We start from the raw sequence: 42,935 nt of genomic DNA, 5'->3' as shown, positions 1-42,935 counted from the left end.
TAATCCACAACACAAGCAAGCCAGCACACATTGACCGCAATCATTCAATAGCTGCCAATCGGGGGTGAACTGCAGAACTGGAACGCATAGGAGAACTGACAACCAGGATAGTTAGATCATGCATTCCTTGGGGAAGAATGGCAATCCTCCTTGAAAGACACCGCAGATTTTGCATGTATAGTTGGTGCTATGCTTTCACATGCTTTTGCTGTCGGTTCGGTTCTGGGAACGGTCATGTCCCCGCTTGTTTGCGTCTCTGCGGCGGAAGTATCTCCCGTAGCGGCCGCTGAAAGCGTGGTGGCGCGCGTGACCCCATCAGCGAAGGGCGCCGTGTCATTCAGCTTGAATCCGGCTCTGGGCAACAAGATTACGATTTCGGGCGCTCCCGGAGGCATCCGCGTGGAGGCATCTGACGTCCGCCGCCTCGTAGCGGGGTATGGATGGTATTTGAAGAATATCGCCAAGGTGCATTTTTCCTGGAACGGAGACCGTCTGACTCTTCCCTCTCCGCTGCCCGCTCCTTCCAGTCCCGTCACGATTGAATCTCCGTGGAATACCGTTTTTGCGTATAACTACTGTACCCTGTCTTATACGGCGGCTTTTTGGGACTGGAACCGCTGGCAGCGCGAGATTGATTTCCTGGCCCTGAGCGGGTTTACGCACGCGCTGGTAACGGCAGGCCTGGAGAAAACCTGGGAGGATTTTCTCATCGGCCTGGGGTATCCCCGGGAAAGGGCTCTCCGCTTCATCCCCAATCCAGCCTTTGCCGCCTGGTGGAACATGGGCAACCTGGAAGGGCACGGAGGACCGTTGACCCAGCAGCAGATTGACAGGATGGCGCAGTTGGGGCGGCGCATCGTATCCCGCATGGAGCAGCTGGGTATGACGCCCGTGCTTCAGGGGTATGTGGGGTTTGTTCCTGCGGATTTTGCGGAGAACGTGTACATGAAAGGCCTGAAACTTATTCCGCAGGGGGAATGGGTCAATTTCAAGAGGCCATGGGTGGTGGACCCCACTTGCGAGGCTTTTCCAAAGCTGGCAGCAGACTGGTACAAGGCTCTCCGCAAGGTATACGGTATTTCCGGAAAGATGTTCGGGGGGGATTTGTTCCATGAGGGCGGCAGCAAGGGAGACATTGATGTAACGTGCGCGGCGCAGGCGGTGCAGGGCGCCATGCAAAAGGCTTCTCCGGGTTCTTCCTGGGTGATTCAGGCGTGGGGAGGCAATCCTTCCCGCGAGCTGCTGGCCGGAACGGACCCAAAGCATGCCCTCGTATTGCAGCTTACCAAGGATATGGCTGACGGCGGAAAGAATTTAAGAACCTTTGACGGCATTCCCTGGGTCTGGTGTGAGCTGGCCAACTTCGGCGGCAATACGGGGCTGTACGGTGGAGTTCCCCTTCTGTCCCGGCTTGGGAGTGATTTGGCCGGATACAGGGACAAAGGGCTGACGGGAATGGGCACCTTGTCCGAAGGGCTGGAAACGAATCCCCTTCATTACGCCCTGTTCTGTGACCGTTTATGGACGCAAGAGGATATTCCTGTCCGGGATTGGCTCAGGAAGTATGCCCGCCAGCGTTACGGCGCTGCTCCGGAAGCGGTTGTGCAGGCTTTGGAAGTCCTGTCTTCCTCCATTTACAATCCCGCCCGGTCCCAGGAGGGGTGTACGGAGTCCATTATCTGCGCCCGCCCGTCCTGGGATGTCCGCAAGGCCTCCACGTGGTCCAGCGGGGAAAGGTACTATCATCTGGGCGACATCGTTAAAGCGGCTCGCGGCTATTTGAAGGCGGCCAATGCCCAGCCGTCCCTGGTAAAGGAGGAGACCTTCCGCTATGATTTGGTGGATGTCGTCCGCCAAGCGCTTGCAGACGCCGCTTTTTACCAGCTTCAGCGGGTCAGGAGCGCTTTTGATTCCAGGGATGCCGCGGCATACAGGAAGCAGGTGAAATTGTTCCTGTCCCTGGTTTCGGATATGGACGCCCTTCTGGCGACGGACAGGCAGTTCCTGCTGGGTACCTGGCAGAAGAAGGCGCTGGATTGGGGAGGCACCCGGCAGGAGAAGGCCTTGATGGACAAGTCCGCCAAAATGCTTATTACCACATGGATTGACCAGGCTCCCCGGGCGCTGAATGATTATTCCAACCGCCAATGGGCCGGGCTTGTTTCCGATTTTTATCTGCCCCGCTGGAAGAATTTTTTTGAATCCCAGCTGGATGTGCTGACCGGAAAGAAGGACCGTGCCGCCGCCCATGCCGCTTTCATGGATAAAACGGTTCGTGAGGAGCTGGCTTTTGCGGGAAATGGAAAGGTGTATCCTACCAGGCCGGCCGGGGATACGTTGACCGTCGCCAATCGCGTGATGGGCGCCCACCGGGAAATGCTGGATGCCCTGAGCGCGGAAGAAAGGTATTCCGCGGGAACGCCGTGGGATCTCCAGCAGGGGTCTCCGCTGCAATTTAACGTGACGGACCAGGTGACCGGGCCGGGCACGTATACCGCCACCTTCCAGTGGAAGAACGGCCCCAGCGCCCTGAAAATTCATTCCGTCAAGTTGTATGAGGGGAACAGGGAGGTGGCCGCGGATACCCATGAAGGCTGGACCGGCGTGGAGAATAAGGATAATGCCTACAGGCTCGATTTAAAGAAGTACCGCACCAACCTTGACTCCTATACCTTGAAGGCGGAGGTAAGCGGCGTTTCCGAAGGAGCTTCCAAAGGGGAAATGACGTTGAAGAAGGAAGCCCGTTGACATGCCGCCGGGCCAGGTCCGGACCTTCGGAATATCCTTTTCCGCAGGCCCGGCGCCCGGTCACGGATTTAGCGTGCCGCCTGGTAAATGCTGAACATCAGGATGGCCATGCCCGTCAGGGCCGCGCCGGCAATGATGCCGGAAGCGGTGGGGATTTTGTATTCCCTGGATTTGGCGCGGAAGAAGCGGTCCGCAGCCCAGCCGAGCACGGCCCCGGCAAAGAAGAGGAAGGAGTCATTCCACTGGATGGCCCACGCCAGCCCGAAGCCGATGGGAGTGGGGAGCCATTTTCCTGCGGCGGGAAGGTAGCGGGGGACAAGCACTAGAATGAGGCCGAGGATGCCGCCCGCGATGATGGAGAGAACCTTGATGCTGTGCAGGTGGCTGAAGCCCATGCCCAGCGCTTCCGCCGTGGCCGCCCATGTTCTGGCCCCCGGCGCGTTGAAGGCCTGGAGGGAGTCCACGTCCGGGACCATGGAGCGGAAGGCGAGCACGGAGACGAGGGTTCCCAGGAAGATTCCGGAGAACTGGGCGATGAATTGCTTGCGGGGATTGGCTCCCAGCAGGTAGCCCACCTTGAGGTCCACGAGCAGGTCTGCCGAGGAACTGGACGCTCCGGAGGTGATGTTGGCCGCCATCAGGTTGGCCGTCACGTGTCCCGGCGCAATCCCGCCGAAGATGAGCTGCGTGACTTTCCCCATGGCTCCGGTGGGCGTGATGTTGGCCTCCCCGGTGATCCGGCAGACGACCAGCGCCAGGAAGAAGGAGATGATTACTGCAATGCAGCTCATCCAGTACGGAACGTCAAAGGTGGCATGCGCCAGATAGCCGAGGGCTGCCAGGGAGACGAGCTGCCCGGCCAGGAACCAGCTCATGGGCGTTTCTATTTTTTCCACATCCGTCAGCTCCCGCCTTTTAGTCAGGGAGAACATGGCGCCCAGGGAGGAGAAGGAGCGGACGATACTTTTCCACTGGAACAGGAAGGCCACAATGCTGGCGACAACCATGCAGGCGGTTCCCCCCCACAGGGTCCAGCCCACGGCATCCCGGTAGCCGGCGCCCGCGGGAAGCAGCCCCTGGTTTTCCAGCCACGGTACGTAGAGAGCCCAGCAGACCGTTCCCCCGATGAAGAGGCTGAGGGAGGTTTTCATGCCCACCAGCGCGCCTGCGCCCACAAACATGAGGTCCCATTTTAAGGTTGGCATAAAGGTTGGTGAGGGAGAGGATGGAGCCCAGGAGCATGCCTACGATGACGGCTCTCCAGGTGAGCTGCTTCATTCTGTCGCCGGAGCCCAGGTAGACCCGGTCATACCATTGTTGTTCGATTTCATCCGGCGTCCCCTGGAAGCCGTCCAGGGGAAGCGGCTTTTCCAGGCAGGAGAGAGGAGCGGGGGAGGACTGGGATTCCGTAGGTGCCATACGGGCCGGAACATAGCATGTGCGGGAGCGGTGGAAAAGCCGTATCTGTCTTTCCTTTCCTCCGGAACGCCTCCTGCTTGGGGCTTGCCTGCCCGTGGCGGCCGTGGTTTAATGAACGGCATGAGCCCATCTTTTACGGATAAACTTGCCGCCCGCATCAGAAAGACCGGTTCCGCCCTGTGCGTGGGGCTGGACCCGCGCCCCGTCATGGATGATTTGCAGTCGGTTCCCGCCCTGTTGCGGAAGGTCGTGGAAGAAACCGCTCCGTATGCGGCGGCGTTCAAGCCGAATATCGCGTATTTTGAGGCCATGGGCCTGCGCGGCCTGGAGATGCTTGAAGAATTGCTTCCGGATATGCCGGGGGATGTGCCCGTGGTGCTGGACGCCAAGCGCGGGGACATCGGAGAAACCCAGAAGTATTATGCCCAGGCGTATTTTGAACGTCTGGGAGTGGATGCCGTCACATTAAGCCCTTTCATGGGTTATGATACGCTGGAACCTTTTTTGGATTATGAAGGCAAGGGCATCTATCTGCTGGCGGTCACTTCCAATCCGGGTTCCGCGGATGTGGAGCGCCAGGAGCTGGCCGACGGCCGCAAGGTGTATGAACTGGTGGGGGATATGGTGCGCCGCTCCGTGCAGGAAGGGCGCAAGACGTCCGTGGGCATGGTGGTGGGGCTGACCAATGCGGATTCCAGCATTCTGGCGCGTATTCCGGACGCTCCCCTGCTGGTTCCCGGCTTGGGAGCCCAGGGAGGCGACCTTTCCAGCCTGAGCGGGTCCGGCCACGTGGCTCCCCCGTTGATCAACGTTTCCCGCGGCATCATGTACCAGAATCCGGAATTAAGCTTTGCGGAGAAGGCGGAGAGGTTTTCCCTGCGGATACGGGAGGCGCTGGGTTATTGATCCTCATACGGTTTCCGGCAGGATAACAAAACGGTAACGGGCCGCACATGGCAGTGCGGGCGCTTGTCAAGGGGAAGGGCGCTGATATAGTGAACGGGCACTTCTCCCCTCTTCCCGCCCGTTTTTATGGATGAAAAGCCCGGAATTGTAAGATTCACGCCCCGTTCAACCTCCAAGTCCGCCATGTTTATTGCGGTGGGGGTGGCTTTGTGCGTCCAGGTGGCTTTATGCGCCGTGCTCGTAGCCATCCATTTTCAGGAGTTGTGGCTCCCTTCCGTCCAGAGCGGGGAGGTAGAAATGGAGTTTGTGGCCCCTTCCGAGGAGATTCTCCAGGAGCTGGAGGAGGTTCGGCCCGTGCCGGCGGACCCCGCGGCGGCTCCTCCTACGGTCAGCTCCATTCCGGAAATTACCGCGGATGAGGACCTGCTTGCGATGAAGCTGCCGGAAAACGAGGATTGTTCCGAGATGAAGGATTTTCTTCAGGAGGAGCCTCAGACGGAGTTTTTGCCGGAAGAGCTTGCCAGCATGCGGATTTCCATGAAAGAGGTGAAACCCAGGCGCCCCGCAAAAACTCCTGCGGTATCTCGGCCGGGACCTCCGGCGCCGGATGAAAATGTGACTCCGGATAAAAAGGTGCGTTATAAACATGCTCCATCCTTGCCCAATTCCGTCAATTCTTCTAAAGTCGGGAAGGTGAATGCCGTGGTGAAAGTTGCGGTGGGGGTAAATCCCCGTGGCGAACCTTCATCCGTCAATCTTATTCAGTCAACGGGGAATGCGGAACTGGACCGTCTTTTCATGCGCTGGGTGAAAGAGAATTGGACTTTCTACCCGGCAGAAAAGGACGGCGTGCCCATTGCTTCCAAGGTAGTGGTGCCCGTCAGGTTGAATATAGATTAACCTGTGCAGGAAATAAGAAAGATGCTTCCGGAGAAGACAGAAAAAAGGCCCATATACGTGATCGGCCACCAGAATCCGGATACGGATGCCATTTGTTCCGCCATAGGTAATGCGGAGTTTTTAAGAGCCCATGGCGAACCTGACGCCATTGCCGCCAGATGCGGGGAGATGACGCTGAGAACGTCCTGGGTGCTGGAAAAGGCCGGACTGCCGGAGCCGCTTCTCGTTTATGACGTAACACCCACTGCGGGAACAATCTGCCGCCGTGATGTGATCAGCGTAAGTCCGGACGATACGTTCCTGACGGCGTACCGCAGGATGACGGAGAACTCCCTTCAGACCATTCCAGTGGTTGACGCGGACCACAATCTTCATGGGCTGCTGCGTTATTTTGATTTGCTGAGCCTGCTGATGCCCCTGAACATGACGGAGATGAATGTGCGCTCCGTTTTTTCCAGCCTGAGCAACATTGCCACCACCATTGACGGCAAGTGCCTGACGGGGGAGACCCTGAGCGAGGAAGAAACGCAGAATATCATTCTGGTGGGGGCTTCCAGCGAGCCAAGCGTCCGGACGAGGCTTGCCAATTACAAAAGAAAGGGCATTGTGCAGGACCTGATCGTTATTTGCGGGGACCGTCCGAACGTGCAGCTTTATGCCGTGGAGCACGGAGTGCGCGCCCTGGTAACCACCTCCGGGGCGTTCCCGTCCCTGGATATTGTTGAGACGGCCCAGACGACAGGCACATGCATTTTAAGCACCCCGTGGGATACGGCCAGTGTGGGCCAGTTGATCCGTTGCTCCCGGAAGGTGATGGAACAGGTGCACAAGGATTATACGGTTTTTCCGGAGAATATGCCGCTGCCTGAATTGAGGCAGGCCGCTGTGAAGAGCAAGCAGGCGCTGTTTCCCGTGATGAGCATCAGGACCAACAAGATGATTGGCGTGTTGAGCAAGACGGACCTGGTGGACCCGCCCCGCATGCGCGTAGCCCTGGTGGACCATAATGAGTTTTCACAGGCCGTCAAGGGGGTGGAGGAAGCGGAGATCGTGGAGGTCATGGACCACCACCGCCTGGGCACCCAGATTTCCACCCGGGACCCGATCCGATTTTTGAATGAGCCTGTGGGCTCCACTTCCACCCTGGTGGCACGCAGGTTTTACCACCGTGATGCGGAGCCTTCCCAGGCCGTGGCGATTTGCCTGTGCGCGGGTATTCTTTCCGATACGCTGAACCTGACGTCCCCCACCACGGCGCGGGCGGACAGGGAGATGCTGGAATGGCTGACCGGCATTGCCAAGATAGACGCCAAGAAGTTTACGGAGGAGTTTTTCGCTACCGGTTCCCTGCTGCGCTCCAAAACGGCGCCTTCCGCGATCATCCAGGCGGACAGGAAAACCTTTACGGAGTACGGGCACAAGATCAGCATCTCCCAGATTGAGGAGATCGGCATCTTCGGCCTTCAGGAAGTTCAGGACGACCTGGTGAAGGAGCTTCAGAAATTGGTGGAGGAAGAAGGGTTGAAACTGGCGTGCCTTCTGGTTACGGACATTGTCACGCATGATTCCATGCTTCTGGCCGTGGGGGATGAAGAGGTGCTGGAGCACATTGAGTACGAACGGCTGGGACCCAATCTGTTTTCCGCCGCTGATGTGGTCAGCCGCAAGAAGCAGCTTTTCCCGGCTATTTCCCGTGCATTGAAAACCCTGTAGATGTGACGGGGAAAATTCTTTTCCGCGTTTTACGTAAGGTTGTTCCGTTCCCGGGATGTCCGGAGGAATTGTTATACGGAAATAGCCTGGAGCAGTGGCGCAGGAGGGGATCAGGGCATGGAAATGTCCGCCAGGATGGAGCGGCGGATGGTATCCGGTACCAGCACGGTGCTGGCGCGTTCAGGTTTGAGCGGCGGTGTGCAGAAGACCCGGTCCAGGCGTAGCAGCGGGAAGTTGACGGGACAGGTGGCCCCGTATCCGGCGCCTTTAAGCTTGAAGCAATCCTGAAAGTCGCTGCTGAGTTTGGAGAAGATGGGGGATTGAGGAGCGGCGCTGAAGTTCCCGGCCAGGATGATAGGCAGTTCACCGTGCTGGCTTCCTACCTCCTTCAGGGTATCAAACAGATACTGGAGCTGTTTGCGGTGAATGAACCGGAGTGTGTGGAAGTATTTCCAGCAGGCGGGGGAATAAAGGTCAAAGCGGTGCTCAAAGGGCTCCAGGCTGATGTTGATGAGCCGTATTGCCAAAGAAGAGTTTTCCGGTATCCAGTCCACGATCAGGCCTGAGGTATCCGTGATGCTTTGCGCCGGACCTATCTGGCCGTGGCGCACAATGATGGCGCAGCTTCCAATTTGCTTGATGTAGGAGGTGCGTCCGAAGATGCTGTAGGCAAATTTGAGCGTTCGGTTGTGGTTGCTGCATCCCTGGATGAAGATGACGTCCGCCCGGAGTTTGGATATCTGTTCAATGGGCGGGTTTTCCACGCAGCCCCCGTACAGGGTAAGGACTCTGATTTGGCGGGAGTCCGGCGCCGGGGGCATTTTGTAATATTCCATTCCCGTTCTGGCGATGGGAGGGATGAAATCCGTGACGACGATGCCGTATGCAAACCAGACAATGACGCCAAGCAGCCCGATCCGGGAACCGAAAATCAGCCATGCCAGAAGCGCCGGGAAGGAGAAGATAAGACAGCACGCCCAGATGGGCAGTGAAGTCATGAAGGCCATCGTGTCCGATCCGGTCCAGAAAATGGTGACGACGATAACCCACAGGCACAGAGAGACGCAACCCAGCGCTATCCCCAGGTGGTTGACACCGGATAACGCAGGCAGTGGTTCTGCCAGATGTTTGCGCCTTCTGAGCCTGTGCACGGTAATGGTAGGTTAAAAGCCCATGCCGGGGGGCAGGTCCAGCCCGCCCGTCAGCTTTTTCATTTCCGCGGCTGCGGTTTCCTTGCCTTTGGCGATGGTGGCGTTAATGGTTTGCAAGAGGAGGTCTTGGAGAAATTCGGAGTCGGACGGGTCAATGATGGAGGGATCAATAACCAGCTCCGTGAGATTTCCGTCACAGGTGGCGGTGACTTTCAGCTTGCCGCCCGCGCCTTCCAGAGTAACGGTCTGGGAGGCCAGTTTTTCCTGGGCGGCGGCAAGTCCGGCCTGCATCTGCTGGACCTGCTTCATCATTTTCATCATATTCATGGCTGTTGTATTTGGAGATGTGGGTTGATGTATTATTGGGAAATGATACGGGCGCGGAATATTTCCATGGCGGCGTCAATCAGGGGGTCCGTATAGTAGGAGTTATCTTCATTTTCCTCTTTGGCGGGTTCCCGGACGGGCGCAGCGGTTTTTTCCCGGGGAGCCTGGGGTTTGGGGGCTGGAGCGGCCGCCGCGGGGGGCGGGGGTGCCGGCAGCGGGGCCAGTTCTTCCTGGACTGGCTCCGGTATGGAAGCATCCTGAAGGATGGAGATGGTAACGGGAACTCCGCCGCGTTTGGAGAGATCCGCTTCCAGGGCGGCGCGGAGGGGACCGGAGCCCAGGCTGTCCATTCCCTGATGGTCGGAGGGATGGAAAGAAACGGCTACGAATGCTCCGTCATGGCCGGAAAAGACGCTGTTTGCCAGAAAGTCCGCCTGCAGGGGGAATTTGGCGGCGGCCTGTTCCAGCGCCGCTTTCCAGTCTTCCTCCGTGATGGTTCTTCCGGATTGAGGAACGGGGGCCTGCGGCCCCTCTTTTACCGTGGGAGCAGAGGTGCGTGAAGAGGCGCTTGCCGTGTCAAACAGATTGTCAAAGAAACTGCTGGTTCTCCTTTCCGGAGGCAGGCTTTCCTCAGGGTCCATGAAGGTGGGTTCCGGAGAATCCGGAGGAGACACCGGAGCATCCGAGATGACGGAGGCGGGGCGCTGGGTTTCAGCCGGGATTTCAGGAACGGGTTCTTGCTGAGGTTCAGGCGCGGAGTGAAGAGGCTCTTCCTCCGGAAGGGAGGGGGGAGGCTCTTCCTCCACGGCGGCAGGCGGAACCTGCGGTTGCGGTTCGGGGGCCTCCGTTGGAACGGGCGCCGCCGGAACACTGGCGGGTTCACTCTTCTGCATGGCGGCAGCGGGGGACGGCTTGGCCGGAGAAAAATCCGGAACCGGGTCCATCAGGTGCGCTTCCGGAGCGGGTTCCGGCTTTTCCGCAGGAATGGGCGCCTGGACAGTTGCCGGAGGTTCCGGGGCAGGGGCTGTAGCGGCGGCCGCAGGCGCCTTCTGTTCCTGGCGGTCAGCGGGAGCCTGTGTGGAGGCGGCCAGCGGCGCGCCTTCCAGAGCCATGATAATATCGCTGATGCTGGCTTCCGCCAGGGCGTGGACGGCCTTGATCAGGCCCATTTCCAGATGCAGCCTTTTATTAGTGGACCAGCGCATCTTGTCTTCCGTTTCCGCCAGGACTTCCACCAGGCGCAGAATCTTGTCCGTCTGGGTGCGTTTGACTAGTCCGGCGAGTTCCTCCTTGGAGGCTTCCGGGAGGGAATCAAAGCTGGCTTCCGGATCCACCTTGGAAACCAGGATTTCACGCACGGCGGAAATGATTTCAGAAAGGAACTGGCCCATGTCTCTTCCCGCCTCCGCCTGCTCATGCAGAAGGTGAAGCAGGGAGGGGAGCTCCTTGTTCAGAATGAGTGCCAGGGCATGCGCCACGGTTTCCCGGGAAGTCATGCCAAAGATGTGGAGCACCTGTTCCTCTTCAATCTGGTTCCCGCAGAAGGAAACCAGCTGGTCCAGCATGGACTGGGCATCCCGCATGCCGCCGTCCGCCACCTTGGCTACGGCAAAGGCCGCTTCACGGCTCAGATTCACTCCTTCCGCAGAAGCGATGTGGAGCAGGTGTTCCGCAATGATTTCGGAAGGAATGGGGCGCAGGTCAAAACGCTGGCAGCGTGACAGGATGGTCGGCAGAATCTTGTGGGGTTCCGTCGTCGCGAAAATGAATTTGACGTGGGGGGGCGGTTCCTCCAGCGTTTTCAGCAGGGCGTTGAAGGACTCCTTGGTGAGCATGTGCACTTCATCTATATAGACAATGCGGAAATTCCCCCGGCTGGGAGCAAAGCGCACATTGTCCCGGAGGTCGCGGATGTGGTCGATGCCGCGGTTGGATGCGCCGTCTATTTCCAGAACATCCAGGCTCCGTCCCTCCGCGATCTCTTCACAGATGTCTTCATGCGGGTCAAAATCCACTTTCGGGCCGCCGCTGCAATTCAGGGCTTTTGCGAAAATTCTGGCAGTGGATGTTTTTCCCGTCCCGCGCGGTCCTACAAAAAGGTAGGCATGCGCGAGGCGATTGTGCTCAATGGCGTTTTTCAACGTCTGGACGACATGATCCTGTCCGAGGACGTCATTGAATGTCAGAGGACGATATTTTCTGGCAAAGACCTGGTAACTCACGGTTCAGAAAGACTAGAAGATGAGTCCCTGTTTGAAAAGAAAATAGAGCGTAATTGTTTTAAAATGTTGATAAGAGAAACTTTGCGGCATCCCGTTACGGAACCTTCCTGAAAAAAATATCAAGAAAACAATGAGGATGTCATTTTGATGTTGAAATGTGAAAATGTTCATGCCAATCTCACAAAAGTAACAGGAACCTTCTCATCTCTATTATTTCCTATGTGGGTCAAAGTATCAATTGCAGCCTTGGTCATAGCTCTTCTCGGCGGAGCCATGTATTATCTTGATAACGAGGAAGCTCTAACCAAGGAGCGTAAGGAATGCGTCTCTCGCTATAAAAACCTGAACGGTCTTCGCGGTGAGTTTACGGAAGAAAAGACAAAATATGTCGACTTCCTGGTGAAGAATGAAGGTTTGACGAACGATATCAATGCCTTAACCAAGCAGAAGGACGAGCTGGAAGCCAAGAACCAGGAGCTGGCCGCCGCCAATGAGGCCAAGAAGACGGACCTCCAGGCGCAGCAAACCGCCCTGGCGGAACTCCAGTCCAAGAGCAAGGATATGGAAAGCATCCAGGCCATTGCCGACAAAATCAAGGGACTGGAAGAAGAATCCAAGCAGCTGGAAGTGGTCAAGCAGGCCGAACAGGGCAAGCATGACGCTATTGTGGCGGAAACGGAACAGCTTGTCGTGAACAATGCGGCCCTCCGCCAGCTCAAGGCTGACCAGGATGCGCACCTTTCCCCGCCCAACCTGAAAACGCGGGTTTCCCAGGTGATTGATGACTTTAATGTAGTGGTAATTGACGGCGGTGCTGCCGACCTGGGCGTGGTGCCCGGTTCCAAGCTGGCCGTGATGAGGGACGGCAACAAAATTGCCGAGCTTGACGTGAACGCTGTTGAATCCCGTGTTTCCACGGCTACCATCCTCCCCACCACGGTAACCGCCGGCGAACGTGTTGAAGCCGGAGACATCGTAGTATCCGTCCGCCCGTAGTCCTTTCCCGGTTCAATACACTCCATACACTCTCACATACACACACAATGAAAACTGTCTTAGTAGTTTTATTGATTCTTGCAGCAGGTGCGGGCGCCTGGTTCTCCGGTCTCAGCGGCCTCTTCGGCATCAATGGCCAGTACCAGGACTTCAAGGAAATGATCACGTACCGCAAGGTTCTGGACAAGGAAATCCGGAATTGGACGGGATTGCGCAATGACATGATCAAGAACCGCGGTCTGGCTGCGGAAGAAAACCTGAGCCTGACCTCCACCAAGGCTTCCGTGACGCAGCAGCGTGACGAACAGCTCTCCAAGGAAACGGAACTGAAGGAAGAGGAAGTCCAGCTGAATGCGGACCTGTCCAAGATCAACAAGCAGATGGATGAACTTAAGGCCAAGCTGAACGACTTTGGCGTTTCCAGCGTGCAGGAAATCCAGGCGAAGATGGAATCCATGGAAGCCTCCAACAAAAAGCTTCAGGAAGACATTGACCAGATCAAGAGCGCCACGGAAGTGGCCGCCAAGAAGCGCGCCGAACAGGCTACCGAACTGGCCGGACGCCAGAAGGAACAGGCTGAATACCGCGCCGCCCTCGCCAAGAATGGGGATGAATATCCCGTTCTGTCCGTGGACCCGCAGTGGGGCTTTGTAGTGATTGGCGCCGGACAGGGCAGCAACATTGACCCGAACACGATCCTGCTTGTCACCCGTGACGGCCGCAGCATCGGCAAATTGAAGGTGACTTCCCTGGAAAAGAACCAGACGGTGGCTGACATCGTCAAGGATACCGTGCCTGCCGGCATGAGCATCCAGCCCGGCGACATGGTGCAGCTCCTGCGCCCCGTACAGTCCGCCAAATAAGGTTCTGCCGCGTATTTTCCTTGAACCCCGCTGTGCCTTCCGGCATAGTGGGGTTCAACTTTTTAAAAGGAAATGATGAAACGATTCACAGGTTCTCTTTTGCTTGCGTCCTTCTCCCTTCTTCTTGTCTCTTCCTGCTCCTGGCTGATGGAGCCGAAGGAACACGAACGCATTCCGCAGCCGCCCCCCGGAGAGACAAAGAGCGCTCTCCCCCACAACAAGACTCAGAAATTCGAGGCGGAAGCCACCCTCGGACCGCTGGCTTCTCCACGACGCTAAAAGCGTTCAAATGACGGTTGGCTGGGATTCTGTTCTTTACAGCGTCCGGCAAACCGGATACAACGCTCCCCGGTTTCCAAGCGGAGAGATGGCTGAGCTGGTCTAAGGCACTCGACTCGAAATCGAACGTAGGGCAACCTACCGTGGGTTCGAATCCCACTCTCTCCGCCACTTTTTTAACGGAAGCCCGTCCTTGAGACGGGCTTTTTTGTTCCTCGGTGCGGGAGCATCCACCCGGGAAATACGGAGGAAGGTTATTCAATGATAGAGGGGGCGTCCTTTGACGGCTTCCTTGAGCCGTTCCCCGTTGGGATGATTGTAGCTGTAGTAGTTCCTGGATGCCATCTCAGTGGGTTTCCCGATGATGATATGGTCCAGGAAACGGACGCCGAGAAGCTTGGAGCATTCCCGGACGCGTTCTGTCAGGAGGTCGTCCGTGCGGCTGGGAGCGGGATTCCCGCTGGGGTGGTTGTGCGCCAGGATGAAGCCGTAGGCGTTATGGATGACGGAGGGGCGCAGGATGTCGCGCGGGTGGGCAATGGATTCGTTCAGGGTGCCGCTGGAGATTTCCACAGGCTTGATGAGGCTGCATTTAGTATCCAGCAGCAGAACGAGCACGGTTTCCCTGTCCCTCCAGCGCATCGCGGTGGTCAGATAGTCATAAACATCTTCAGGCGTTTGGATGGGGCGCCGCATCATCGTTTCCCGAAGGGCCCGCGCGCCCAGTTCAAAGGCGGCGCTCAGCGTGGCCGCTTTCGCCATGCCTATTCCCTTGCAGATGTCCGCTATTTCCGCGGCGTCCATGTGGGCCAGGGCATCCAGGGAACCTGCGGACTGGATCAGGTCCGAGGACATGTCCAGCACGTTTTTCCCCTTGATGCCCATCCGCAGGAAGATCGCCAGCAGTTCCGCATTGCTGAGGCTGTGCCTTCCCTGGCGCAGCAGTTTCTCCCTCGGCAGGGATTGGGAAGGGAGGTCCTGGAGTTTGCGGTAGGCCATGTCAGTAGCAGAGGCGTGCGGTGGATAGGATGGCGGCGGCCAGATGGTGCAGCGTATCTCCTGCCGTCAGGGTTTGCTGGGTGGAGTTCCCGGAGGAGATGGCTATCTCGGAAGCACGGCCGCACAGGTACGTTCCCAGGACGGCAGAGACCAGCAGGGATTCTCCCTGGGCCAGAAAGCCGCCGCAGACGCCCGCCAGCACGTCTCCCTGGCCGGCGGTAGCCATGCCGGGGCCTCCGGTGATGTTGTAAAAGTGGGGTTTTCCCCGCTGGGTGACGATGGTGCGCGCTCCCTTGTAGATCAGGGCCGCTTCATGCTCCTCCAGGAAGCAGTCCGCAATGTCCGCCCGGATGGCGCAGCTGTCCGCGTCCGGCAGAAGGCGGCGTATCTCTCCATGGTGCGGCGTAGCCAGAATGTGTTCTCCCAGTTTCCATTGCATGGCCGCCGCCAGGTTCAGGCCGTCCGCATCCAGAACGGCGGGAGTGCCGGTTTCCAGAATGAGGCGGATGGCTTCCGCGTCTTCCTCCGATACGGAGCCGATGCCGGGACCGATGAGAAAGGCGCTGAATGTCCGGAGGGAGACGTCCGCATAGCTGTCCACGGGCCTGACCATGATTTCCGGCGGCATGGACGGCGCAATGAGGGGATAGGCATTACGGTGGACGTGCAGCGTCACCAGCCCGGCTCCGGCACGGAGGGCGGCTTCACAGCACAGCCTGGCGGCTCCCAGCATCCCTTCCGAGCCGGCAATGACGCCAATGTGCCCGCGTTTGTTCTTATAGTCCGTATAAGGCCTTGCAGAGAGGAATTTGGTAAGCCGGGAAGAGGTGATGAGCTCCGTGGCGGGCAGAGCCTGCACATGGAGTCCGGGAAGGTCAATGCAGGCCAGGCGCCCCGCGTGCAGGGTGGCGTCATCATCCAGCAACCCTTGCTTGACGGCTCCTATGCACATGGTGAAATCCGCCTCCACGGCATTTTCCTGGGGCATTCCCGTATCCGGGTCAATTCCCGTGGGGATGTCGATTGCCACGGTGCGCACGGCTCCGCAGCGGTTCCGCAGGTAATTCATTTCCGCACAGAGGGCGGAGATTTCCTGGCGGAGTAGTCCCCTGGCGCCAATACCCAGCAGCCCGTCCAGCAGGATCATGGGCTTTCCCGTGCGGGGAAGGGGGGCTTCCTGGTACTCCGGGGGCGGAGGGGAGATTTCCGCCAGTTGGCGGACGGGCAGTTCCCCCCATTCGGAACGCGGATAGGCTGCCCGGAGTCCAATTTCCCAGCCGTGCTGTTTCAGGATATTGAGGACGGTGAGGGCGTCCCCGGCATTGTTGCCTTTTCCTACATAGGCTACGCAAAGACCGGGAATGGGAAAGAACTGCATCACGGCTTCCGCAATGCCGGCGGAGGCCTGTTTCATGAGGGTTCTGGCCGGCGTTCCGCTGACAATCAGCTCGCGTTCCGCAATCTGCATATTTTCCGTGGAGCAAACTTTCATGGCGCGTTGGTGGAGTCAGTCCGCACTTTACGCTAAAAAACCTTCTCCGGCAAGCCGGAGAAGGTTTTTCGCAAAAGGAGTGAATCCGGAACGGTTAACCGATGCGGAAGGTGATGCGCGCCTTGGTCATGTCATAGGGAGACATTTCCATGCGGACCTTGTCGCCTACCACGATTTTGATGAAACGCTTGCGCATCTTGCCGGAGATATGGGCCAGCACTTCGTGCCCGTTGGGCAGGCGCACCTTGAACATGGTGCCTGCCAGCACGGCGCAGATGGTGCCTTCCACTTCAATTTCACTTTCGGAGTTTTCCTCCTTGGGCGCTGATTTGCTGAAGTGCCTTCTGCCCTTGTGGCGTCCGCCTCCCTGCGGGCGCGGGCGGTTCGGTCCGCCTCCGGGGCGCGGTCCCCCGCCTGTTCTGGCTCCTCCCGGACCTGCGGACTGTCCGGCCGGGCGTGCCGGGCCGGTGCCGCTCCCTGCGGGCCGGGGCTGTCCGGGACGGCTGCCGTTGCCGGCCGGTCTTGTGCTGCTGCCTGCCGGCCTGGGGCCGGGGCGGGAATTCTGGCCGCCGCTGGGGCGGTTGCTGGGTCTTGGATTCGGGCTGATAGGATTCTCCTTGTAAGGTTAAAATGAACGCGCGTGTACGAATTTTCGCGCAGGCGAATAATAGGCCATATTTTCACGAGGGCAAGCCCCGAATGTGAAAACGCCGCAATTAAGCCGCGATTCCCCGGGGAGAGGGGAAAAAAGCCTTTAAAAGGGGAGTAATAGAGAAAAAGTATTTGACATTTACGTGAATAATCATTAGGAATGCGCCCCCGAATTGGAAGATTACGGCAGGATGCCGAAAACCGAGAACGAAGAATTGAACCATGAAGACCTTCTCAGCCAAACCGCAAGAAGTAGAGCGCAAATGGTATGTTATTGACGCTGCCGACAAGGTGCTCGGCCGTGTTGCCGTTGAAGCGGCTAACATTTTGCGTGGCAAGAACAAGACAATTTTCACCCCCCACGTTGATTGTGGCGACTTTGTCATTATCGTAAACGCGGACAAGGTGGTGCTGACCGGCAACAAGGAAAACGCCAAGATTTACACCCGTTTCTCCGGCTACGTCGGCGGCAAGCAGGTGGATACCCCCCGGAAAATCCGCGCCCGCCGCCCCGAACTTCTTCTGGAACTGGCCGTCAAGGGCATGGTGCCCCACACCCGCCTGGGCCGTCAGCAAATGTCCAAGCTGAAGGTTTACGCCGGCGCCGGCCATCCGCATGAAGCCCAGCAGCCCACCGCCATCACTCTCTAACCGATTTTTCCAGACATGAGTCAGACAACCCCATTCAACGCCACCGGCCGCCGCAAGACCGCCATTGCACACGCTTGGCTTACTGAAGGTACCGGCCGCATCACGATCAACCGTCGCGGTTTTGAAGAATACCTTCCCACCGTCCAGTTGCAGAACGCCGTTCTCCAACCCTTCCAGGTGACCAACACCATGAACAAATTTGACGTGAACGTCGTCACCAAGGGCGGCGGCATTCACGGCCAGGTGGGCGCCATCCGCATGGCGATCGCCCGCGCCTTGGTCCAGGTTGATGAAGCCTCCCGCGCCCAGCTGCGTGAATTCGGTCTCCTGACCCGTGATTCCCGCATGAAGGAACGTAAAAAGCCCGGCCGCCCCGGCGCCCGCAAGCGTTACCAGTTCTCCAAGCGCTAAGCTTGGCTGGCTGCGAAGGAACTGGCTTTACCATTTCTTTCTCGGAAAAGGAGTGCTCCCTGCGGAGTACTCCTTTTTCGTTGCAGGGGAGGCTGCTTGCTGTTATGAAGGAGCATCATGACGCCAGAGCCTCAGGAAGACGCTGTTACGGAACCTTCCCCGGAAGAAGGAAAAACAACAAGGTTTCTTTTCCCGCTTGTCCCCTTGCTGGGGGCGCCGCTCCTGCTGTTGCTGGGCTCCCTTTTGAGGCATTCCCATTACGCCGGTTTTAACGCTCCCAAGGTGGTCAAATACGGACCGGGTTTTGCTTTTTTTCAGTTTGCAGGTGTGGCCCTGTATTTCTACCTTGCTTACGCAGCTTTTAAAAAAGGCCTTTCCGGCTGGGGCTGGGTGTTTGGCTCCCTGGCAGTGGCGTTCAATCCTTTCCCCGCGTTTTCCACGGGAATCGTGGGTGACTCTACGGCATGGGGGCTGGCTGTAGTCGTGGCCATCATCGTCATGGTGAAGGCCTTGATTGACCGGGAGTGACGGAATATTGAATCTTACCGGTGGTAAGGCGTCCCCGCTAGGATGGTGTGGCAGCGGTAGAGCTGCTCCAGCAGCACGACAAGCGCCAGCTCATGCTGGAGGGTGAATTTGCTCAACGCCAGGATATGGTCACACCGTGAGCGCAGTTCCTCCGTGTGGCCGTCCGACGCGCCGATGAGGAACGCGATGCGGCGCACGGAACGCATCTGCCAGTCCCTCGCCAGCTTGACCAGCTTTTCCGTGGTCCAGAGCTCTCCGCGTTCGTCCATGGCAATGCGCAGGCACCCCTCGCTGGCGGCCAGCAGGCGTTCGGAAACGTCCCTGGAGCTTCCGTCCCTGACGAGTTTGAGTTCCGCCTTGCCGAACGGCTTGAGGCGGTTGAGATAAAGTTCCACGCCTTCCCGGGCGTAGTTCAGGGCCGGCTTGCCTGCGGCCAGAATCAGGAATTGCATATGAGGTCAGGCGTTGGGTGATGAGTTGAGATAGTCCAGCAAATTGCGGGCCCAGGTTTCCGAGATGCCGCGGATGGCGGCAATGGAGGCGGGGTCCGCCTTTCTGATGGCGGCCACGGATTTGAATTTTTCCAGCAGCAGGCTTTTTTTGGACGCGCTCATGCCCGGGGCGTCGTCCAGGGCGCTTTCCCTCATGCGTTTCCGGTAAAGCAGCTCGTTGTACCCGTTGGCAAACCGGTGGGCTTCGTCGCGGATGCGCTGCATGAGCTTGAGGGCTCCGGTACTGTGCGGCAGGCACAGGGGCTGTGACTGGTGGGGGAAGAAGATTTCCTCCCGCTGCTTGGCCAGGCCCACGATGGGCATGTCCCCCAGGCCGATGGCCTCCAGGTCCGCCAGGGCGGAGGAAAGCTGGCCCTTGCCGCCGTCCACCACCACCAGGTCCGGAACCTTGATGGGGGCTTTCCCTTCCGCGCTGAGTTTCTTGAGCCACCGGTACAGGCTCATGCCTGCGGGCCGTGACGCTACGGCGTCGCTTTCCGCCAGAATGCGGGAATAGCGCCGCCGGATGACTTCCGACATGGAGGCAAAGTCGTTCTGGCCGTCTACGGTGCGGATGCGGTAGCGGCGGTAGGCCTTGTTGTCCGGCCTGCCGTTGGTGAACCGCACCATGGAGGCTACGATGTGGTTGGAGGAGACGTTGGAAATGTCAAAGCATTCCATAATGGCGGGGGGGTCTTCCAGTCCCAGGGCCAGGCCCAGTTCCTTCATGTCCTCCACCGGGCGCACGGTGCCGGGCAGGTTGGGCGTCCCCTTCTGGAACCTCCGCGCGGGCTCCAGAACCTTGACCAGGTTGTCCCGGATGTCCCGCAGGTAGGCGGCGCGTTCAAAATCCAGCTCGTCGGAGGCCTGCATCATCTCCCGGGTCAATTCGTCCAGGGTGCTTTTTTTGCCCGTTCCTTCCAGCAGGCGCACCGCCTGGTCGAAGTTCCGGTTGTAGTCGCTGAGGGAAATGCGGCCTACACACGGAGCGGAGCAGTTGCGTATTACGTCCGCATGGCAGTGCCTGAAATCGTTGAGGCCGGGATTCTTGACCTTGCAGGTACGCAGCCGGAAGTGCCTGTTAAGCCATTCCTGCGTGGCGTACAGCGCCTGGGAATGGACAAAGGGGCCGAAGTAGCGCGCGCCGTCATCCTTCCTCACCCTCGCCAGCTGGAAGCGCGGCAGTTTCTCCCCCTTGGGTATCTTCAGCAGGGGGTAGCGCTTGTCATCCTTCATCTGGATGTTGTAATGCGGGCGGTACTGCTTGATGAGCTTGCTTTCCAGCAGAAAAGCCTCCTGGTCGTTCCTGGTTTCAAAGTAGTCGAATGACGCAATAGCATTGATGAGCGCCCGTGTCTTGTGGTTGGAGAGGGTGGCTCCCGTAGGGGAAAAGTAGTTGCCCAGGCGGCGGTGGAGATCCTTCGCCTTGCCTACGTAAATGGTATTCCCCAGGGCGTCTTTCATGATGTAAACGCCGGGTTTATGCGGGGTTTCCCTCCAGAGTTCCTTCAGGGATGGTTTTTCACGATCTGCCACGGGCGTTATTATGCCATATGCGGCAAGAAATGAAACTGCGGAAACGTACTGCATTACGGCTACTTGGCTTGCCTAGGAAGACATCTTCTGTATAATCCCCTACGTCTTTTGTATGAATCCTGTACCGTTTACCACGCTGGCTGCCGCCATGGACTTTGTGGTGGGAGATAGAAACTATCCCCTCTCCGAGCTGTTTATGAAGGGCGGCTTCATCATGTGGCCGCTGCTCCTGTTGTCCATCGCCGGAGTGGTGGTGCTGGTCATGTGCTGTTTTTCCACCCGCGCCTCCGCCGTTCTGCCCACCAAGCTGGTGGAGCAGGCGGAATCCTTCATCCGCAAGAGGGATTACACGGGGCTGTCCATCCTCTGCAAGGATGGAGACTCCTGCTACGCGCGCGTGATGCTGACGGTGGCCAGTTTCATGCTGCGCAACCCTTCCGCCCAGTTTGAAGAGGTGAGGGAAATAGCCGCTGCGGAAGGCGGGCGGCAGGCGGGCTTCCTGAGCCGCCAGATATCCTGGCTCTCGGACATCGGCGCGCTGGCCCCCATGCTCGGGCTGCTGGGGACCGTGGTCGGGATGATGAAAACCTTCTTTGAGATCGCCAACGGTGATTTCTCCGGCGGAAAGCAGCGCATTGACATGGCGGGCGGCGTGGCGGAAGCCCTGATCACCACGGCGGGCGGCCTGATGCTGGGCATTCCAGCCATCCTGGCGTATGTATACTTCCGCAGCCGGGTGCACAAGCGCGTGGGGGACCTGGAAGCCGCGGTAACGCACAGCGTTTCCGTAGTCGCCACCCAGCTCCAGAAGCCGCGTGCCGGGGCGTTCCATGAGGAGGAGCTCCCCAGGGTGCCCGTGGACCCCACCTCCCTGCGCGACGTGCGCGGGCTTTAACAGGAAGCGGCTCCGCTCCCAACACCGGAACAACGTATGAAATTCCATTATAAAATGCCCAATCCCATCGGGTTCCAGCTGGCTCCCATGCTGGATATTGTTTTTCTGCTGCTGGTGTTTTTCATCGTGACCCAGACGTTTGAGGACGACGAGCCGGACCTTTCCATCAACCTCCCCTCCGCGGAGACTCCCAAGCCCGGTGAAAGCGTTTCCAATGAAATCACCGTGAATATCCGGAAGGATGGCACGGTGGTCATCAACCGCCAGCCGTACACCATGCCGCAGCTGGAAGACAAGCTTCTTTCCGTCGCCCGGCTGGATAAAACCATGCTCGTCCGCATCCGCGTGGATGAAAAGGCGGAATCCGGCGTGGTGGTGCATGTGATGGACGCCTGCCTGAAGGCCGGCCTGAACAACGTTTCCTTCTCCACGCGGCCCCCGGCTCCGTCTTCCGTCAATGTTTCCAACCCCCAAGCTTCATGAAAGCGTTCCTTTTCGTCAATGCAGGTTTAATGGCCCTGGCCGCGTTTGCCGCCGCACAGGAGAACATCCCGGATGCCGCTCCCGTACCGGACGGCCCGCTGGTCGCCAATCCGGAGCAGGATACCCTGGACATGGCGGACATGCTGTACAAGCAGGCCCAGGAGCCTGCCATGAAGGGGAATCCCCAGGAACACGCCCGCCTGCTTGATCTGAGCCTGCGCAAGTATCTGGAATTTGCCCAGCGTTTCCCACAGTCCGCCCAGGCCCCCCTGGCGGAGTACCGCGCCGCCATGTGCCTCACGGAGCTTGGAAGGAAGGCGGACGCGCACGCCCTGTTCCGCAGGCTTACTCAGACGGGCACCCCGGCTTTGGTCGCCGCTTCCGCTTACCGGCTGGCTACGGACGCTTCCGCTGCCGGGGAAACGGAAAAGGCCATCCAGTATTACCAGCTCGTGGTCCGCAATGCGGAACAGAATGATTTGAAGGTGGACGCGCAGTACCGCCTGGGGCGCCTCTTCCTCTCCAGCGGGAATCCGGAGGCCGCCGCCACCATGTTCTGCGCGGTGATGGGCAACCCGCAGGCTGACGGAAAATTCGTGCTGGTGTCCCGGATGGGGTATGCCGCCCTGTGCGCGGATACGGGCCGCCTGGGCGAGGCCTATTCCGAATACCGCAAGGTGCTGGAGACGCCCGGCGTGGATGACCGTAACCGGGGCATTGCCACCCTGCAGGCCGCCATGCTGGCTACCAAGCTGAAGAAGACCGCGGAAGCCCAGGGCCTATACGAACGGCTTTTGAAGGACGAGTCCCTGAAGGAAATGGCTCCGGAGGCCCGCATGGGGCTGCTCCTGGGACTGTACGACATGGGCAAGTACAAGGAGATCCTGTCCCAGTACGCGCAGCAGAAGGACATGAAGATGCCGACCAAGGAAGGAGAAGTACGCCTCCTGATGCTGCTGGGCCAGTCGGCCTACAAGCTGAAGGAGTACCAGAAGGCGGCGGATTTCTTCCTGGAAGCGGAAAAGGCCGTTCCCTACACGCAGGAAGCCATGCAGGCCTCCTTTTACCGCCTGATGTGCTATAATGAACTCAAGCAGAAAGACCTTCCGCAGCGCGCGCAGAGTTTCCTGAACCATTATGCCAAGGCTTTTCCGACCAGTGAGCTGCATGACCTCGTGCGCCTGATGGCCGCGGAGAACCTGTTTAACAGCAGTCCGGCGGATGCCGCCCGGTTTTACGCCAGCATTGATTTTGACAAGCTGCCCCCCAAGATGCGTGCGGACATCCTGTACAAGAGCGCCTGGGCCATCGCCCAGGCCGGGAACCGGGAAGCGGCCGCCACGCTGTTGACGGATTTCATCAGCAAGTACCCGCAGGACCCCCGCATTTGCGAGGCGTTGACTCTGCGCGGAGACATGTATGCCAAGACCAGGAAGGAGGCGGAAGCCCTGATGGACTTTGACCGGGTGATCGCGCGCTGGCCCAAGGAGGAATCTGCCGCCGCCGCATGGCAGCGTGCGGCCCAGATTTACGCGGGACGCCAGGACATGGTGAACATGGCGAAGTACTATGAAGGCCTGATCCAGAACTTCCCGAAGGCGTCCCCCGCCGCGCTGGCGGAAGCCCACTTCCTGCTGGGCCGCGCGGCGTTTGACCAGGGGGATTTCAAATCCTCCATCAGCCACATGGCGGAAGCCAAGACGCTGGACCCCCAGAAATACGGAGAACAGGTGAACGTGCTTTCCGTCCTGTCCTACCACAAGCTCCAGGACGTGAAAAAATTGAAGGAAGCCCTGGAAACCCTCCAGAAGGAGAACCCCTCAGCCGTAGCCCGCGTGCCGGACGTCATTCCCGCGTGGCTGGGCCTTCAGGCCTATGGCATGAAGGATCTGGAAACGGCGGACAAGTACATGACCTGGGCCACCCAGAACGACCAGCTCCAGAATGTGAAGAAGGTGATCTGGCGTAATCTGGCGAAGGTGCGCCTGGCGCTCAAGAAGTATGACCGCGCCCTGGTGGCCTCCAACAACTTCCTGAAAGATGAAGACCAGCCCTACCGCCGGGCGGACGGCTTGCTGGACAAGGCTTCCATCCAACTGGGGCTTGGCAGGTATGCGGACGCCCGGAAGACGGCGGAGGAGGCGCTGGCGCTGGGAGTGGAAGGCCCCCTGATGGCCTCCCTGAAAATCGTTCTGGGAGACATATCCTATGCGGAGAAAAAGTTTGATGAAGCGGCCAAGTATTATGGCGTCACGGCTGAATTGTTTGTCAATGACGCCGAACTGAAGCCCAAGGCCCTGTTCAAGGCGGCGGAAGCGCTGGACAAGGCCGGCCGCAAGTCGGAGGCTTCCCAGTACCGGGCGCGCCTGCAAAAGGAGTTCCCGGATTGGAAGCAGGATGAAGATTCACTGCCGCCGGACGCCCGCTAGGCGTCCGGATCATTGGAACCGGAATGGAAAACAGGCGCAAAAGATGGTATGATCTGTTCGGATTGCTCCCGCGCAATCTGGGACGCATGCTGCTGTGGCTGGGGCTCATTCCCATTGCGTTCGTCATCGTCCTGCTCGTGTACGCCTGGAGGGCGGACCAGTATGAACTGGACGAAGTGCTGGCCCCGCTGGAAAATTGCGCCGCTTATGACCGCAACGGCCAGTGGATAGGCACCCTGACGGACCACGACCGGGTGTACGTGGCCCGCAATGAATTGCCGGACAATCTGGTGAATGCCTTCATTGCCCGGGAGGATGAAGCCTTTTTCGATCACGGCGGCATCGTGTACTCCTCCATCATCCGCTCCATCTGCCGGAACCTCACCACGCTGTCCTATGCGCAGGGAGCGTCCACCATCACGATGCAACTGGCGCGGAACTGTTATGAACTGGGTGGAAAGACCCTGGACCGCAAGATTCTGGAAATGGCCGTGGCGCGCCGCATTGAGGGCAAGTATTCCAAGGATGAAATTCTGACGGCCTACCTGAACCGCATTTACTTTGGCCAGCAGTGCTATGGCATCGCCCAGGCGGCTGACCTGTACTTCGGCAAAAAAGTGGCGGATCTCACGCTGGCGGAGTGCGCCACGCTGGCCGGGCTGGTGCGCGGGCCGTCCATTTACAACCCCGTTTACAGCCCGGACGCGGCCGTGAAGGTGCGCAACGCTACGCTGGAAAGGATGCTGGAATGCAATTTCATCACCCAGGAGCAATTATGGCAGGCATCCCGTGAGCCGATGACGGTAGCGGGAGAGAAGGAGGCCCGGCCCGGCTCCTACCCCATCCTGGTCATTTCCCGTGAATTGAGGGACATGGACTGCTGCGACGAGCAGGAGGGGACGTCCAGCATTTTTGTAATGACCACGCTGGATCTGGAAGTCCAGCGCATGGTGGAGGAAATAAGCGAACCCCTGCTGGCGGAGCTGGAACATTCCCCCGTGTGGGCCGGACTGCCCAGGAGGGTGGACAACCAGCTCAAGAACTGCGTGCAGGCGGCCGTGCTGTGCGTGGATACCCGCAAGGGGGACCTGCTGGCCGTGACGGGCGGACGCTCCGCCCTGGACGGCGTGGACCGGTGGCAGGCCATGGTGATGCCCGGGGATCTCTTCACTCCCATTGTCAACGTATGCGCTGTGGACCAGCGCAGAACCGTCATCCGCAGCAGTCCGGAAGTCACCGGGCGCGGGGTAGGGTTCAATACGGTGATAGAAACGGCGCAAAAAGCCGGATACAAGGGGGACCTTCCCCGTTCCCCTGACCTGTATGCCGGGAGGTTCCGCGCCCCTCTGGCGCAAGCCGTCAATGCGCTGTACCTGATCGGCAGCGACGGGCGCAACGTGCAGATATCCTCCGTCCGGCAGGTAGGCACCACCAAGAAGAACCTGGTGATGGTGAATGCGCCCTCTCCGGAGGAAAGCCGCCGTGAAATCCTGCCGCGTGAATCAGCCCATCTGGTGGCTGCGCTGCCTCCCTTCCGTTATGACGAGCGCTCCAGGAAGACATTCGTCAATGTCAGGCTGCCGGAGAACACAGGGAATTTCTCCGCCGTCATGGGGCGTTATTTCACGGTGTTCGTCTGGGTGGGCTTTGACTCCCCGGAGGAGGCCGTTTATAAAAAGAAGGGGGTAGCCGCCGCGCTGGCAAAAACCACTGCCGCGCTGGCCGGGGAAGTATATGACCGGGCGGAAGAAAACCGGAGGAAAGCCGTTCAGGAACGGAAGGAGAAGGAAGCCCCCGCGGAGCAGGATTCCTGACGGAAGCAAATTTTCTACAATAGACCATATCATGAACCACTCACCTGAAATGACCACGGCCATTCTGGCCGCCAAATCCGCCGGAGCCTTCCTGAAAAAGCATTTTTATGACAGCAAGAAGGTGGATGAAGCCAGCCAGAATGATATCAAGCTGGAGCTGGACAAGCTTTCCCAGAAACTGATTACGGAGGAAATCCTCTCCGTGTTCCCCACTCATGCCGTTCTGGGCGAGGAAGGGTATACCGGGAACCGCGACAGTGAATACGAATGGATTGTGGACCCCATTGACGGGACGGTGAATTACTTTTACACCATTCCCTGGTTCTGCGTCTCCATCGCCCTGCGCCGCCGCGGGGAAGTGGTGCTGGGCGTGATTTACGATCCCATGATGGACGAATGCTGGCATGTGGAAAAGGGAGGAATTCCGTACATGAATGACCACCCCATGCATTGCAGCCGCCGGGAGCGCATGGCGGAGGCCGTAGTGTTTGTGGGGCACGGCAAGACGGACGGTTCCAAGGAAAAGGGGATTGAACGTTTTGCCAAAATAGCCTGGCAGGTGCGCAAGGTGCGCAACAACGGCTCCGCCGCGCTGGCTCTGGCTTACATTGCCTGCGGCAGGTTTGACGCCTATGTGGAGAGCGTTATTTCCATCTGGGACATCGCCGCCGGCGTTCTGCTGGTGGAGGCCGCCGGAGGGAAAGTAATTCTGGAACCCCGGGAGGATAATCCGGAACAATTTGCCATCATCGCCTGGAACGGCCGCATCCCGATTGTGGAGGCGCTGAACGAATAACCTGAACAACCCTGCCGCAATATGAAAGACATGATTGCCCTGACCGGGCTGGGATATGATATCCACCGCTTTGTGGAAGCCCCGCGGCCCCTGATGCTGGGGGGCGTGCACATTCCTTCCGCCCGCGGGCTGGACGGCCATTCCGATGCGGACGTCCTGTGCCATGCCGTTGCGGACGCATTGCTCGGCGCGGCCGGACTGCCGGACATCGGGTACTGGTTCCCGCCGGGAGACCCCTCCTGCAAGGACATCCCTTCTCTGGAAATCGTGGCGAAGGCCGTTTCCCTGATCCGTGAGCGCGGCGGCCGCGTGGTGAATGTGGACTCCTCCCTGATTGCGGAAGCTCCCCGCATCTCTCCCTATCTGGAACAGATGAAGGAAGCCCTGGGAAGCGCCCTGGGCATTTCTCCGGCGCGCGTGGGAGTGAAAGCCACCACCAATGAGCAGCTCGGCGCCCTGGGCCGCCGGGAAGGCATAGCCGCCTTTGCCGTGGCGGCCATCTTGATGCCGGAAGATTTACCCACGCCATAAGGCATCACCGCCATATTTTTGGAACCCTTCAAGCAGAAGGGGAGCGTGGCTTTTTGTGCCATGGGCTGCGGGTCAGTCTGTAGAACTTCATACGGATTATGAATCCGGGGTCAACACACAAATTTGATTGAAAATCCCTTAATGCGAATTTACCCCGGCATTTCCGGGTGTTGCATCCATTGGAATACAGGATTTCAAACAGTTTTTCTGAAACAACTTCGGGGGAGTTTTTGACGAGAACTGCAAGGGCCGGGAGGCCCTTGTTCCCAGCAGCGCGGCCATCAAGAACACGGTGAGAGGACAGCATCATGCCAGCGGTTTGAACGGATCACGGCCAACTGGTAGCGGAGGTTTGATTCGTTCATCTTTCAGATTCACTCACCCTGCGGGCTTCAAGCTTCGCATTCCGTCCAACCGGGCGTGCCCGGTTTCCCGGCCTTCGCACTTAAAATTTTTTCCAGAGCGAAGCGGAGGGGCATTTCCCTTGCCTCCTGCTGCAACGGATTCATAATCCGCTAAGGTAGTTTCAGTGGGTGTTTTGGCATTTTCTGCCAGGCCGCTCCAATTAGCTACACAAAGATATATGACGAGAAAAACCGGGCTTCTCCGTGTGGGGAAGTCCGGTTTTTTCATCAGGGGGGCGAGGGGCGCGGGCTCTGCTTTTCTTCCGGCGCTCCTGTAGCACGGTGCGGTTTCCCTCGTTTCCCCATAAAAAATGCGGCCGCGTGAACGGCCGCATTTGCAGGGAAAAAGAGTGCTGAAGGTGCGCCCCTTATTTCTTTTTAGGCGTAATGTTGCGCATGTTGTGGCCTTTGCCCTTGCGCTGCTGTTCCTCCAGGGCCACGCGCTGCTGGTCCATCATCCGCTGGAAGAAGCCGGGCTTCTTCTTTTTGGCGGCGGTGAGCACGGGCATGGGAAGGCGGCGGATCAAAGCCGTCTGGCCGATGGAAATAAGGTTCTGCGTGGTCCAGTACAGGGCCAGGGCGGAAGCGAAGTTATAACAGAACAGGAAGAACATGACGGGCATCAGGTTCATGATGATGCGCTGGGAGCGTTCCCCCGCCTGCGGGGTCATCCGCATCTGGATGATCATGGTCACCGCCATGATGAGCGGCAGGATGTTGATCGGAATGCCGAACAGGTGGCCCACGGTGTCAGGCAGGGACAGGTCCGTCATCCACAGGCAGAAGGGCTGGCCCCTCAGTTCCGCGGAGTACTGGAGAACGCGGTAGAAGGCGAAGAAGATGGGGATCTGGATGAGCATGGGCACGCAGCCGCTGGCCGGGTTGATGCCGTATTTCTGGTACAGCTTCATCATTTCCATGTTCACCTTCTGGGGCTCGTCCGGATATTTTTCCTTGAGCTTGGCCATTTCCGGCTGAATCAGGGACATGCGCTTCATGGCCATGTAGGACTTTTTGTGCAGCGGCCAGATGAGGGCGCGGACGACGATGGTCATGCAGATGATGGCCACGCCCCAGTTGCCGAACCAGCCGTGGAAGAGGTTGAGCAGCCAGTTCATCGGCACGCTCAGGAAGACGAGCCAGCCGTAGGCCATGATGTCGCTGATGGCGGGGTAGGTGAGGTTCAGGTCGCGCAGGTAGGCGTTGAACTTGGGTCCCGTGTAAATGTCGTACGTGAGCGTCTTGATCTCGTTGGGCGCCATCGTCAGGTTGGGAATTCCCATGGCTACGGTAACGCCGGGCACCAGCGTGTTGTTTTCATGGGCCAGCGGGAATTCCTGGCGGGTGGCGTACACGGTGGAACCGTTGGACTTGTCCTGGGGAAGAAGGATGGTGGCGTAATACTGGCTCATTACGCCGGCATAGGTCAGGTCCTGAAGGGGGCCTTCCAGAACGCGGGCCTTCGCTGTGCTGAAAATGCCGCCCGTGAAGTAGGAGGGAACTTCCTGCTCCAGGGAGCCGTCCGCATGGTAGAAGAAGTGGGTGTAGGTGTCCTTGGGTTCGCTTTTGGCGATGGGATAGGCGCTGCCGCCGAAGATGCCCATGTAGCGCAGGTCCTGGACATTGGGGGATTTGTTGAGCAGGGAGACGGTCAGGCGGATAAGGTACTTGCTGCCGGGCAGTACGTTTCCTTCCAGATTCTTGACGGGGTGCAGGGTATAGGTCTTGGAGATGAAAAGTTGCCGGGCGGCGTCATAGCCTTCCAGAGTGACGGAGTCCGCCGTGCGCTTGACTTCCCGGTATACCGTGTTGTCATAGGAAGGGTCCTGCGTGGCGTCCATGTTGAAGACGAGCTCGCCGATTCCCCTCTGCTGGGCTTCGTTGATCGTGATGTTATGGTCCGCGACCTTCTGGGAGTCCACAATGTCGTTGTGGAGGGTGACGGCGCCGATGGAGCCGCCGATGCGGTTGAAGGTGTAGGTGATGAAGGGCTCCTGCCTGCCGTCCGCTTCCTGCGTGGCCGTCAGCGTAATCGGGCTGGTTTTGTCTTCTTCCAGGGCCTTGGCGGCGGAAGTCTGTTCCGGCGCGGCGGGGGAGGCGGGCGTTTCAGCGCCGGGAGCCGGGGCGCCGGCGGGAGCGGCGGCGGTTTGCTGGGCGGGGACGGGGGCTGCGGGAACGGGCTCTTCCTTTTTATTGTTGCCCATGTAAATGTTCAGGCCCAGAAGGGCGGCGCAAACGCCTATGATGATCCATGCTGTGCGATCCATAATGTGATATAGCTTGATTGAAGTTGGCAGGTAGGGAGGGGAGAGAAAGGTAATTTAACGCGGCGTGCGGGCCGGAGGCACGGGATCATACCCTGAGCCGCCCCACGGGTTGCATCTTAAAATGCGCCATGTTCCAAGAAGAAGGCCGCGCCATGCCCCGTGAAGCCGGACAGCCTGAATGAAGTATTGGGAGCAGGTGGGAGTGTAGCGGCAGCCGCTGCCGGGGCCCCCCAGTGCATGCAGGGGAGCGCTGATGAAGGTTTGATAGCCCCGTACCAGGGCAATGAGCAGCCATTTCATCATGCGTTGTCTTTTTCCCGGGAAAGAAGTTGCAGTTTGAGCTTGCGGGCGGCTTTCTGCCAGTCCCGCTCCAGATCGGCATAGCTGGCTTCCACGGCCCGCCAGCGGAGGACGCACACCAGGTGCACGCCGTTTTCAAAGGGGGCGCCGTGCTCCCTCAGGATTTCCCGCACGCGCCGCCGCAGTTTGTTGCGGACGACGGCGCAGCCGATTTTCTTGGTGCAGATGATGCCGAATTTGGAAGGGTCTTCCGGATGTTCCAGCGGGGCGGCACTTAAAACAATAAGCCGACCTGCTACGGATGGTCCCTCGTTGCGTACCCGGGCAAATTGAAATGCCCTGGTCATGCTTTGTTGACGAGTAAGACGCATCTCCCGCGGGTCGGCCCGTGAAAAGAAGTTCCAAGGAGGCGTTAACCGAGTCCTGGCGGCTGAATTAACGGCCGTGCTGGATGGTGTGGCGCTTGTACTGGATTTCGGCTCCCTTGGGAAGCAGGCGCTTGCGGCCTTTGGCGCGGCGGCGGCGGATGATGTCTGCTCCGTTCTTGGTAGCCATGCGTGCACGGAATCCGAACTGACGCTTGCGGCAACGCTTGGATGGTTGATAAGTCCTCTTGCTCATGATGTTGAAAGATGCTTCTTGTGAATTACTAGATTCAGTGCCGTCCGTCTAAGCGGCCTATGCACAACCGGACGGAAAGGATAACTATTTTGGCTGTTTTGTCAATCCGTCAGGCGATTAATTTGCCGTTTTTCTTGTTGGTGGAACTGGATTTAGTGATATTTATGATTGATAGTCAATAATTTTCTCTTTTGAGGAAAGGCTGTTGTTTTACAGAAAGAGCAGTTCCGCATACGTGGGAACGGGCCACAGGTCTGCGTCCGTCAGGCCTTCCAGCATGTCGATCGTGCTTCTCAGATTGTCCATGCCGGACTGAATGTCCTTTGTGCTGGCGCGGTCCACGGCCTGGCGGAGTTCCTTCACCTGGGTGGGGAGGAGGTCCAGCAGCGTGCCGATCTGGTTGGCGCGGTCCACGGTGGATTTCATGCCTGCCTTGATTCCGGCGGCTTTCATCTGGGCGATGGCGGTGGTGAGCTGCGTGAGCTGCTCCGTCACGGCGGGAATGTACAGGGTTTCCACCATCAGCAGGGCAGTTTCCGCTTCAATGCTGATTTCCTTGTAGAATATTTCCGTCTGGATTTCATGGCGGGCGTGGAGCTCCACGGGGCTGACCACCTTGTATTTTTCAAAGAGGGCCTTGGCCTTGGGCGTTTCCAGGGCGGCCAGGGCTTCAATGGTGCCGGGGACGTTGGGAAGCTTGCGGCGTTCCGCCTCTTCAATCCAGGCCTCGCCGTAGCCGTCTCCGCTGAAGAGGATGCGCTTGTGCTTCTTGATGATGCCCTGGAGGTGCTTGTTCAGCGTGGCGTGGAATTCCTCCGGATTGTCCTTGACGGGTTCCAGAAGGGTGCAGATTTCATCCAGGCTTTCCGCCACGATGGTGTTGAGCACCGTCATGGGCCATGCGCAGGTCTGGGAGGAACCTACGGCGCGGAACTCGAATTTGTTGCCCGTGAAGGCGAAGGGGCTCGTGCGGTTGCGGTCGGAGGCGTCCAGCGGGAACATGGGCAGGGTGTCCACGCCGATGTTGATGGTCTTCAGCGTGCGCGCCTTTTTGGTGCCGCCCTTTTCAATCTGCTCAATGATTTCATCCAGCAGGTCCCCCAGGAAAATGGAGATGATGGCGGGAGGCGCTTCGTGGGCGCCCAGGCGGTGCTCGTTGCCGGATTTGGCTACGGAGGCGCGCAGCAGGTCGGCGTGTTCGTCCACGGCCTTGATGGTGGCGCAGAGCAGGGTGAGGAAGATGGCGTTTTCCTGCGGGCTGGAACCGGGATTCAGCAGGCTGCCGTAACCGGGCGCGGAAAGGGACCAGTTGTTATGCTTGCCGGAGCCGTTCATGCCGGAGAAGGGCTTTTCATGCAGCAGGCAGACCATGTCATGTTTGTTGGCGGTTTTCCGGAGCACTTCCATGACCAGCATGTTGTGGTCCACGGCCAGGTTCTGGCTTTCAAAAATGGGCGCGATTTCAAACTGGCCCGGCGCCACTTCATTGTGGCGTGTTTTGGCCGGAATGCCGAGCTTCCAGAGGGCTTCGTCCACGTCCACCATGAATTCCAGCACGCGGTCCTTGATGGAGCCGAAGTAGTGGTCTTCCATCTGCTGGTGCTTGGGGGGAACATTGCCGAAGAGGGTGCGGCCGCACATCATCAGGTCTGGGCGCAGGGCGTAAAGCTGCTTGTCCACCAGGAAGTATTCCTGTTCCGCGCCCAGATCCGCGCTGACGTGGATGTTTTCCGGCCCTCCGAAGCAGGCGAGCAGCCGTTTGGCCTGGCGGGTGACGGCGGTCATGGACCGCAGGAGGGGGGTCTTTTTATCCAGCGCCTGTCCCTTGTAGGAGCAGAAGGCGGTGGGGATGCAAAGGGTGGCGCCGTTTTCCGTGCGCTTGATGAAGGCGGGGCTGGTTGGGTCCCACGCGGTGTAGCCGCGCGCTTCAAAGGTGGCGCGCAGGCCGCCGGAGGGGAAGCTGGAGGCGTCCGGCTCTCCCTGCACCAGGCTCTTTCCGGAGAACTTGAGCTCCAGGTTTCCTTCCGGGTCCACGTCCACGAAGGAGTCATGCTTTTCCGCCGTGCTTCCGTTCAGGGGCTGGAACCAGTGGGTGTAGTGGCTGGCGCCCTTTTCCAGGGCCCACGTCATCATGGCCTGGGCCACTTCATTGGCAATGTCCGGGTCCAGCTTCTCGTCCTTGCGGATGGTTGCCAGCAGTTTCTTGTAAACGGGACGCGGCAGGTAATCGCGCATGGTCTCCATATTGAAGACATCCTGACCGTAAATTTCCGCAATAAAAGTTGCGGCGTCGCCAACATCGGAAGGTGGGTTTGTATGCATCTTGGTAGGGAACGCGCCAAAAGGCTCGGAATCTACCAAACCTTAAAAGGGGGTTTTTTGCAAGCCGAATCCTGCCGCAGAGGCTGGAGTAGCGGCGTTTCAGGGAACAAAAGTTCCGGGTGCGCCCAATTTCCGCCTTGTGGGGGGAGGCTGCCTTTCACGCTCCCCCCTGTACGGAGAAATGGCGCGGAATTGTTCCGGCGGCCTTTTCTCCCGGAAGGGGCTCCCGTCCGGGATTGCCTTGATCCGCAGATGAAAGGGAGGGGAATACCCGCTATTTCAACGGCCCTACCGTGATTTTCTGGCACATGGTATGAGTCTGTCCGGAGGCGAGGGGAATACAGCGCGACCCGGCATTCCCCACTTCCACGCACAGGAATTTGTTCCAGGATGCCGCGCCCAGGTCCGCCATGTTTTTGGCACCCTGCTGTCCCGGGTTCCAGACGATGACGGAAGAGGCGTGGCTCCGTTCCACCGTGATGGCGCGGTTCAGCACGAGGTCCTCCAGCACTGTTTTTCCCGAGCAGGCGGGGCAGTCGTAAACGCGGTCCAGGCACCCCAGGGGCGCCAGCGGGCGTTCTCCGTGCTTCATGGGCCGGGCCGCTTCTTCCCGGAACGGGATGCCGTCCAGTCCGTGAACGCGGCATTTGGTCAGGTTGCCCACGGCAAAGTAGTTGTGGAAGGCTTCCGTGAGCTTGCAGGGTTGCGTGCGCGCGGTGGTTTCCAGCTTCATGGCCAGCGTGCGGCCCAGGGCCAGGCGCAGGATGGCGGCGGGGAAAGCCTCGTCTTCCGGATAGAAGGCCAGGGAAAGCAGGACGTTCCCCTCCTTGTCCGTCTCCTGGTGGTGGAGGCGCCATTCGGAGATGCGCGCCACGCCGTGGGACGGGGCGTCTTTCCGCGGTCCGAACCACGGCCAGCAGATGGGAATACCGCCGCGGATGGCCTTGCCGGGAGCAAAGACCGCATGGGGGGAAAGGAAGAGGCATTCCTCCTGTCCTTCCGGCTTCCATGAGGTGAGGTGCGCGCCCTGAAGGCACAGCGTGGCGGTACAGAGCGGTGTTTCCACGTCCAGGAAAGTGATTCCCTGGTCTGTTGCGCGCGGGGTAATCATGGCTGGAGGCGTTCGATCGTCCAGGAGCCGTCTTCCTGGAGCTTGTACATGAAGCGGTCGTGAACGCGGCCGGGGCCGCCCTGCCAGAATTCAAAGGTGTCCGGAATGATCCGGTAGCCGCCCCAGAAGGAGGGCAGGGGGATTTCTCCCTTGGAGAATTTGTTTTTCAGCTCCATGAGCTTCATTTCCAGCAGTTTTCTTCCGGAAATGACGGAGCTTTGCTGGGAGACCCACGCGCCGAGCTGGGATTCCTTGGGACGGGTGAGGAAGTATTTCAGGGATTCCGCGCGGGAAACCTTGACGGCTTTTCCGTAAATGATGACCTGGCGTTCCAGCATCACCCAGGGCAGCATCATGCAGACCTGCGGGTTTTCCGCAATGTCATGGGCCTTGTGGCTGCCGTAGTTCGTGAAAAAGACAAAGCCCGTCTGGTCAAAGTACTTGAGCAGCACCGTGCGCAGGGACGGCCTTCCCTGCGCGTTCACCGTAGCCAGGGAGAAGGCGTTCGGTTCCGGAATGCCCGCCTTCAGGGCCTGCTCAAACCAGGTTTGAAATTGTTCAAAGGGGTTCTCCGCCAGGTCTTTTCTGTGCAGCTGGCCCTTGAGGTATTCTTCTCTGAAATTGGACAGGTCCATGATGGGTTGAAGGATAAATGTTATTCCACGCTGAAGTCCAGCCCCAGGTCCAGGGAAGGGGCGGAGTGGGTGACGTAGCCCACGGAGACGAAGTCCACGCCGGATTCCGCAATGGCGGCCACCGTATCCAGATTGACGCCGCCGCTCGCTTCCATCAGGGGCGTGGCGCGGTCGCCGCGCATGGCGACGGCCTGCTTCAGCATTTCCGGCGTCATGTTGTCCAGCAGGATGTGGTCCACCCCTTCCAGCTTGAGGAAGGACTCCACCTGTTCCAAGGTGTCCGCCTCCAACTGGATTTCCACGCCGGGCTTCTCCGCGCGGAGGGTGTTGATGCACTGTTGGAGGTGTTCCGTATTGCCGTCCGTCATCAGGTGGTTGTCCTTCACCATGGCGCGGTCATACAGGCCCATGCGGTGGTTGGTGCCCCCGCCGTGGGCCACGGCCGCTTTCTCCAGCAGGCGGTAGCCGGGCGTGGTCTTGCGGGTGTCCAGGATGCGGGCGCTGGTGTGGGAGACGGCCTTCACGTATTTCCGGGTAAGCGTGGCTACGCCGGAAAGGCGCTGGATGAAATTGAGCGCGGTGCGTTCCGCTCCCAGGATGGAGCGGGCGGAGCCTTCAATGAGCATCACCACGGCGCCGGGCGCCACGGCTTCCCCGTCGTGCAGGTACACTTCCACCTTCAGGGTGGGGTCCACCTTGCGGAAGACCTCCGCCGCCACGTTGACGCCGGAAAGAACGCCTTTCTTGCGGGGCGTCAGGATGGCTCTGGCGGTCAGGTGTTCCGGGACGAAGTAGGTGGAGGTGACGTCCCCGGAGCCGAAGTCTTCGGCCAACGCCAGGTTGATCAGGGTTTCCACGTTGTCGGATACGGTTTCTGCGGGCATGAATGAAAAATGCGGCTTAATATTCGCGGTTGAGAAGGTAATTGGCCAGTTCCACCAGGCGGGTGCGGCGTTCTTCAGGGAAGATCATCAGGGCGTCCAGGGCTGCCTGGGTGCGGCATTTCGCCTCGGAACGGGCTCCGTCCATGCCGATCAGGGCCGGGCAGGTGGATTTCTGCGCGTTCACGTCCTTGCCGGCGGTCTTGCCGAGCTTTTCCGTGGAGGCGGTCAGGTCCAGGATGTCGTCAATCACCTGGAAGGCCAGGCCGAGGTTGTAGCCGAAGTCCGTGATGGCTTCCAGCTGGGCTTCCGTGGCGTTTGCGGACATGGCGCCGAAGCGGAGGGCCGTGGTCAGGAGGGCGGCCGTCTTCCCCTCGTACACGGCGCGCACTTCCGGCTCGGAAAGCTGCTTGTGCTCCCCTTCCAGGTCCAGTATCTGGCCGCCGATCAGCATGGTGCTGCCTCCGGTGGCCGCCAGTTCCTTGACGTAATCCCGGACCGTATAACGTTCCGTATCATCCGCCTGGGCGATCACGGCGAAGGCTTCCGTCAGCAGGGCGTCCCCGGCCAGAATGGCTACTCCTTCCCCGAAGGCCTTGTGGCTGGTGGGCTTCCCGCGGCGCAGGTCGTCATTGTCCATGGCCGGCAGGTCGTCATGAATCAGGGAATACGTGTGCATCATTTCCACGGCGCAGGCGGGCACCAGGGCGTTCACCGCCAGGCCGCCGCAGGCTTCCGCCGCCGCCAGGCAGAGCACGGGGCGCATTCTCTTGCCGCCCGCGAACATGCTGTAGCGCATGGCCTTGTGGATGGTTTCAGGTCTCTCGTCCTCAGCAGGCAGGAGCCTGTCCAGCGCGGCGTCAATCAGGGCGCACTGTTCTGTAATGTAATCGTTCAGGGATTGTTCTTCACACATGACGTTAAGGAATGGGTGCGGGGATAGTGGATGATATGGTTCAGCGGCTGACCAGAAGTTCCGCGATCTGTACGGCGTTCAGGGCTGCTCCCTTGCGCACCTGGTCTCCCACGACCCAGAGGGCCAGGGCATTGTCAATGGCCATGTCCGGGCGGATGCGCCCCACATAGCAGGTGTCCCCGTTGGTGCTGTCCAGCGGGGTGGGCCAAACGCCTTCCGCAGGGTTGTCCATCAGGGCTACGCCGGGCTTTCCTTCGTAGGCGCCGCGGGCCGCTTCCACGTCCACGGGCTGCTCAAACTGGGCGGTCACGGAGATGGAGTGGGAGCGGTACACGGGCACGCGCACGCAAGTGCACGTTACCTTGAGCTCCGGCAGGGAAAGGATTTTGCGGCCTTCGTTAAGCATTTTAAGCTCTTCCTTCGTATAGCCGCTTTCCGTGAAGGAGTCTATCTGGGGAAGAAGGTTAAAGGCGATCTGGTGCGGATAAACGTTTTTCACTACGGGATGGCCGTCCACCACGGCGCGCACCTGTGATTCCAGTTCCGTAATACCGTGCTGCCCGCTGCCGGAAACCGCCTGGTAGCTGGAGGCAATGACGGTTTTCAGGCCGAAGCGCTGGTGCAGGGGGAAGAGCGCCATCAGCGTAATGATGGTGGTGCAGTTCGGGTTCGCGATGATGTTGCGGGGGTGGTTGAACGCCGCCTCCGGATTGATTTCCGGCACCACCAGGGGCACGTCCGGGTCCTGGCGGAAGGCGGAGGAATTATCAATCACCACGCAGCCCGCGGCTGCGGCAATGGGGGCGAACTTCAGGGAAATGCCGCCGCCTGCGCTGAACAGGGCAATGTCCACGCCTTCAAAGGATTTCTCCGTCAATTCTTCCACAGTCAGCATTTCTCCCCGGAAGGCGACCTGTTTTCCGGCGGACCGTGCGGAGGCCAGAAGCTTCAGGGAGCCTACGGGAAAGTTGCGGGTTTCCAGGCAGGACAGGATCTCAACGCCCACCGCTCCGGTGGCGCCGACGATGGCAACATGGGGTGCTTGGTTCATGATTGTGTCAGAAAATGGCGGAATTCAGTCCGCATGGGCATGATGATAAAGGTTTTTTCCAAGAAAAGCAATACGGGATCGGCAGCAGATGAACAGCGCAGGTTAATATGAAAGCTATAAGCAGTATTAACTATTCACTGTTAACTGTTACATGCTTATTTAACCCACTTCCCCACGCCTTCCGGCAGCCTGCCGTCGGAGACGGGGCCGTAGCGGGTGGATTCCATATTGCCCCAGAGGGGCACGCCCACGATGCGCCTCCACCAGCGGGACATGCTGGCTCCGGTATAGCATCCGAAGCTCCAGCAGTCGGACCGCGGGGTGAAAATATCCCGGCGTATCCGGTTCAGGTCCGTTTCATGAATCCATTCCGTGGAGATGGCCATGATGTTGTTGCCGTAGTCCAGCATCCACGCAAAGCAATTGGAATGGCCGAAGTAGTAAAAGGATTCCACCGTGTCCCCCCGGAAGCGGGGAGAGGAGTTCAGAGCGCGGATGGCCTGGTCCGCGCTGTCCACCCAGACGAGCTTGATCCTGTACTTGGAAGCCAGGTCCGCAATCCAGCGGGTATAGGGCTTGCCGTCCTCCCGTCCGCGGGTCGCGTAACCCGGACGGTAAACGATCCAGGTGATTCTGGCGGAGGGGTCTTTCTGCTGGATCTGGGCGATGCGGATGGTGGAAGCCCTTACAAAGTTGGCCCACCAGTTGTCATGCCTGTCAGGCTGGATTCTGAGCCCCTCCCATTGTCTGAGGGCGGGGCCGCCGCACATGACGACGTGGACGGCCTGGGACAGTCCCGTGCCGCCCAGCAGCAGGGCCAGAGCGAGAAAAAGGCGTGAAAACATGCCCGCACCCTACCTTTGCTCCCCGTATCTGTCAACCCGCCGCAGCGTTTTTTAAGGGAACAGACACATATGGAATCCCGTGGGATGATTTCCGTTTCCCTTTAGCAATTCACCACATTCACGGCCAGTCCGCCCTGGGCGGTCTCCTTGTACTTGGACTGCATGTCCCTGCCGGTATCCAGCATGGTGCGGATGACCTTGTCCAGCGGAACGAAGTGGGCGCCCGTGCCGCCCATGGCAATGCGGGCGGCGTTGATGGCCTTGATGGCGGCAATGGCGTTGCGTTCAATGCAGGGAATCTGGACGAGCCCCGCGATCGGGTCGCAGGTGAGGCCCAGGTTGTGTTCCATGCCTATTTCCGCGGCGTTTTCCACCTGATGGGGCGTTCCGCCCAGGTACTCCGCAAGAGCCGCCGCAGCCATGGAGCAGGCTACGCCCACTTCCCCCTGGCACCCTACGTCCGCGCCGGAAATGGAAGCGTTCTTCTTGTACAGGATGGCGATTCCTCCCGCGGTGAGCAGGAAACGGTGAACGGCGTCCGGGTGCGGGGAAAAACAGAATTTGGTGGCGTAATTGAGCACGGCCGGAACAATGCCCGCCGCTCCGTTGGTGGGAGCGGTGACGATGCGGCCGCCTGCGGCGTTCTCCTCACTCACGGCAATGGCGTACAGGTTGATCCAGTCCATGATGGAAAGAGGGTCCTTCAGGGCTGATTCCCCGTGCACCAGAAGGGATTTCCGCAAGGTCTTGGCCCGGCGCGGCACTTGCAGGACGCCCGGCAGGTTGCCGCGCGCGCTCATGCCGTTGGAAATGGACTGCTTCATGGTGGCCCAGATCAGGTCCAGCTTCTCACGGACTTCCCGTTCCGGGAGCAGGGCGCATTCATTGGCCATGACAATGGAGGAAAGGGGGCAATCCCGTTCATCCGCCATGCGCAGCAGTTCTTCCGCGGATTCATAGGGGAGGGGGAACGGTTCCCTGTCCGGTTCCTCCGGATGCAGGAGTTCCTGCTCGGAAGCGACAAAGCCGCCTCCGGTGGAATAAAACACGGCGTCCTCCACCGGTTCCCCGGCCTGGTTGACGGCGGTGAACAGCATCCCGTTGGGATGCAGGCGCAGAGGCTGGTAGTGGGAAAGGTCCAGGTCCCGGGTGGGGGAGAAACGGACGGACTTTTCTTCCGTGACGGGGAGCGTCTCCTGCTGGTGCAGGCGGCCGATTTTTCCGGGAATGCTGCGCGGCTCCACCGTATGGGGTTCTTCCCCCAGCAGGCCCAGCATGATGGCCGTGTCCGTGCCGTGCCCGTGCCCGGTGGCTGCCAGGGAGCCGTAGCATTCACAACGGATGCCCGTAATTTCCGGCAGCCGGGGGGAATGGCGTATCTGTTCCAGAAAACGGTGCGCCGCCCGCATGGGGCCTACGGTATGGGAGGAGGAAGGACCTATCCCGATGCTGAAAAGCTCAAAAATGCTGTAATGGTGCATGTCCGTTTTCCTGTGGTGGAACAGGGCCGGAATTCCCGCGGGAACTCCGGCCCGTTCCGAAAGACGGGCTTACAGGCCCAGCAGGTAGCGTTCCGCCTCAATGGCGGCGCCGCAGCCCATGCCGGCGGAGGAAATGGCCTGGCGGTAGTGGGGGTCCGCCACGTCTCCGGCGGCGAACAGGCCCGGCGTCCTGGTTGCCATCAGCCCGGCTTCCCGGATGATGTAGCCGGCGGCGTCCCGGTCCACCAGGTCTCCCAGGAAAGAGGTGTTCGGCGTGTGGCCGATCGCCATGAAGACGCACTTGACGGGCAGTTCCGTTTCATCCCCTTCCACCAGGTCCTTCAGCATGACGGCTTCCAGTTCCCCCTTGTCGTCCGTCTTGTAGCTCACGATGGTGGAATTCCACATGGGGAAAATCTTTTCATTGGACAGTGTGCGCTCCGCCATGATTCTGGACGCGCGGAGCGTGTCCCGGCGGTGGATCAGGTAAACCCGGGAGGCAAAGCGGGTCAGGAACATGGCCTCTTCACAGGCGCTGTCTCCGCCGCCCACCACGCACACGGGCACGTCGCGGTAAAAGGCTCCGTCACAGGTGGCGCAGGCGGTAAGGCCGTGGCCGATGAGGCCTTCTTCTCCGGGAATGCCCAGATAGCGGGCGGAAGCGCCCGTAGCCACAATGATGCTGCGGGCTTCGTAATCCTGTCCGCTGGTTTTCACGGTAAACAGCCCGGTGGCTTCATCCCTGACCACGCTCTTGACGTCCTCATACGCAAACCGGGTGCCGAACTTTTCCGCCTGCTGCTGCATCAGGAACATCAGGTCCGGGCCCATCACGCCGTCCGGAAAGCCGGGGAAGTTTTCCACTTCCGTGGTGGTGGTTAATTGGCCGCCGATCTGGGAGCCCGTAATAAGGAGGGGGGAGAGATTGGCCCGGGCGGTGTAAATGGCCGCCGTGTAGCCCGCGCATCCTGCGCCGATGATAATGACTTGTTCGCTCATAATACGTGTAAGTGATCGCCGCAATGGTAAAGGGGGAACATCCGTTTTGCCAGTAGATTCTGCGCTATGCGGCGGGTCACTGTCCGGCAGCTCCGGAACGGTTCTTTGCGGGCGGCACGAAGAGCTGCCGGCACGTGTCCATGGCGACGGTTTGCAGCTTCCTGGCCCTGTCTGCGGAAATGCTGCACAGGGTCACTCCTTTCAGGGACAGTTTTCCCGGCAGGCCTGCGGGAGACTTGCCGAACAGGGTACAGTACAACACGCAGGCCGCCAGATAGCTGCCTTCTGCCGTAGGGTGCTGACCGTCCGCCTGGTACAGGGGGATGCCGGGATGGCGCTTGAGGCAATTCTCCCAGGCGATGCCTACCGGGGCTACGGCAGCTTTTTCCCGGCGCGCAAGTTTCAAATACGCCTCAAGGAGGGCTTTTTGCTCCTGCGGCTCCGGAACGCCGGAAGCGCTCTTCCTCCCCCACGTCAGAAACAGGACGGGCGTGCCGTGGGCGCTCCGGATGCAGGAGCACCATTTGCCGCCGAATTCCATGGTCCGCTCCGGAGCCACGACGGGAGTGGCGCTCTGGTCCTGGAGAATGACGAAGTCCCAAGCCGTCCCTTCCAGCTTCTTGCGTGCGCCCCCGTCATGCCAGTGGGACTGGAAGGAAGCTGCCGGAGCCGCGTGCATGTGCACGTCCGGCCTCAGTCCCCGGGAATCTGCCATCGCCTTCACCATGGCGGGCATGCAGTTGAAAAACGTATAGCTGTTTCCCAGAAAAAGAATGCGGCTTCCGGGCCGTGCGGGGGCGCAGCGGGGCCAGGGGCCCTCTCCATGCGGCTCTTCCTGCGCCCGGAGGGAACAGGGAAAAACTGCCCAGGTAAAAAACAGCGGCAGGAAAAATTTTATGCCCGGCATCATGAGTTGAATTTAACCCTGATGTTTCCGGAATGGAACTTCAAACGGATGGAATATGGAGGGGAATCTACTATTTCTGCACGCTGATCGGCGTATCTTCTTATTTTATTTATTGCCAACGGTTTGCATAATGTGTTGAAAAATGTGCATCATTCTGGGAGTGAACGTGTTAAACCGGAACAGCCTGCCGCATGACTGGAGAAGTCTTTCCGGGAGCCTTGCCGAAGGAGTGCGGGTGTGGTTGGATACGGGGCATGAAGCCTGAAGCGTTGACCAAGCACTGCGTAACGGGGGTGGATGATCCCCTGTTCCTGGACTCCCTGGATATTTACCGGACAAGTTTTCCGGTGCATGAACAGCGGCGCGTTCAGGATTTTCCGCTGGCGTTTCAAGACCCGGGCTTTTGTTATGAAGTGTTCTTAAACGGGAAAGGACGGGTTGTTGCCATGCTGGTGAGCTGGCGGCGGGAGAAGTTCGTGTATCTGGAATATTTTGCCGTGGATGCCTCCCTGCGCGGCCAGGGCGCCGGACAGAGGATTCTGGAGGAGCTGAGGGACGCTTTCCCCCGCAAGGTCATTCTGGAGATTGACCCGCCGGAGGATGAAATCTCCCGCCGCCGCCTGGGCTTTTACCAGCGCCACGGCTTCGTTCCCAACCCCCAGTTTGATTACATCCATCCCCCCTATACGGATGAAGGCACGCCTTTCCCACTCCTGCTGATGACGCATGAGGACTTGCTGGATGAGGAAACATACCGGAGCTTTGTGGATTTCCACCACAACCACGTAGTGGCAAGATAAGTTTTTTCCGGAAAAAGAGGCGTCGGAAATGTTTTTGGCTCTTGAGCCTGCTCTCGTGTTGTTTTTGCGGGTTGGTGTTTTATTTCATTATTGTCGTATTGCACCGTTTTTTCTGCCTTCAACCCGCCGGAAATGTTGAATATCATGTATGAAGTATCTACCAA

40 protein-coding genes and 1 tRNA gene are annotated in these 42,935 nt (G+C 59.2%); 18 read left to right on the top strand and 23 right to left on the bottom strand.

Going from position 1 to position 42,935, the window contains the following annotated elements:
- Positions 1–234 precede the first annotated feature (234 nt).
- On the top strand, positions 235–2,748 hold the full coding sequence (locus HHJ06_RS10845) for an alpha-N-acetylglucosaminidase (protein ID WP_215429665.1): 2,514 nt from the start codon (positions 235–237) through the stop codon (positions 2,746–2,748).
- 68 nt (positions 2,749–2,816) lie between these two features.
- Here the strand turns inward: HHJ06_RS10845 and HHJ06_RS10840 are convergent, their stop codons facing one another.
- Positions 2,817–3,953, bottom strand: a complete 1,137-nt coding sequence (locus HHJ06_RS10840) for an OPT/YSL family transporter (RefSeq protein ID WP_215429663.1) — start codon at positions 3,951–3,953, stop codon at positions 2,817–2,819.
- A gap of 334 nt (positions 3,954–4,287) precedes the next feature.
- Between HHJ06_RS10840 and pyrF the strand changes: the two genes are divergently transcribed.
- The 3 genes from pyrF to HHJ06_RS10825 all read left to right on the top strand — a co-directional run bounded on the left by pyrF (position 4,288) and on the right by HHJ06_RS10825 (position 7,686).
- The gene (gene pyrF, locus HHJ06_RS10835) at positions 4,288–5,073 is read left to right on the top strand and encodes an orotidine-5'-phosphate decarboxylase (RefSeq protein ID WP_251841504.1); all 786 of its coding nucleotides are present in this window, start codon (positions 4,288–4,290) and stop codon (positions 5,071–5,073) included.
- Between the two features lie 183 nt (positions 5,074–5,256).
- Positions 5,257–5,973, top strand: coding sequence for an energy transducer TonB (locus HHJ06_RS10830; protein ID WP_215429659.1), 717 nt, complete (start codon positions 5,257–5,259; stop codon positions 5,971–5,973).
- Positions 5,974–5,994: 21 nt separating this feature from the next.
- The gene (locus HHJ06_RS10825; protein ID WP_251841503.1) at positions 5,995–7,686 is read left to right on the top strand and encodes a putative manganese-dependent inorganic diphosphatase; all 1,692 of its coding nucleotides are present in this window, start codon (positions 5,995–5,997) and stop codon (positions 7,684–7,686) included.
- 110 nt (positions 7,687–7,796) lie between these two features.
- On the opposite strand, the gene HHJ06_RS10820 is transcribed toward HHJ06_RS10825, so the two are convergent.
- From HHJ06_RS10820 to dnaX, 3 genes are read right to left on the bottom strand one after another with little or no spacing between them, the layout of a single operon-like run.
- Positions 7,797–8,837, bottom strand: a complete 1,041-nt coding sequence (locus HHJ06_RS10820; protein ID WP_215429655.1) for an endonuclease/exonuclease/phosphatase family protein — start codon at positions 8,835–8,837, stop codon at positions 7,797–7,799.
- A 12-nt stretch (positions 8,838–8,849) separates the two neighbouring features.
- Entirely contained in the window at positions 8,850–9,164 is a 315-nt protein-coding gene (locus tag HHJ06_RS10815; protein WP_215429653.1) for a YbaB/EbfC family nucleoid-associated protein, read from the bottom strand.
- Between the two features lie 32 nt (positions 9,165–9,196).
- The gene (gene dnaX, locus HHJ06_RS10810; protein ID WP_215429651.1) at positions 9,197–11,386 is read right to left on the bottom strand and encodes a DNA polymerase III subunit gamma/tau; all 2,190 of its coding nucleotides are present in this window, start codon (positions 11,384–11,386) and stop codon (positions 9,197–9,199) included.
- Between the two features lie 246 nt (positions 11,387–11,632).
- Between dnaX and HHJ06_RS10805 the strand changes: the two genes are divergently transcribed.
- From HHJ06_RS10805 to HHJ06_RS10790, 4 genes are all read left to right on the top strand, one after another.
- A complete protein-coding gene (locus tag HHJ06_RS10805; RefSeq protein ID WP_146016808.1) occupies positions 11,633–12,382 on the top strand; it encodes a hypothetical protein in 750 nt (249 codons plus the stop codon).
- Between the two features lie 47 nt (positions 12,383–12,429).
- A complete protein-coding gene (locus HHJ06_RS10800; protein WP_215429649.1) occupies positions 12,430–13,245 on the top strand; it encodes a hypothetical protein in 816 nt (271 codons plus the stop codon).
- A gap of 72 nt (positions 13,246–13,317) precedes the next feature.
- Positions 13,318–13,524 carry a hypothetical protein gene (locus HHJ06_RS10795; RefSeq protein ID WP_215429647.1) on the top strand — a complete coding sequence of 69 codons (207 nt, stop codon included), beginning with the start codon at positions 13,318–13,320 and terminating at the stop codon, positions 13,522–13,524.
- 82 nt (positions 13,525–13,606) lie between these two features.
- Positions 13,607–13,695, top strand: a tRNA-Ser gene (locus HHJ06_RS10790).
- Positions 13,696–13,782: 87 nt separating this feature from the next.
- Here HHJ06_RS10790 and radC read toward each other — a convergent pair.
- The 3 genes from radC to infA all read right to left on the bottom strand — a co-directional run bounded on the left by radC (position 13,783) and on the right by infA (position 16,310).
- Positions 13,783–14,523 (bottom strand): RadC family protein, encoded by a 741-nt coding sequence (gene radC, locus HHJ06_RS10785; RefSeq protein WP_215429645.1) that lies wholly within the window; start codon positions 14,521–14,523, stop codon positions 13,783–13,785.
- Position 14,524: 1 nt separating this feature from the next.
- Complete coding sequence (locus HHJ06_RS10780; protein WP_215429643.1) at positions 14,525–16,015, bottom strand: NAD(P)H-hydrate dehydratase; 1,491 nt, start codon at positions 16,013–16,015, stop codon at positions 14,525–14,527.
- A gap of 94 nt (positions 16,016–16,109) precedes the next feature.
- The gene (gene infA / locus HHJ06_RS10775; protein ID WP_031930865.1) at positions 16,110–16,310 is read right to left on the bottom strand and encodes a translation initiation factor IF-1; all 201 of its coding nucleotides are present in this window, start codon (positions 16,308–16,310) and stop codon (positions 16,110–16,112) included.
- A gap of 578 nt (positions 16,311–16,888) precedes the next feature.
- On the opposite strand from infA, the gene rplM reads away from it, so the two are divergent.
- From rplM to HHJ06_RS10760, 3 genes are all read left to right on the top strand, one after another.
- A complete protein-coding gene (gene rplM, locus HHJ06_RS10770; protein WP_102715472.1) occupies positions 16,889–17,317 on the top strand; it encodes a 50S ribosomal protein L13 in 429 nt (142 codons plus the stop codon).
- Between the two features lie 15 nt (positions 17,318–17,332).
- Entirely contained in the window at positions 17,333–17,728 is a 396-nt protein-coding gene (gene rpsI / locus HHJ06_RS10765; protein ID WP_215429641.1) for a 30S ribosomal protein S9, read from the top strand.
- A 117-nt stretch (positions 17,729–17,845) separates the two neighbouring features.
- Positions 17,846–18,256 carry a hypothetical protein gene (locus HHJ06_RS10760; RefSeq protein WP_215429639.1) on the top strand — a complete coding sequence of 137 codons (411 nt, stop codon included), beginning with the start codon at positions 17,846–17,848 and terminating at the stop codon, positions 18,254–18,256.
- 14 nt (positions 18,257–18,270) lie between these two features.
- Here HHJ06_RS10760 and HHJ06_RS10755 read toward each other — a convergent pair whose 3' ends face one another.
- Together HHJ06_RS10755 and HHJ06_RS10750 are read right to left on the bottom strand one after the other, a co-directional pair.
- Positions 18,271–18,708: a 23S rRNA (pseudouridine(1915)-N(3))-methyltransferase RlmH gene (locus tag HHJ06_RS10755; protein ID WP_215429637.1), complete on the bottom strand. Its 438-nt coding sequence runs from the start codon at positions 18,706–18,708 to the stop codon at positions 18,271–18,273.
- A gap of 6 nt (positions 18,709–18,714) precedes the next feature.
- The gene (locus HHJ06_RS10750) at positions 18,715–20,283 is read right to left on the bottom strand and encodes an excinuclease ABC subunit UvrC (protein WP_343206620.1); all 1,569 of its coding nucleotides are present in this window, start codon (positions 20,281–20,283) and stop codon (positions 18,715–18,717) included.
- A gap of 112 nt (positions 20,284–20,395) precedes the next feature.
- On the opposite strand from HHJ06_RS10750, the gene HHJ06_RS10745 reads away from it, so the two are divergent.
- Genes HHJ06_RS10745 through ispF form a run of 6 tightly spaced genes read left to right on the top strand, consistent with a single transcriptional unit; the run spans position 20,396 to position 27,231 of the window.
- Complete coding sequence (locus tag HHJ06_RS10745; RefSeq protein ID WP_102715481.1) at positions 20,396–21,178, top strand: MotA/TolQ/ExbB proton channel family protein; 783 nt, start codon at positions 20,396–20,398, stop codon at positions 21,176–21,178.
- A gap of 36 nt (positions 21,179–21,214) precedes the next feature.
- A complete protein-coding gene (locus HHJ06_RS10740) occupies positions 21,215–21,661 on the top strand; it encodes an ExbD/TolR family protein (RefSeq protein WP_102715483.1) in 447 nt (148 codons plus the stop codon).
- The gene (locus HHJ06_RS10735; RefSeq protein ID WP_215429635.1) at positions 21,658–24,090 is read left to right on the top strand and encodes a tetratricopeptide repeat protein; all 2,433 of its coding nucleotides are present in this window, start codon (positions 21,658–21,660) and stop codon (positions 24,088–24,090) included. Before HHJ06_RS10740 ends, HHJ06_RS10735 begins: the two co-directional genes overlap by 4 nt.
- A gap of 23 nt (positions 24,091–24,113) precedes the next feature.
- Entirely contained in the window at positions 24,114–25,904 is a 1,791-nt protein-coding gene (locus tag HHJ06_RS10730; protein WP_215429633.1) for a transglycosylase domain-containing protein, read from the top strand.
- 31 nt (positions 25,905–25,935) lie between these two features.
- On the top strand, positions 25,936–26,700 hold the full coding sequence (locus HHJ06_RS10725) for an inositol monophosphatase family protein (RefSeq protein ID WP_215429631.1): 765 nt from the start codon (positions 25,936–25,938) through the stop codon (positions 26,698–26,700).
- Between the two features lie 21 nt (positions 26,701–26,721).
- Positions 26,722–27,231 (top strand): 2-C-methyl-D-erythritol 2,4-cyclodiphosphate synthase, encoded by a 510-nt coding sequence (gene ispF / locus HHJ06_RS10720; RefSeq protein WP_215429629.1) that lies wholly within the window; start codon positions 26,722–26,724, stop codon positions 27,229–27,231.
- A 772-nt stretch (positions 27,232–28,003) separates the two neighbouring features.
- Here the strand turns inward: ispF and yidC are convergent.
- The 14 genes from yidC to HHJ06_RS10650 all read right to left on the bottom strand — a co-directional run bounded on the left by yidC (position 28,004) and on the right by HHJ06_RS10650 (position 41,779).
- Entirely contained in the window at positions 28,004–29,902 is a 1,899-nt protein-coding gene (gene yidC / locus HHJ06_RS10715) for a membrane protein insertase YidC (protein ID WP_215429627.1), read from the bottom strand.
- A gap of 54 nt (positions 29,903–29,956) precedes the next feature.
- Positions 29,957–30,205, bottom strand: coding sequence for a membrane protein insertion efficiency factor YidD (gene yidD, locus HHJ06_RS10710; protein ID WP_102715493.1), 249 nt, complete (start codon positions 30,203–30,205; stop codon positions 29,957–29,959).
- Entirely contained in the window at positions 30,202–30,573 is a 372-nt protein-coding gene (gene rnpA, locus HHJ06_RS10705) for a ribonuclease P protein component (RefSeq protein WP_286010602.1), read from the bottom strand. The genes yidD and rnpA overlap by 4 nt, the downstream gene beginning before the upstream one ends.
- A 64-nt stretch (positions 30,574–30,637) precedes the next feature.
- The gene (gene rpmH / locus HHJ06_RS10700) at positions 30,638–30,823 is read right to left on the bottom strand and encodes a 50S ribosomal protein L34 (protein ID WP_012420297.1); all 186 of its coding nucleotides are present in this window, start codon (positions 30,821–30,823) and stop codon (positions 30,638–30,640) included.
- Positions 30,824–31,033: 210 nt separating this feature from the next.
- Positions 31,034–33,145 carry a glutamine synthetase III gene (locus tag HHJ06_RS10695; RefSeq protein ID WP_215429623.1) on the bottom strand — a complete coding sequence of 704 codons (2,112 nt, stop codon included), beginning with the start codon at positions 33,143–33,145 and terminating at the stop codon, positions 31,034–31,036.
- Positions 33,146–33,419: 274 nt separating this feature from the next.
- Positions 33,420–34,256 (bottom strand): D-hexose-6-phosphate mutarotase, encoded by an 837-nt coding sequence (locus HHJ06_RS10690; RefSeq protein WP_215429621.1) that lies wholly within the window; start codon positions 34,254–34,256, stop codon positions 33,420–33,422.
- Positions 34,253–34,891, bottom strand: a complete 639-nt coding sequence (gene pdxH, locus HHJ06_RS10685) for a pyridoxamine 5'-phosphate oxidase (protein WP_215429619.1) — start codon at positions 34,889–34,891, stop codon at positions 34,253–34,255. The genes HHJ06_RS10690 and pdxH overlap by 4 nt, the downstream gene beginning before the upstream one ends.
- A 20-nt stretch (positions 34,892–34,911) precedes the next feature.
- Positions 34,912–35,775 (bottom strand): carboxylating nicotinate-nucleotide diphosphorylase, encoded by an 864-nt coding sequence (gene nadC / locus HHJ06_RS10680; protein WP_215429617.1) that lies wholly within the window; start codon positions 35,773–35,775, stop codon positions 34,912–34,914.
- Between the two features lie 16 nt (positions 35,776–35,791).
- Entirely contained in the window at positions 35,792–36,688 is an 897-nt protein-coding gene (locus tag HHJ06_RS10675; protein ID WP_215429615.1) for a polyprenyl synthetase family protein, read from the bottom strand.
- 40 nt (positions 36,689–36,728) lie between these two features.
- Positions 36,729–37,739: an aspartate-semialdehyde dehydrogenase gene (locus HHJ06_RS10670; RefSeq protein WP_215429613.1), complete on the bottom strand. Its 1,011-nt coding sequence runs from the start codon at positions 37,737–37,739 to the stop codon at positions 36,729–36,731.
- 155 nt (positions 37,740–37,894) lie between these two features.
- A complete protein-coding gene (locus tag HHJ06_RS10665; RefSeq protein ID WP_215429606.1) occupies positions 37,895–38,584 on the bottom strand; it encodes a hypothetical protein in 690 nt (229 codons plus the stop codon).
- A 101-nt stretch (positions 38,585–38,685) separates the two neighbouring features.
- The gene (locus HHJ06_RS10660; RefSeq protein WP_215429604.1) at positions 38,686–40,065 is read right to left on the bottom strand and encodes an L-serine ammonia-lyase; all 1,380 of its coding nucleotides are present in this window, start codon (positions 40,063–40,065) and stop codon (positions 38,686–38,688) included.
- A gap of 69 nt (positions 40,066–40,134) precedes the next feature.
- Positions 40,135–41,064 carry a thioredoxin-disulfide reductase gene (gene trxB, locus HHJ06_RS10655; RefSeq protein WP_215429602.1) on the bottom strand — a complete coding sequence of 310 codons (930 nt, stop codon included), beginning with the start codon at positions 41,062–41,064 and terminating at the stop codon, positions 40,135–40,137.
- 76 nt (positions 41,065–41,140) lie between these two features.
- Positions 41,141–41,779: a hypothetical protein gene (locus HHJ06_RS10650; protein WP_215429600.1), complete on the bottom strand. Its 639-nt coding sequence runs from the start codon at positions 41,777–41,779 to the stop codon at positions 41,141–41,143.
- A 446-nt stretch (positions 41,780–42,225) separates the two neighbouring features.
- On the opposite strand from HHJ06_RS10650, the gene HHJ06_RS10645 reads away from it, so the two are divergent.
- Positions 42,226–42,771: a GNAT family N-acetyltransferase gene (locus HHJ06_RS10645; RefSeq protein ID WP_215429598.1), complete on the top strand. Its 546-nt coding sequence runs from the start codon at positions 42,226–42,228 to the stop codon at positions 42,769–42,771.
- Positions 42,772–42,935: the final 164 nt, after the last annotated feature.

Origin of the sequence: Akkermansia muciniphila (genome assembly GCF_018709685.1) — a bacterium.
Classification (GTDB): Bacteria; Verrucomicrobiota; Verrucomicrobiia; order Verrucomicrobiales; family Akkermansiaceae; genus Akkermansia; species Akkermansia muciniphila_E.
This window is presented reverse-complemented; position numbering and strand designations above follow the sequence as displayed.

What these genes read in the sequence shown, in the direction of transcription:
- HHJ06_RS10795 (WP_215429647.1), top strand. Translation starts at nt 13,318, where the DNA reads ATGATGAAACGATTCACAGGTTCTCTTTTGCTTGCGTCCTTCTCCCTT.
- HHJ06_RS10690 (WP_215429621.1), bottom strand. Translation starts at nt 34,256, where the DNA reads ATGATTACCCCGCGCGCAACAGACCAGGGAATCACTTTCCTGGACGTG.
- HHJ06_RS10745 (WP_102715481.1), top strand. Translation starts at nt 20,396, where the DNA reads ATGAATCCTGTACCGTTTACCACGCTGGCTGCCGCCATGGACTTTGTG.
- rnpA (WP_286010602.1), bottom strand. Translation starts at nt 30,573, where the DNA reads ATGCGTCTTACTCGTCAACAAAGCATGACCAGGGCATTTCAATTTGCC.
- HHJ06_RS10815 (WP_215429653.1), bottom strand. Translation starts at nt 9,164, where the DNA reads ATGAATATGATGAAAATGATGAAGCAGGTCCAGCAGATGCAGGCCGGA.
- HHJ06_RS10650 (WP_215429600.1), bottom strand. Translation starts at nt 41,779, where the DNA reads ATGGCAGATTCCCGGGGACTGAGGCCGGACGTGCACATGCACGCGGCT.
- rpmH (WP_012420297.1), bottom strand. Translation starts at nt 30,823, where the DNA reads ATGAGCAAGAGGACTTATCAACCATCCAAGCGTTGCCGCAAGCGTCAG.
- pdxH (WP_215429619.1), bottom strand. Translation starts at nt 34,891, where the DNA reads ATGGACCTGTCCAATTTCAGAGAAGAATACCTCAAGGGCCAGCTGCAC.
- HHJ06_RS10665 (WP_215429606.1), bottom strand. Translation starts at nt 38,584, where the DNA reads ATGTTTTCACGCCTTTTTCTCGCTCTGGCCCTGCTGCTGGGCGGCACG.
- HHJ06_RS10840 (WP_215429663.1), bottom strand. Translation starts at nt 3,953, where the DNA reads ATGCCAACCTTAAAATGGGACCTCATGTTTGTGGGCGCAGGCGCGCTG.
- HHJ06_RS10695 (WP_215429623.1), bottom strand. Translation starts at nt 33,145, where the DNA reads ATGCATACAAACCCACCTTCCGATGTTGGCGACGCCGCAACTTTTATT.
- HHJ06_RS10675 (WP_215429615.1), bottom strand. Translation starts at nt 36,688, where the DNA reads ATGTGTGAAGAACAATCCCTGAACGATTACATTACAGAACAGTGCGCC.
- HHJ06_RS10830 (WP_215429659.1), top strand. Translation starts at nt 5,257, where the DNA reads ATGTTTATTGCGGTGGGGGTGGCTTTGTGCGTCCAGGTGGCTTTATGC.
- yidC (WP_215429627.1), bottom strand. Translation starts at nt 29,902, where the DNA reads ATGGATCGCACAGCATGGATCATCATAGGCGTTTGCGCCGCCCTTCTG.
- HHJ06_RS10730 (WP_215429633.1), top strand. Translation starts at nt 24,114, where the DNA reads ATGGAAAACAGGCGCAAAAGATGGTATGATCTGTTCGGATTGCTCCCG.
- HHJ06_RS10760 (WP_215429639.1), top strand. Translation starts at nt 17,846, where the DNA reads ATGACGCCAGAGCCTCAGGAAGACGCTGTTACGGAACCTTCCCCGGAA.
- pyrF (WP_251841504.1), top strand. Translation starts at nt 4,288, where the DNA reads ATGAGCCCATCTTTTACGGATAAACTTGCCGCCCGCATCAGAAAGACC.
- HHJ06_RS10735 (WP_215429635.1), top strand. Translation starts at nt 21,658, where the DNA reads ATGAAAGCGTTCCTTTTCGTCAATGCAGGTTTAATGGCCCTGGCCGCG.
- HHJ06_RS10755 (WP_215429637.1), bottom strand. Translation starts at nt 18,708, where the DNA reads ATGCAATTCCTGATTCTGGCCGCAGGCAAGCCGGCCCTGAACTACGCC.
- HHJ06_RS10780 (WP_215429643.1), bottom strand. Translation starts at nt 16,015, where the DNA reads ATGAAAGTTTGCTCCACGGAAAATATGCAGATTGCGGAACGCGAGCTG.
- HHJ06_RS10800 (WP_215429649.1), top strand. Translation starts at nt 12,430, where the DNA reads ATGAAAACTGTCTTAGTAGTTTTATTGATTCTTGCAGCAGGTGCGGGC.
- trxB (WP_215429602.1), bottom strand. Translation starts at nt 41,064, where the DNA reads ATGAGCGAACAAGTCATTATCATCGGCGCAGGATGCGCGGGCTACACG.
- rplM (WP_102715472.1), top strand. Translation starts at nt 16,889, where the DNA reads ATGAAGACCTTCTCAGCCAAACCGCAAGAAGTAGAGCGCAAATGGTAT.
- HHJ06_RS10725 (WP_215429631.1), top strand. Translation starts at nt 25,936, where the DNA reads ATGAACCACTCACCTGAAATGACCACGGCCATTCTGGCCGCCAAATCC.
- HHJ06_RS10660 (WP_215429604.1), bottom strand. Translation starts at nt 40,065, where the DNA reads ATGCACCATTACAGCATTTTTGAGCTTTTCAGCATCGGGATAGGTCCT.
- HHJ06_RS10825 (WP_251841503.1), top strand. Translation starts at nt 5,995, where the DNA reads ATGCTTCCGGAGAAGACAGAAAAAAGGCCCATATACGTGATCGGCCAC.
- HHJ06_RS10645 (WP_215429598.1), top strand. Translation starts at nt 42,226, where the DNA reads ATGAAGCCTGAAGCGTTGACCAAGCACTGCGTAACGGGGGTGGATGAT.
- radC (WP_215429645.1), bottom strand. Translation starts at nt 14,523, where the DNA reads ATGGCCTACCGCAAACTCCAGGACCTCCCTTCCCAATCCCTGCCGAGG.
- nadC (WP_215429617.1), bottom strand. Translation starts at nt 35,775, where the DNA reads ATGCCCGCAGAAACCGTATCCGACAACGTGGAAACCCTGATCAACCTG.
- HHJ06_RS10845 (WP_215429665.1), top strand. Translation starts at nt 235, where the DNA reads ATGTCCCCGCTTGTTTGCGTCTCTGCGGCGGAAGTATCTCCCGTAGCG.
- rpsI (WP_215429641.1), top strand. Translation starts at nt 17,333, where the DNA reads ATGAGTCAGACAACCCCATTCAACGCCACCGGCCGCCGCAAGACCGCC.
- HHJ06_RS10740 (WP_102715483.1), top strand. Translation starts at nt 21,215, where the DNA reads ATGAAATTCCATTATAAAATGCCCAATCCCATCGGGTTCCAGCTGGCT.
- ispF (WP_215429629.1), top strand. Translation starts at nt 26,722, where the DNA reads ATGAAAGACATGATTGCCCTGACCGGGCTGGGATATGATATCCACCGC.
- HHJ06_RS10670 (WP_215429613.1), bottom strand. Translation starts at nt 37,739, where the DNA reads ATGAACCAAGCACCCCATGTTGCCATCGTCGGCGCCACCGGAGCGGTG.
- yidD (WP_102715493.1), bottom strand. Translation starts at nt 30,205, where the DNA reads ATGATGAAATGGCTGCTCATTGCCCTGGTACGGGGCTATCAAACCTTC.